Raw genomic sequence first — 55672 nt, forward strand, 5'->3', positions numbered from 1 at the left:
TCGTGTTTCGAAGGTGGATATCGGGGCAATACGCGTCACGTAACTTCGCTGGATCGCGAGGTTATCGTCCCCTCTACCACTGAACGCGGCACCTTGCTGTGGCGCTCGCCCACCTACACGGCCACCTTTGTGTGCTACGACACTGACTTGCATCCACAGGGTGAGGATGCCTACCTGTACTGGGATCCAAGGTCGCAGCTGAAGAGTATTCACAATTCGATCGAAGTGGGGGTGACCTACCAAAGTGTCGATATCAATCCGTCCAATCAGCGTCGTACTGATATAGGGCCTGGTACTCGTGGGCCTGCTGGCTGGCAGTTTTGTGTGGAGCGGCGTGGTCTCTTTCGCCGGTGTGCTCAGCCACAAACCATAACGGTAACGTACAGCATTTATATCAAGGCCACTGGCAATCCTCCCCCAGCCAGCGGTCGCATCACCAATAGCGGCACCTACAGCGTGTTTCAGGTGGATGGGGTGCTGGGGCTTAACACCACCACGCGCGACGCCAACTTTAACGAGTACATCTCGGGGCTCGGCAATATTCGCTTTGTTTCGTGTAATCCCAAGATTACGGTGATTGGCAACAACGGCAATGTCGTTGATTTTGGCCGCATTCCTTTGGGACGTAACGTGCAGACTGGTGCGGTGGAGAAGTGGCTACCGTTTAGCGTGACTGCATCGTTAGACTCGCAGGAAAGCGGCCAGCAATGCCGTGGCGAAACACTAATGGCTAGCTTCTCCACCAGTAATCCGGTGCAAAGCCAGAATACCATTATGCCAAGCAGCGATAGTGGCTTTGGCATTGTCATTACGCCGCCCAATTCGACGGCGCCGATCAATATGAATACGGCGGTCGAGCTAGGCATGATCAACGGCACAACAGTGAAGAACACCTTCCAGGCGGGTCTCAAGTGGCTTTCGTCGTCGCCCAAGCCAGGTCGATTCAACGCCACCGCGACGGTAGACGTGACGTTCAAGTAACGCTTATGAAGAAGTGGTGGCCGCTGATGGCTCGGCCCTATGCACAAAAGTGCAGCTACTCCGCAGTGATAAACGCGTATGAAGGCGGTGCAGACGACAATAGTGGATGAGTGAACCCATATACCGAACGGGAGTCCCACTATTTACATATTAAGAAAAGGTTTGGTTTCCCATGCACAAGAATATCACCGCTCTGCTTCTTTCCACGTTTGTCGTTGGCGCCACTGCTTCCACTCCAGCGCTCGCTGATATTGGCTCTATGGTGAGCAAGGCAAATGACGCCAAGGATATGGCTACCAAGTCACCTGAGGAGATCGCCAAGGATCGGGCTCAGGACAAAATATCCGACGCTAAGCAGCAGGCCAGCGACCGGGTATCGGACTTCAAGAAAGATGCCACGCACAATGCCGATGGCGACAGTAACGAAGCTACGTCCTCCGGCGATGAGGACAGCGGCGACCACGATCGCCTGAGCAATCTTAAACAAAAAGCTGAAGATAAATACAATTCGACCAAGGACAAGCTATCCGGCCTTGGCGACAAATAATTCCGATCTGCAATGATCATCGCCTTTTAGCGTTATCTTGGCCTTGATCAGCATAGTTAACGCTGTAACAGCGAAAAGCCACGCCCCATTAGGTGTGGCTTTTTACGTGTTGCTGTCTTCGTCGCGTCAGGGATTCATTCAAGCCCCTTGGTCACCGCTATAAGTAGATGTCCGACAATGCCCCCTGCTTTATCTACTTGACGTTGGGCATCCGCCAAACGTTTGGAAATGGGCGGCATCATCATGCAAATGAAAAGCGGGTATAACCGAAGCTAATTAAACGATCATTTATTGATCAGTTGAACCTTGTGCTATCACCGTATGGAATACATGAATCAAAAAGCCCGGCACGCGATTGTGCTGGGCTTTTTGCATTGAACGTGAAGGCTGCTACGGCGCTTTAGGCAGATGGCGGTGTTCTTATTGTGGCGAATGACGAGCACGCTGGGCAGTTTTGTCGTCCGACGTAGAGGTTACTACCACGCGAGGGCATCTTTGAAAAATAGGCAATAGGTGGCATTCATATTCCTTTGTTTTATAAATAGCATTCACATTCGTTATAGAATCATGATGTGCAAGGTGGGAATGCAAGATGTCTCTTATAGGCGACGCGATCGATGCAATTACCGGTGCGATAAACGGAATAGTCGGTACAGCCTCCGGTGCTCTAACGTACGCAAATATCAAAATAATTCAGTCGAGCATCGACACCGTCATGAACAGTGGTCTGCTTTCCGACGAGCAGAAGCAGGGCTTCCTGAAAAGCGTGCAAGGCTCTATCAACGACATGGCGAAGCATGTCATGGACAACGATTATGGGATACTGAACGATCAGATCCACAAGGCGTTAGACCAGCTTCAGAGCGAAGTCGACAACGCGGTTTGCTTTACCAAGGGAACGCTCATCAGTACGCCTGGTGGTGATGTCCCCATCGAAACACTGCAACAAGGGGATATCGTTGATACGCGCTCGGGGCCTAAGCCGATTAAATGGATAGGGTATCGCTCGCTGCGTCAGCTGCGGAGTTTTTCTGCACGGGGCAAACGTAATACCTTGCCAGTCAAGATTTGCGCTAACGCCATCGCCGATGGCGTGCCCAATCGCGATATCAGCGTGTCTGCTTGGCACCATATCTTTATCGATAAAGTACTGGTTCGCGCAATGGACCTCATCAACGGCCATACCATCTTCCAGGAAGAGGTAAACGAAGTTACCTATTACCACCTGGAATTGGACAGCTACGACATGCTGCTGGCCGCCAACCTCTATTCCGAATCCTTCACCGATAACGGTAGATCCCGCGGATTCTTCTCTAACGTAGCAGCAACCGAGCTGCCTGCTGACTGGGCCAATCAACGTGGTCGCGCACCGCGTCCCGGTTTCAAAGTAGTGCGCTCGGGTGACAAGGATACCGCTGCATTGGAAGCCATTCAGCAGCGTTTGATGGCGAGAATTCCGGCTGAGTCAGAGGTAAAAAACAATGCTCTGCAGTTGTCGGCTTAATAGCACATGTGGCGGCGCTGAGCGTTGCCTTGCCACAGCTCATGCTTCTAGCGGGCTATGACGTCGACATCATCAACAAGCGTGGAGAGCGTGCCATTCGCTTATTGAGGGCACTCCAGGATTCGCTCTTCAGTACTGAGATAAAACATTTTCGCTTTGGTAGCTATCCGTGCCCGTGGTATGGGCGCTTGCCTCCTACCACTCCGTAACAATTAGAGACCGCTAGGTTATTGCCCGCGCTGCCCGCTGAAAAGGGCCGCGTGTGGATCACGTTTACTCGAAATTCCACGTGTCGTTGCCGCGTAGACCAGCACTTTACGGCTACGCCATTTCCTTTTGCAAAAGGGAAAGCGGGGGAGCATGCAACGTGTTCCGTAACGACAATTGGCCTCACCTACAAATAGAGAAGAACATGGGGATATTCGATTCCACCAACTCGCATTGGGATTTCACGCCATCTGCGAATTCCGTTAACGATGCGCTACTACTAATGGGCTATTCGTACCACAACATTTCGCAAGGGTGGCATGAAGGCTACGAACAATATGGCTGGGGCCTGGGACTGCCCGCAACCTTGCTAACGGCGATTTTCGGTGACGCCAACTCCCAGGGTATTCTGCCTCAACTGCCGTGGAACCCCGATGCAGAAGCGCAAAGCCGGCAACAGCTTGAGGATGGCGGTTGGCGTCTCATTACGCCTGAAGAATTGGGGTATCACGGTACTGTAGATGGTGCTGGTACCTATCATGGTGAGAAGCTGGGCTACTATGCGGCGGAAGCCGAAGTGGTAGGGAAGTACGACCAGAATGGCTCGCTTACCCAGATCGGCATTGCCTTCCGCGGTACCACTGGCCCCCGTGAGACGTTGATTCCCGACACCATCAGCGATGCGCTGCAGGATCTTCAAGCAGGAAGTGAGTGGACGCAGTACGTACCCAACGCGTTTGGTGACTTGCTCGGACACGTTGCCAGCTACGCTTCCAGCAATGGCCTGGACGGTAGCGATGTGTTGGTGACTGGGCACAGTTTGGGCGGGCTTGCCGTAAATAGTATGGCAGCGGCCAGCAATGAAGATTGGCAAGGCTTCTTTGCCGACTCTCAGTACATTGGCTTCGCCTCTCCCGTCGAAAGTAACAAGGTATTCAACCTGGGGTACGAGAATGACCCAGTATTTCAGGTGCTGCCTGGAAATCAATTCGGATTAGCGTCACTGCTACCTAATTTTAGCCCCGATACCGCAACGCCCGAATCGGCGAACAATATCGTTAATTTCAACGACTTTTACGCATCAGGCCTGGGCGGTATCACTGAATCGATCGTTAACCTGCTTTCTTGGCTGGCCCATGATCCTATTGCCTATCAGGATGGTTTTAGCCGGATTATCAATTCATCGTTCTACGATCAGACCTATCAGGATTCGACCATCATCGTCGGCGAGCTGTCTCAGCCCGCCTCCAAAACTACCTGGATCAGAGACCTTAACTTGGGTCATGAAGAGCGCTCTGGGCCGACCTTTATTTTGGGCAGCGACCACGACGATCTGATTCAGGGCAACGGCGGCACTGACTATCTCGAAGGATTCGGTGGCAATGACACCTTCCGCGGTGGCGGCGGCTATAACATCATCGAAGGTGGCAGCGGTTATAACACCCTCGATCTCGATGGGGCGAGCAAGGATTACCAAATCGCCTACGATGGCTCTACGCTGTATACCCTCGACAGCCACGGCGGCATTACGGTGTCGAACGACGTTCAGGGGCTGAAGGCCAAGGACGGCTCGTTCCTGTTCATACCGCAGGATGTGTCGTACCAAGTAACCGATGGTGGCCTCGAGCAGGATCGCTACAACGGGCGCAAACATGTCGACTACGCCGAAACTGCTCATGGTTCAGTGGGCAACGATGACATAACCCTCAATGACAACGATCAGTGGGCGTTTGGTGGCGCAGGCGATGATGTCATCAGAGCTTCTGAGCACGGTAATGCTACGATTGTCGGCGGGGCAGGAGATGATCAGCTCTATAGCGGTGGAGGTGACAATACCTTCCTGTTTGTGTCCGACTTCGGCCACGATCAGATATTCGACTTTTCCGATAGCGATAGAATCGTGGTGATGGACGCTGAAGGTTCGAACGATAACAACCTAGTGTCGCATTTCGATACCAGCGACAACGGCATTACTCTGACTTACGGTGATAATAGCGTAGAGCTGGTAGGCCTGAGCATGGCCGATATCAACCAGGATCAGTTCGTCGTGGTGTAGTCGCGTTGATGCGGTAGCCCTTCGTTTTTTAATTACACACTCTAGCTTGCACGCGATGCTGGTCATACGTGTCGCGTGTATCTATTGGCTTGGCACATGCGGAAGGGCGACCGGCCAAAATCGATGTGTCGTGCGATGAAAGTATTATACAAATAATAGCGTGCTAATATTATTAGCTGACGCTAACAAGGCGGTGACTTATAGCAAAATGTGGAATATTGATAGTCGTGTCTAATACATGACAGCTGCACTGAGAAGTAATATGTTCAGCAGGAGTTAGTAGATCGCTAGAAATAAGGACAAAGGTTGCGTGCTATTCATTAGCGTGATGGTGAATGAGACGCGATACGATAATTTTCTTGCGAAAATCGACACCCGCCTACAATAATTTTTTGTCTGCGGGTGTCGTTATATCATCTAAAAAAGGGAGGCATGGCTCTTCTACTTACTGAAGACTCCTTTGAGGAGACCTTCGCCAACGCCTTCTACAAATCCGCCACCGTTGTGGCCAATGACTTCACCAATTTCGCCTCCGATGAAGCCCCCAATGCCGCTGCCAACCGTTGAACCCAACGTGGCACCTATTGTGTTCCCTACCACCGGGATGATGGTTCCCACGATGCCGAGAGCAGCGCCTCCCAGGGCACCTCCTAGCGCAGTGCCGATCAGCGTACCAATGGAAGAACCACCGGTTGTTGCCGCGTCCTGGATGAAACCGGCGCCGCCCACGTACTCAATTTGTGTATGGCTGAGTTCTTTCATGTCGACCTCGATATGTGCGTAAATACGTCAATCGTGAATTGAAGTTGCGTTACTCTTCCTCTGTACTTCCCGATGGGAAAATACCGCCAATGATGTCGAACCCTGTTTTTACGACAGTACCGGCGAGGTCCAAGCCTGCGTGAACAGCGTCTTTTGCTAGCGAAACACCGGACTCGCCCAAAAATTCACCCAAATTGCTGAAACTGTCGCCCAAAAGCCCGTCAATGATGGCTGCCGGCGAAAATCCGCCTGCGACTAGTTCAGTTTCGACAGTAGTTAATTCTTTCATATCTAGTTCATCCTGTGCTGGTGTACGACGTTTAGTTTTTGCTTATAGCCTTTAAATAGATATATCCGGTATTGATTGGCCGCCAATAGTATTTCGCTATTTAAAATCACGTTTTTACGAATAATTCCTTAATGTTCAATAACGTCAGTACTACTTTTGTCTATTAATAGTGTGTTCTGTTATGAGCATCGCTAATTTATAGGAAGTAACTGGTATTGATGATAGTGAGCAGACAGTGCAATGAACCAAATCGAGGCATTTAACTGAAGTAGTTTCTTAACGATTAGCTTGCAATCTTTTGAGTACATTGGGAGACCCTTTTCGCTGCGGTGTTCTCGTGGCAGCGAGCAGTGATCCAGAAGTAAATATTGGTGGTCTCGATAAATGTCGCTCAAGTGATCTCTGCCAATGGCGGCATCTTGGCTGTCTAGAAGGGTAGTACTTAATATGGATTCGATTGGCCATGGAGCAGACTCACTAAGCGAACCACTATCAAATCAATCCGTGCCAGAGACTGATTTGTAGCGTGGTTCGCGATGGTGGTCGGACTGGAGAAGGATTTGCGAGCGTCTATGATGAGTCGACATCGAGAATGAGTGGTCGCCAAATAATAGCCTCAGGAAATAGTCATGGGACGTTTCAAGAATAAGACCCTATTGATCACGGGCGGTAGCAGTGGGATAGGGCTTGTTGGAGCGCGGCGTATTGTGGCCGAGGGCGGTAAGGTCATCGTGACAGGACTTAACAGAGCTCGGCTGCAAGCCGCGGAGAAAGAATTGGGAGGCAGCGCTACTGTCATTTATAACGATGCTTCTGATCCTGATGCAAGCGCAGCACTGGCTGAGCAGGTCAAAGCGCATGCGCCGTTGGATGGACTTTGGCTGAATGCGGCATCTGCTTCACTCGCCATGCCCGAGGAAGTGGATGCGGATTCTTTCGATGCGCTGATGGCTACGAATGTTAAAGGGCCGGTCCTGCAGATGGCCAAGTTATCAAGCATGTTGACCCCCGGGGCGTCAGTTCTTCTCACTGCGTCAAGCTCGGCATACGAGAAAGCAACCGCTACAGGCCTTTATGGGGCAACCAAGGGGGCAATCATTGCACTCACAAGAAGCTGGGCCGCAGCGTTTGCTCCACGAGGCATCCGTGTCAACACTCTTGTTCCTGGCCCCATTGAAACCAACTTCCGAGATTTTTTATCGGACGAAGCCAAGCGCGGATTCGAAACATTTGTCGTTAGCCAGGTGCCTCTCCGGCGCCCAGGCACCGCGGATGAAGCCGCTGCTGTTGCGCTATTTCTGCTCTCGGACGACGCCTCTTACGTTACTGGAAGTCAGTACGCCGTCGATGGTGGCCTGATCATGCACTGATCACCAGCTTTGGGATTTAAGCTGACACAATGCTTAGCTTCAATCAGGTCGCCCGAACCGCATCGATCACACAAACAAAAAGGCCGAACGCTTGTGCGCTCGGCCTTCAATGTTTGGTGGAGGCGGCGGGAGTTGAACCCGCACGCATTTTATATAAAACAATAACTTATGAGTCTTTGTGACTATATTGTGACTATTTCCAGAATGTATCTATTGCTTTTGATCCTACGATTTCTCCCTCGATCGGTATCCAACTGGCGTAAATTTGTGCGGTTATAGTCACGCTACTGTGGCCCATTTGTCGTGATACCCAAGCCAGTGGCTCCCCAGCTGACACCATCATGGATGCATACGTGTGACGTGTCTGATATTGACGACGATATCGCACGTTGGCTTTCTTTAGGGCATGCGTCCACAGCGTCTTTCTCAATGCTTGGTCGCCAGTCCAAGGCTTACCATCACGTGGGTTAAGAAACACTCTGCCGCTTTCGTGGGTAGAGCTCAACTGGAACTGCTCTTGAAGCGCCTCGATTGCCGGCGGTAGCAGGTCGATTGTGCGTGTCCCTGCAGCAGTCTTAGGCATTTCTACTCGGCCATTGGCTGCTTGTGTTAGCGCACGCTCAACGCGGCAACGCTTTCTATCAAGGTCGATGTCTCGCCACTCAAGCGCCACAAGCTCAGACGTACGTAGCCCTGTCCAAAAGGCGAACTGTATAAGTGGGCGGCCTGCTGGCGGTAATGCCGCCAAGATGGCCCCTTGCTCGTCCTTGGTGAATGGGTCTGGCTTGTCCTTGAGAGTCTCTCCTGGTTTCACTTCCTCTTGTCGCCGGTAATGCCAGCCTGCGATGGGGTTAAGCTCTATTCTTTCGTCATGCATAGCATCATCAAGAGCCGCTCTTAGCACACTTAAAATATTGGCTATGCGTTTGTTTGAGCATCGCAGTATAGATGCAAATTCTCTGACGTGGCTGCGCTTCAATTCCAGTAGCATTAAGTGACCAAAGGCTGGGATTAAGTGCCCCTCAATGATTTTTCTATAGTCATTCGCGGTGCTCGACTTGATGGTCGGCTCTTTTTCTTCAAGCCAAAGTCGCAAGTAATTATCTAGCCTATCCTGCCTAATGAATTTTTTCGCCATTGCCGACTTGGGGAACGTCACTGCGTAGTCAAAAGTTCCATTTTCAATGGCCGAAATAATAGCGGCCCGGTGGCGGGCCGCTTTTTTCAGGTTAGCGGGGGTGGGCTCAAGCTTGATGCTCTCCCTGCACCTCTGGTTCTTATAGTAGAAGTCGATCTGAATGGTCGTTTTGCTTCTCGGCCTGACTCCTTCTGGAAACTGGTCGCCCATGCTTCGAATCCTTCCACGGATATCAATATTCTGTTGTCTGGCGCTTTGACGTATTCACTGCCCAGTTTCCACTGGCCACGCTTCATCTTTGATCTGACAGCCTCTTCGCTATAGCCAGTTTCCTGCGCAAACTTTTCGATTGTAAGGTACCGGATTCCCATTTTCTAATACCCTGATGTTTTCCAGTGCTCGAACCTAGCCCGTATTGCCACTAGCTCCCGCACCGCTGAAGGGTTCCCATCAATCGCAGCCCTAGATTCCACCTTGCATGCACGCCGTAGCCAACGTGCTGCATCATCTTCGGTGTGTGTGCCATCCGGTACAGTCGCGCCAAACTTGTGGCGGGCACGCCTGTCTAGGTAGAGCCTGAAATTAGGATCGGCGCACAAAACTCCCGCGGTGCGTGCGTACCTGGTACCGCGTTTAGTCGCTCGCATCATCCGCTGCTAACTCCTCATTCCTGTTTCCCTGTTAGTGATAAGCGCGGCGGCGCTGTTCGATGATGTGCTGACACTCGACGCACCTGCGGGCGTAAGGGAGTGCCCGACGACGTTGGGCGGGTATCTCCTCTCCGCAGTCGATGCATTCGCCGTGATGCTCTATCTGATCTTTCATCCGGTGAGCGGCGAGAGCCCTTGTCAGGCTTTGCTCGCTTACTCTCTGTGCTCGATCACAAAAATCTGGCATTAGAAAAGTACCTCTCTTAGTTCGTCCCAATTGTCGTCGTTCGGTTGATCAGGGTGCGCATGTGCCGTATTCAGCTGCGCAATGATGGCTTTAATTTCTTCGTGCTCTTGCTCGGCGTGCTCTATCTCTGCTCGGTATTCTGCAGAGGTCACAAAGTCGTGGAATCGTTGGTCCTGGAGCGCTTTGTCATCCTCAGAAAGAGGCTGTGGCTCGCTGATTTTTTGCATGTGATGTGAGTCGAGCAGGTAATCGTCGATTTTCTCGGCGACTCGCCATGCGGGCAGCTCTTCCCAGCGGTTATTCACCATGATTTTGATGCGTTCGTTGGCATCTACCGGAGGTGGCCCAAATGGGCGCGTACAGTTATTCACATGAATCCAAGGCGAGCCTGCGGCCCGCTTAACCCCAACCCCCGCGCCGCTTTCAGCGGCTTTAAACGCTTCCCCAACGGCTAGCTCTCGACGATGCTTCACCTCCCATCTGTTAAATCTGGTCAGGTATTCATCACCAAGAATCGTCACGCCGAATGTCGCCTTCACGATTTCGCCGTACTGGCCGCGCGCCTTCGCATCCAGTCGATTGGTGTCTGGTCGGTCGACTGTCCACGAGCGAGCGGGCCGATCTTTCATCGGTACCATGGGACCGCCCATCAACCGCATGAACTGATCCCATTGGCCGGAATCGCATGCTGCAACTAAGCGGCGAGTAAATTCGCTGTGCGCGGGTTCGTAATCAAAGATGAGCTGCCACTGCTTGAATTCGTCTTCGGTACGCTCGTTTATCTTGCGCAACTCGCGCCAGACGCTGACGCTGGGCAATCCAACAAACTGGAATTGGCGAATGCCCCACGTTGCCGCCCATGTCTCGATGCGATTAGCGGCCGTAGCAATGTCATTGCCATACTGGTCTACGTCGCCAGCCTTGGTGTGGTTAACGCCTTTCCCTACGTACTTGGCCAAGTACGAAATGGCTCCGCCTTTTTTCTGCTCGATCTTCTCAACGTCGAAGCGGTGATATTTGGCCCCCGGTTCACTGCCATCTTCTGCGAGCGCGTAATCGCGCATCACCTGCGTGACGTAATCGGCGCTTTCAGGCTTCACCCACAGCATTAGGTGCCAATGCGGTGTGCCGTCATGGTGTGGCTCGACCACGCGCATCCCGTAAATGCCAACATTTTCGCGACCAAATTTGGCGCGCACCTTGGCCCACAGCTTGGTCAGGTACTTGTGTGCCTTGCGCGGCGTGGCCCCGTTATATTTCGGGTTGGGCTTGCATGAGCCCGAATTGACTGGGTGGTATTTGCTGGGGCATGTCCAAGTGAAGAAAAGCCCCTGATGCCCAAGGCGCAGCGCTTCGGCCTCGGTATCGCGGATACGCAGCATCATTTCTGAATAGCGGTGCGAAGGGTTGGCCAACCCCAGCTCGGACAGCTCTGCGAGCGTGTATTGCTCGCCGTTCTGATTGATTGCTACGAACGCTTCTAACAGTGCGTTATTGCGCACCTTCTGTGAGCGGCGCTTAGCGAGGCTTAAATCTGATGCGTAAACACCGGCGCGCTTATGAACGCGGCCAACGTCGCGCATTAGCTGCTCAATCCTGCGGCCAGAAAGCACGCGCAACCGGCGACGCCACCATCGGGAACACATGAGACGCGCGAGCCGTGATGAGAATGACAGCGATGCGGCAGGGGCTTCTATTTGATGCCGCCGACAAAGGCGCTCACCGACTGCCACGGCACGGCGCATTCCGGCAGTGCGGTGAATATTCACTACGCGGTGCAGGAACACAGCACGCATCGAGATTGATGCCACCGGCGTAATGAGTGGCAACGTCCTCGGTACCAGCACAGTGTTTTTAGTGTCTTCGCCATATGCGCGTGCATATGCCATTTCAACGATACGTGCCTGGGCTACCGCGTGATCAATCAGAGCGTCATCGTCGTGGGTAACGTTCCATGGCCCGCAGATCAGTCGCTCCGGTATTTGGCGCAGCCAGTTGTTGGCGGCGACATATCCTTTTTTTCCGCAGCTCGCTTTCGCCACATACACACGCGCTAAATCATCGGCAATCAACGGGAATCTTTCGAAGATGCGGCGGCGAAATAGCTCGCACTCTGCTGTGCCGTACCAACTGGCTTGTTCGATATAACTCATGCCATGGCCTCAATGAGTGCGAGAAAGTGTTTCACCGATTCGATATCCCCGCTGTCCAGCGCCTTTCGTGCTTCGGTGGCGAGTGAGGCGCTCGGATGGGGGGCGCTTTGGCAACGGTCCTTCAGACCGTTGGCAAAACGTCCCATGCGGCCAATGGCGTCGCGAATGGCCGCTACTTCTTCTCTGTTGAAGCGCTCAATGCCGTCGATGCTGCGGCGTGGCGAAATATCCGCCGCTTTCAACACGACAGACCGCTCACGCTGCATCATCGAATCCCATACCTGCGTTATGTCATCGTTTCGATGGCGCGCTCGCAGCTCATCGCGCAGTGCGATGAACTTCTGACGGCCAACGTCGGAGGCTGGGAGTACGGTCGCGCGACTCATTAATGCACCGTGCTCTCTGCGCGATATCGCTCCATCGCGTGCATGACGTCAGCGACGGTGAAATGAATTGGGCCGGTCGTTGTTTGAATGGTGATCAAGTTGGACGTTGATCGATCTATGTCGAGCCACTCGCGGCGGTTAATGCACCGATTGTCGGCGTAGGCTTGCATGGCAATGCGCTCTGCCTCGGTACGGCTCAAACCGTGCTCGACGATCAATTGCTCTATGCAGCTGTTGATGCAGCCTTCTACGTCGCCGGATTCGGGCATGCGCAGGTAGTGCGTTAGCGCTGCATCGGCGGGGGCCATTTTTCGGGTATCTCGCTGGATTGAGTTAACAGTGGTGGGCATGGCGTTTTTCCTTTCGTAGAGACGAGTTTGGAGAGCGCGCATAATCGGCGCGCTAAAAAACGGGTTAGTTAACGGTTAATGAATGGTGGGGCTGTTATATAAATCTGGCGTTTTCGTTTGAGCGGCTTTCGCTGCCAGCTTGCGCTCTAAGAACGGCGACAGCTTGATACCCAGCCGGACATCATCAGCGCCGGGCAATTCGCACATTTGCGTCGTTTCAGTGATGTTAAAAGTGAAGTGTCCGCGCCATCCGCACGTGGCGCGCTGGCACTCAACAAGACCTGATATTAGCGCTTCAGAGATGTATTCACTGGTGCGCACTCTGACGAAAAAACCGCAGTAGGGGCATGTTAGGCGCAGGCCATTCTTTCGCCGGGCGTCTTCTATACGCACACCGGGAGCGGGGGCGTGTCTGCTTTCTCGGCGTTGAACTGTCTTTTTCATTGTTTGCCCCCTTTTATAACGGTTAATTCAGGGCGCTTCGGCCCTCCGACGATGGCCCCCTTCAGGGAGCCGTTGATGCGTCGTTGTAGCAGCATATTCAGCGCCTGCTCGCGATCTTCTAATCCGCATTGCTCGCATACTCGATCGAGTACGCAAGCTAACTCTGCATCGATAACCATGCTTCCGCTGGGCTGTTTACTGCTCATGTCCGCCCCCTTTTGCACGGTGTAATAACGGTTATCCTTATCCCAATGCTCACGGCGTTAGCCGTGAGTGACTGCTGTCTGGCGCGGTTTAACGGCTGACCCCGGCACGATGCCGAACTCGTCTCTTGCTTCGCGCAACGCGAGTTCGCGCAGCACTTGAGCTTTTGATGTTCCATATAGGGCGCAGGCAGCTTCAATAAACGCTTCTTCATGTGCGTTCAGATACACAGTGACCTTGTTCTTTCTTGCGAGAGCTGGATCGTGGTACATGTCTTAATGTGTCCGCTGCGATTGGTTGTTGTACTGCTCAAGGCCTTTCAGTGCTAAGAGCCGCACCATGCTGCTGGCTGTGCGCGCTTCTTCTTGCGCGAGCGCGGCGATGGCCTGTTTCTCTTCGGGCATAAATCTAACCCCGAACATTTCTTTCGCTACGCCTCGGGGCGCGTATCTTCTCGCCTGTCGGGAGGGGACAGCATGGGACTGCATGGGGTATCCTCAATGCGTTAATCATCAACGACATGAATACTATTCCACTAAACGTGTACTAGTAAACTAACGGTTTATTAAAAATGGCTATCGATCCGTTACCTCTTCCCGAAAGGTTAGCTATTACTGACGCTATCATGCAGCGTATGCGTGGGGTGGTAGGGGTTGATTCCGACTATCAGTTGGCCAAATTTCTGGGCATATCAACCAGCGCTCTTAGTAATTGGCGCAAACGAGGATCAATACCTATTGATCAATGTATGTCACTTTGTGTGACATACGGGGTGTCTCTTGACTGGCTCATATTTGGAAAAGACGAAACAGCTCTAAGCGGCTCTTTCACAAATGGGCTTCCGCAGTCAATTTCAGGCTCTTCTATACCTCTCTACGACGTAGAGGGGGCTGCCGGTGCGGGTAGGGCTCTCGATCACGAGAGTGTCATCGGTAGTTTTCAACTCGATAACGACACGATTGAACAGCTAGGCATTAATGATGTGCACCTTGCAGGCGTGCGTGTCCGCGGTGACTCAATGGAGCCAACGCTTACTGACAATGACTGGGTCATCGTTGACCTTGATCAGCAAAGCTACGCCCAAGGTGGCGTTTTTTTGATTTGGGTCAGTGGCGAGCTACGCATCAAACGGCTGCAGCGACTCGCAGGCGGTGCAGCGCTATTGATCAGTGACAATAAGCTCTATGACCGCGAGATGATTAAGTTCGACAAGATGCAGGAATTTTCTGTGCTCGGGCGCGTTGTTCTGCGCCTTGGTGAAATTTCGTAGGTTCGTCATGCATGTAAACTACTTGGGACCATTGCAAATGGGGCTAGATAGCCCCGCCTTGGCTGGACTATCCCCTGACCATTTTTCTCCTTGTGCTTTCGCTGTTGAAGTGCGCGCTGGCGAGGGATGTACGGGCTCCATCATTGAAGGCGATGTGCTGATTGCGGAAGAGCGAAGCTGTGCGTTGCATGACGATCTTGTGATTGCGAGAGAAGCCGACGCATATGTGCTAATGCGGGCATTCCGTGTAGGTGGTCGCGTGCGCTACCTGTCTATGTGTGGTGGCGAGGGAGTGTGGGGAGGACCTGATCGGCTGCTGGGTGTTGTTGTCCGGCAAATTCGTCAATATTAAGCAACGAGCATATAGCTATGAAAAAGACAGCTGCTTTAATCATATCACTTTTATTTTCATCATCTAGTTTTGCTGCTTGGAAAACAGATTCATGGATGAGTACTGTTGTCCAGTTTGAAAAACCGGTTAGAGTGGGTAATGCCGCTTTATATTATCCATCTTTTGAAGATTCAGGAATTGTATTTGACTGCGTTGAAGATACGCCCTTTTTCTCCGTTATATTTTTATCACCGGGGTCTGATGATATAGAAAATCCTAGTGTGCCTGGTATGAAAATAGTGTTGTCATCAAAAGATGATTATGTTGACTTTAAATGGCCTGAAATGAAAAGAAGAAACTCCCAGTATGTCCAAGTCTCCGGTGAGTTCTCTAATCAAGTCAATCACGCGCTTTACATGTTGAGGAATGCCAAAGAACCTTTATCGTTAAGCTATGTTATAGGCGGCAAAAGAGGAAGCATTAGAGTTCCTGTAGACGGTTCCACTAAAGCATCCGATAAGTTTATAAAAGTATGCGATTTAAACGTGTACGATAAGTCGTGGCTAGATATGGACGATATGGAGCATTAGCGGTTTTACTATTTGTCGATAATATTAAGAAGCGCCTCACTATAGGCGCTTCATACTCTACTGCTTCACTTCACATTTAATGCTGGTGATAAATCCAATGGAGTCAAGGCGGTGGGTTATCTCGGTGGCCACCCATTGCTGATCATCAATGAGTTCCCCGAATCCCTGTGCGTTGATCGGTGACTCCACGAGGATATCGGCGCGTCCCATGGCGAGCGCCATGTCTAATCCCTCTACACCACGTTTAATGCGCGCCCATTCCGCTTCTGCAGCTGCAGCGGCATCGTCCTTGGTCGCATAGGTCGCTTTTAGCTCACGCACGTTGTCACCGCTTCCAGCGATGACGTACTTGTACTTGGCACCTTTCTTCTCGTTGTAGTGCGCCTTCACGCCCGCGTAGCTATCAGATACGGTGCGCACGTAGCTGAAGTTGCTGACGCTCCTTTTTTCGATTGAGATTGTGGGGAGCGCGGTGCCGCTTGCCGATGTGCTTTGCCCCTTTTTAACGAATAGTAAGCGCCCGGCCTTGATGGAAGCGATGGCGTCGTTACGCTCGCCTAGTCGAATTAAGAAGTTAAGATCACTCTCGCTGGTCTGGTCGATATGGTTAACACGAGCTGCCCTGAAGCTTTCGCTGCAGGCGGATATGAGTGAATGTTCTGCCGCAATCTTATCGACGATCTCGCCAATGGTAGTCCGATGCCATGAACGCGTTTTCTGTCCCGGCAGCGTCGCGGTGGTATCAACAGCGCGGGCGCGAACGGTGATGATATCGGGCGGCCCTGTGATTTCGACTTCGTTGATGATGAAGTCGCCCTTTTCGGTTAGGTCATTATTCCAGCCGATGGCGATTGACAGCTTTTTGCCGTTTTCAGGAATAGGTGTGCGCCCATCATGGTTAACGAGCGTGATATCGAGTTGATCTGACGTACCGTCGCGCGAATCGGTGAGTGACAGACTCGACAACCGACCATTAAACCGTGGCGTAATATCGACGCCTGCCAGCGTTAACCGATAGCTCGGCGTGTTGTTGCCCGATGCGGCACTGTCTGCCCACGTGATCACGGTATCATTCCCGCCATTTGACCGACGGATGCTATCTGGCCGGTGCCGGTGGTGTACTCGTTAAGCTCCTGCTGGCCCAAGTCGTTCACCGAGGGGTTATCAACATGTGAGAGCGTCATCGAAAATTCGATGCGCTGGGCGAGTCCATCGACCATAAACTCGCTTGAGGTCTCCTCGATACTGCCGATTACCCACCAGCCATACATCCGGCCCGTGGCCTCGATCAGCGGCCATGCTTTGCCGCTGTCAGCCATTTTGCGTAGCTGATCGAAGGTAAGGCGACCGCCGGTAAACTCCGGCAACAATTCGCCGGTGAGGGTAATCGTGTCCTCCCCTGGTCCCACAAACTGGCGGGCCGGCCGCTGGCCGATTCGTTCTTGTGCCGGATGCCGGTATTCACTCGATCGCTGCAGCTGTTGATAGGGGACGGTCACGCGCTGAAAGACGAATTGTCCGAGAATCATCATCATGGCGTTATCTCCGGTCGGTCATCAATGAGCGCTCGCGAGCCTTCTTCTGGCGATCACGCCGGTCTATCTCATCGCTTACATGGCGCGCCACTGCTCGCTCGTCCATGCCTGGTGCGGCGTGAATAGTGATGCTGTATTGACGGTTGTCGTGATTCGCCGGTGCGGCGGCGGGAGCGATGACGGGCGGGCGTGTGTCCATCTGAATGATGCTTGCCGGGTCGTTAACCGATGGCAGCGCAGCGCCTGCGAAGGCTGGCATGGTTGCACCGGTCCACATAGCGGTCTTGGCGGCAACTTTCATTGCACCCTGTCGCTCTGGCGTTAGCTTCGACGGCTTTTGGGGAGTCTCTGACTTCCATGGGGTTTGCTTCGCCCATGGCGCGTCTTTGTTGATGGGTACCGCCGGTGGCGTCACTTCCCAATGGCCACTGAAAGGCATCTTCTCCTTTATCCAGTTGCCAACGCCGTCAAACCAGCCTGCCACTTTTTCCCACATCGACTTCATGCCGTCCCACAGTCCATTGATCATAGCCTTACCGGCATCGAATAGATTGCTGGGCACATCAACGCCCAGATAGCTCAAGAGCGCCGAGATGCCTTTGTATACCAGCCCTTGGGGCGACCAATTGACGAGCAGCTCGCTCACCTTGCCGATACCGCCATGGAAGGCATCTTCCACGTCTTTCCAGCGGTCTTTAAAGAATTGGCTGATCGCGCCCCAGTGTTGGTAAATCAGATAGGCAGCAGCCCCTAGCGCTGCCACCGCTACGACGATTGCGGCTATAACGGGATTCGCCACCGCCAGTCCGACGGCGGCACGCGCGACGAGCCAGATACCCCGACTAATTAGCAATAGCGCCTTGGGTAGGGCTCGAATAGCGCGGCCGGCCAATTTGATCGGGGCTGCCAGCCACCCAAAGCTACGCCCCAATATCCCAACGCTTTTGCCTGTTCCCTGCGCCGCGATTCCCATGCGACGAAATAAGAAGTCGATCGTGACAATGGGGCCAATAATGCTGGCTGTCGCCAGCGCGACGCCGCCGAGTACCCCCGCGATCGCGCCAAATCCCGCGAAGGCTGTCAGCATTGCCTTTGCAGCCCGTGGATTCTTTTCCATCCACTCGGTGATGGTCTTGATCGTTGCCGCTATCTTTTCCAGTGCTTTGTTGTAAAGCGGCATGAGGTCAGTGCCCATCTGACGATACAGATCGGCGCGGCGCGCTTCGGCTTCGATTTCTTTCCCGCGCGTTGTTTTAAGCGCACTGTCGTGCATCTGATCAACGTCATCGGCCTTGGCGTTCAGCTTGGCGTTTTTCTGAATGCGGGGTAACTGCTGGACGATGTTGGCCAGAAAGTTCGCGCCATTGCGATTGGTCACAATCGAGCCAATCGCGTCCAGTATGTCCGACTGTTTCGTAATGCCGTTCTCGGCCAACTGCGGGAGCAGTATTTTCTCTACCCATTCAACCGGATTGCGCTTGAATAGATCGCCGCCTTTCAGGTTGCCCGGGCCAATAAATGCCTGCTGATCCACCTTGTCGAATTTGATTTTCGACGGGTCTGCTATAAGCCCTAGATCAGTGAGCTTGCTGGCCGCCACTTTGGTTGTCTTGCCCTGATATAGGTTCTGATAAAGAGACATGGCTGATTGGCCCGCGGTGAAGCCGCCCATCTCCTGAATCAGCGGTTCCATCGTGTAATAGAGCGCGGCGTTATCAAAGCCTTTGCCATACACGCCTGACTTTTTAACGAAGTCGAGAATCTGCGTGCTATCCACGCGCCCACCTGTTGCGTTGACCACCTGCTGCTGCATGTTGAGCTGGCGTGCAAACTCTTTCGGGTCATTCGCGCCGCCGCGTAGCTCGGTGATTCGAATCGCGTTTTGCAGATTGCGCTCGATCTCTTCCGGGGCCATATCGCTATAAAGCGCTCTATTCGCAAAGAACGCCTTTTGCAGCATCGGCATGATCGACTCAGCTTCGTCCTGATCTGCATAAATAGAGCGGGCATCGCGTAATAGCGTCAAACTGTCTAGCCCACTCACACCGTATGCCTGATGATCTTTTACGTACTGAAGCGCTCGCTGCGTCGCCTCATGCCCAAGCCCCTGACCGTTGACGCGTGCCGTTTCTACTTCATAGTTTTGCGCCTCCTCAATGGGCGCGTGAAGCATCCGGTAAGTGCCTGCGGCGACGCCCATACCGGTCACGCCGGTGATGGCAGTGTTGTTTCTAAACTGCATGCCGTGCTGATAGCGTTCGCGGGCCTTATTTACCTGCTCTTGTTTTTGTCCTAACCGGTCGAGCTGTTCTCGCTGACGCGTGATCGATGCTGTTAGCGCATCCTCGCGCCGCTTAAGCCCTAGCGCGGTGAATCCTAACGTGTTGGTATCTACGCCCGCCTTTTTGAGTTTGTCGCTGTAGATACCCACGTCGCGGCTAAGGCGCTCGGTGCTGCCTGACAGCTTCTTCTCTTCGCCCTCGGCGCTTCTGACGAGCCGTGCGTATCTAGCCGTTTCGCCAGCCGCCTTGTTGGATTGCTGACGAAACATGGTGAGACGGATTCGAGCTTTCTCAAGCTCGGTATTCAGTGCCTGGTTAGCGCTTCTTCCATTCAATACCTGTTCTGCTAGACGCTGATAATCCCTTTCAGCGCTTTTAGCGACTCGCGTCGCACTTTTTTGCGCCTCGCGCGCAGTGTCCAGCCTGTCCTTATGCCCCTTTAGCGACGCGTTCACCTTGGCCAGCGCGGCCTCATTTTCCCGGAGCGCTTCCCGCGTCTTACGGTATCCCTCAACGTCTTTTTGTACGCGATTGACCTGTCGCTGCTGCTCCCGAAGCTCCCCGAGGCGCGCCGCCGCCGCTTTTGAGCTTTGGCTCACACGGTTAAGCGGCGCAGTGGCTTTATCCACCGCACCCAAGAGCACCTCAAGCTTTAAGGGATTCGCCACTGCGCCGCTTCCTGTCGTGATTTACTGGGGCTACTCTTCTGCGCCACTTCTAACCCGTGCTCGCTCTCGATACTCCATCAGTTCGGTGAGCGTCATGTCGGCCATGTCGCCGGGCGACCAGTGGAAGATGGTGGCGATATCGGCCATCGCGTCTTCCACTCTCACGGGCAGCTTTATTCCGCTGCCTGACTCTGCTGCGGCAACAAAAAACTCACGATCTCACTGCCGAACGCGAAGAGGTCAGCTGCGGACAACTGATTCATCTGATGTTCTGTCAGCGCCGGTGATGAGATGCGCGGCACTAGCTTTACGATGGCATCTGCGTCCATGCGCACCGCATCGGCGAGCGAGATTCCGCGTAGCGAGCCTGCCTTGGGTGCACGTAGCGTGACCTCTTTGATCTCTTCGCCGCCATCGGTGATGGGCGTTTCCAGCGTCACGGTGTGCGGCTTCGCCTGGGTGATGGTAGTTGCCTGTTCTTTACTCATGGCTTAGTTCTCTTCGCTAGACGGGCAGCACCGCTGCCCGATGATTTTCAGGGGGGTGGTGATGCTTATGCCATGCCGAGTGCACGGCGGCGTTCTGCCAGTCGATCAACGCCATCTACCTTGCAGATGTTGTTGATGATATCGACCTCGATCAGCTCCTTGCCGTTATCGACCAGTCGGTAGTAATTGAGCGATGCGGTGATGGTGTGCTGGGTATCTTCACCTAGCTTGGCATCGCCCATGTCGATATTGGAGTACCGGCCACGGCAAGTAATCTCGACCGCCCGCACTTCGCCGGTCTCGTCACTCTCATATGAGCCACGAAAGCGCAGCGTGTCGGTGTCGGCAATATGCGTGCCCCAGTTCTTAAAATGCTCGGCGGCAAATCCCGCGACCACGAAACTCATTTCGAGCTTCTGCAGGCCCATATCGATCTCAATCGGCCCTTGCATGCCGCCGCCCCGGTACTCGACCATGTTGCGCTGCAATTTGGGCGGCGTAACGGTAGCGATCTCACCTTTCCAGTCATCACCGTTGGTAAAAAGGTTCAGGTCTTTTAGCTTGCGTGGCATCGCCATGCTGATTCTCCTACGCGCTCAAGGCGCTTGGTTATGCGTTTACTTGAGCGGCGAAGTCCGCCAGATAGCTATCGGTGATTTCCTGCTCGAATCCCAGGCTTTCGAGCGGCGGTACCGGCGTGTATTTGTAGTTGATGATCAGCTTGCCGCCCTTGATCTCTTCCGCGCCGTTTTTCTTCTCATCAATCCACGCTTCGCCGCCCAGAATGTAGCCCTGCGTTTTCAGCATACGAAGCTTCGCGTTAACGCCGTCGATGATGTCCCGTGCAGTCATCGGTGTTAATGGCCGATCGATAAAGGAGAAGTGCGCCTCCGCAATGGTTTGCGCCAGCACTTGTGCGGTGCGGGTGTAGGATTCGAATGCAAAGCTGCCCGAGGCATCGCAGGTACGCACGCCCCAGAATCGGTAACCGGATTTCTGAATGAGGGCGGTAATATCGTGGCTATTCAATTCGTCGGCGTCGGTATTGCTGTTCTGCAAATCCCACGACACTGGCTTGGTAACGCCTGTGACGCCGTTAACGGGCAGATTTGATAGGCAGCGATGCCAGCCGACTTCCTGATCGGTGCGCGCACGCAGTCCCAGCGCGACGGCGACCGATGAGATGGTGGCTTCCTTGCTGGACGCCACGTCAAAGCCGGTGAAGTCGCCGTAGATCAGCATAAGCTCGCGCGCCCCGAAGTCCTCTCGCGCAAGGCTTGCCGCTTGCACGTTTTCGGCATCGACCACGGCGTATGCAAAGCCCTTGATCTGCTGCGCGACGCTGACAAGCGCTGCCGTCACATCACTGTCGATGATGCCAGGCACGCCCAAGATGCGAGGCGTTACACCGAGCGTCGACTGCGCGGTGAGTAGTGCCTGCAAGCCGGTTTTTTTGCCAGCGCTTGTAGTAGTACCGATGATGTTGGCTTTTAGCGTATCGGTGGCACCGTCTTTAGTGCCGCTCTCTTTCCCGCCATCGGTTTTCGCCGGTGCCTTGGAATCTTCTTCAACGCGGACCACGACGACGGGGGCGCTGACCTGATTGCTAATCGCGGTCAATGATGGGGCGAGCGTGCCAGATACTCCCGCCTTACCAATAGCGGTAGGCAGATCGTGCAGCAGCACGGGGGTATTGAGAGGAAATGTCTTGCTGTCTGCGTCCTTAGACGTGCAGACGATGCCAATAACGGCGGTCGCAATCGTGCGGATGGTTTGCGTGCCGTTATTGATCTCGACCACGTTGACGCCGTGATGATAGTCGCCAGCCATGAAGTATATCCCTAGGGTGATTGGGTCGGTTCATGGTCGTGGATGAATACTAGCGGGGCGAGCAATTCGCTGTGTAAGAACGCAGCGTGACGCTTAATAGCTGCACAAAAAAAAGGCCGCTTTTTATGGCGGCCTGACAGGGGAGTCTCACGGGCGTAACGATAGCTCGCGATTGTTACGCTGCGCGGACGATATAGTTAAATGCGATGTTTTTAGGGCGCGTTTCTGCGCCTCCCGCATACCCCGTATCGCCTGTCACATCGTGATAATGATCGCCGCTTTCGTCGATAGTGGCGTTATGTACGTGATCGTCTACCCATGAGGTTGCTTTGTTCTCGCTGCTTCCGCCCGCGTTCATCAACTGCCTGCCATTGCTATCCCCGGGTGCTGACCATGAGCTATATGCAACGTTATGAGAATGCCCGCCCGCGCCATAGATATTAACGTTATGGCCATGCTTCCCGGCGCGCGCTGTCGAAAGTGTTCCCTTATCGTGCCGGTGCGATCGCATATCTTGATCTTGCGTGGAGAGCACCGCGCGATTTTTATCGACATCAATACCGCGCCCACCATCTTTTGCACGTATGAAATAGCCGCGCAAATCAGGCGTTCGGCCATTGGTATACACCTTGGCTAGCTGCGGGCACTTCCCTTTGTCAAAGGCGCGCCCGTCGCACAATAGCCAGCCTGCTGGCGCAGTGTCCGTCGGCCACGGCTGGGGGCTTCCTACGGGCAGCTCATTGCCAATTGGCGGCGTATTTTTCAAATCATTGTAGCTGCCGGTTTTCGCCGCCTTCGGCAGTGCCGCAACCACTGTGTAAATATCTCCGGCGAGCGTCAGGTCGTTATATTTTCCTTTCCACAGTGTGTAGTCGTAGGGTTCTTTATTAAGCCCTGCGACGCCCTTTAGCGCAGCATCCCCAAACGCCGGTTTTTCCTTGATATCGCCCCATTTTGCCGTGTTGGCAAGCTCTGCCAAACCCAGCGCCTTTCTTGCGCTTTCGGCGCTTGTTGCGCCGGTGCCGCCGTTTTCAATAGGAATCACATCATCGTTAGTAGCTAGGCGCGTCCATTTTGACCACGTGCCCGCTGAATCTGTAGCGCGCAGCCACAGCTGCGAGGCGTTAAATTGGTTGATGGTGTTATTGCTGCCGCCTGCCGCGCCAACAATCATCACGCCCATTTTTGCCGATGGTCCGCTGCGCTTCATGATAAGCACTGGGCCACCGGTGGCCATCCCGCTAGGGCGATTTTTAGTGCCGTTGTCCCACTGATAAACACCCGGTTTCACGCCGTCGAGACTTCGATCGAAGTCGGTATAGTGAGAGGCGTTGCTCGACCAGCCTAAATTCATCATCGCGTTGTTGGCATTCGTCGCCCCGGTGCCGCCATTACTGATCGGTGCGACATCCAAGGGCGCTAACGCGCCTACCCCCGCCAAGTCCTCAAGCTTGCCTGACGTTGCTACGGCGGCCAGTTCATCGCTCATGGTCACGCGCTGCCAGTCATTCATTTTCCCGCTGGACACTGAGCCCACGAATAGCTGATTTTTAGAGTCGATGATCAGATACGAGGCATTCGATTCCGATTCTCGGTTGACGATCAACTGTGCGTAATGCCCAGCCCCCTGCGGCCAATCCGTCGGCACCTGCCTGCGGACGGCATATAGGCCGCTTTGCGTCAGGTTCTGAATAGTATCGTTGTCGTTGATAAGGATTGCGCCACCGCCAATGCCGAATGCTCCTACCGGCATTACATCGCCGTCTTCGTTACCGGCGTTTTTCGCGGCAGCACTGCCCAGTGCGGCAACGATCGCTTGCAGCGTATTTTTGCCACTGAAGGCGTTAGATGGCTTGGCGGTAATCTGTTCGGCCTTGTGCGCCGAGGTGGCACTGGCGTGCGCATTCACTTTGTTCTGCGCGCCTTGCGGCGTTTCTCGCGTGTTGGCGTTATCGTTGGCACGCTTAACCGCATTGGCCGTGGCCGCTTGGCTCGTCGAGGTATTGTTGGTCGCATCGTTTAGCTGCACGATGCCCGCGCCCTCTGTGCTCGCCTTATCGATTTCGTGTGTGTGCGTGTCGCCTGACGCGCTGTTTTTGCTGCTGGCGGTAATCTTGCTCGGTGTGCCGAGGCTAACGGTTCTATCGCCCGTCAGGTTGCCACCACCTGTTAGACCATTCCCAGCCTTAACCTGACGCGCCCCTTTGACAATATCCCCAGTCCCATTGCCGTCATTGAGTTTGGCGGCGGAGCCTAAGCTTGTCAGCATGTCTTGCACGCTATTTTTGCCACTAAAGGCAGCGGGCGGCGTGAGGCTAATTTGCCCTGCGTTGTGCGCCGTCCCCGCCTTGGCGTGCGCATCCACCTTATCTTGAGCGCCCTTAGGTGTTTCTCGCGTGTTGGCGTTGTCGTTGGCACGCTTGACCGCATTGGCTGTGGCCGCTTTATCGGTTGCTTTGTCGCTGACGCTATCTGACAGCATCGTGACACCGCGTGTCGTGGTCGTGGCGGGCGGCTCTGAAAAAGTCGCATCGCCGAAGGTGAATTTGGTGGCATCGATATCATCGATCGCGATATCAAGCGTCAAGAGCACAATGGCAGCGGCGGCTTTCTCAACGATGGCGTCTTTTTGTGCGTAGACGGCAAAGAATGTGCCGTCTTTTAAATAAAGCGATACCTCTTTCACGGTGTAGCTATCGGTGCTTTCGTCTTTTACGTCGATATGCAGCATGTTGCTCGACGGTGAATCACCCGCAACGCTGGCCACGCGCTTAATCTGTTTTTTAAGTGCGGTCTGCTTACCGTTGGCGGTATAACCTTCGGAGCCAAAGCCCGCCTGCGTGATCTCGATATTCTTACCGGCTTCCAGCGCGCTTTTGATGGCCGCCTTGCCTTTGTCGGTAATGATCATTTTTAACTCGGCCATGACTAAGCCTCCATCTCAAGTCGTCGGTATACAAATGGGCGTGCGACGGCGATAGCGCCAATGCCGGCGCTGCCCTTAAGGCCAGCGGTCAGGGTGTAGTGGGCGCGCACCGGCTTGGCCCTATCCACCGCCTGCATGATCTGCTCCTGAAACTGCGCCGTTTGCGGCACATCCGAACCGAGCGTTAGCGTGATCGCGAATGTATAGGGCTCGCCCTTTGGCTCTAGCTGCCACCATTCGCGCAGTGCCACCGAGGATCCAAATGACGCGATCACATCGCGCACGCTCTTCGCCGTGCCTTTACGCCGGGCGATATCCACGGCGCTGGCGACCTGCCTACGCTTTAAATGCTCTGGCCACGTGCTGTCCCATGTCTGCAAATTCAGTGCCCACGCGAGCCACGGCAGTAACTCAACGGGGCAGTTTTCTGGACTCCACACGGTGTTAATCGGCGTGGGGATGCGTGATATCCGGGCAATGGTGAGTGCGATGGCGTTCTCGGCATCGGTGGCGTTAGGCGGTAAGAGGGATTGATCACTCATCGACGCCACCGAAGGTGATATCAATGCCGGTGCAGAAACTCGCCTCGGTGCGATCAATCACGATATTGGCGTTGGGCTCCTTCAACTCGACACGCTGAACGCCCGGCTGCTGTAGCGCGCCGTATACCCCCGATAACGTTACGTCCTGACCAATCAAGTGGCGGTCTTTCGCGTATTGCTCGGCACCGGCCTTGGCTGCAGCGATCACCACACCAGCATCCGGCCCCGCGTACAGATACAGCGTCGCCTTAACTCGATACTCCTTGATGCTGGCAGATTGCACCGTGACGTGATCGGTCAGCGGGCGGACGTTTTCGGCATTCACCGATTGATTGACCTGATCGAGGAGTTCCTTGGATGCCTTCCCATTCCCTGCGCGCGCCAGCACAGTAACCAGTACCTCGCCCGGCGATGGGCTTGTTGCGGAGGCATCGAGCACCTCGCCCGATACGGATAATGCGTGGAATCTATACGCTCCTTCTGGCCCTGCCACTGAAATACCATCGAGTGATATCTGCGTGCGGTAGCGCAGATTGTCGTCACCCTCATAGGTGGCGGGCACCGGTGGCACGGCGGATTCGTCCCCCGGATCTATGACAAGTCGCTCGACGCCAAACAACGCGGCAATTTGATCAAGATCGCTTCCTTGCGCGTAGGCCAGCATGACGGCGCGCGCCGCGTCATTAACGCGTTGTCGAACGATCATTTCGCGGTAAGCGCACACTTGCAGCAATTTCCACGCCGGGTCCGAGTCTGACAGCCCATTAACGAGGGTGGGTTCTTTCTCTTTAAGGTTGGCCAGCATGTCGGAAAAAATGGTTTCAACGTCCAGTGGCTCGACCACGTGCGGTGATGGCAGTCGCGACAGATCGATAGCGCTCATGTGCGCACCTCCAATTCGATCGATTGAGCGTCGCGCACGCGCGCGGCGGTAATCTTGAGCGTGAGCCGACCGGCGGCAGTGGATAGACTATCGACCGCCTGAATACGCACGCGAGGTTCCCATCGTGTAATGGCATCGACGGTGGCTGACATGAGCTTTAGGCGTGTCTCATCGTTCATCGGCTGATCGATGAGTTCCGGTAGCAGTGAGCCGTAGTAACGTCGAATGAGGCGCGTGCCGATAGGCGTTGTAAGAATGTCGCCGATTGACTGCGCGATATGGGCGTTTTCGGTGAGCGCCTTGCCTGTAAATCGGCTCATGCCGGTCATTGCGGTGCCCCCGTCATATCAGGCCCGCCTTTCACGCCGCCGTGGGTATGCCCTTTGAGGCTAATGCTGCCTGCCTTCACATCGGCCTGGCTGGCGATATTGCCCTTTACATTTAGCGTCTTTGTCATGGTGACTGCGCCATCGATAGTGACAGGGCCGGTGAGCTTGATTGCCTTCGCTTTAATGTTGGCCGTGCCGTTTACCGTGGCATCCAACTGATGGGCCGCGCGGTCGTAGCGAATAACCGTGCCATCGTCTACGTGCAGGGCGATCACATCGCCTGATCGTTCCAGTGTCGGATGCTCCGAGCTGTAAAGGCTCGCGACGATAATTGCGCCTGCCGTATCGCCGCTCGGGGCGAGCATGAGCACAGTTTCGCCAATCACGGGGGCCGCCCACATCGATACAGCAGCAGCGCGAGAAGCGCTCCAGGCAATCCAGTCTGTTTCCAGATCGCCTGCGCGCACGCGAACGCTGGGCGGCGTGAGGCTTAAATCAACGTCGAATACCTGACCAATTCTGATCAGGTTCTGCAGCGCTCTGTGTATGTCGTTGAGTGTGTTCATGCACGGTATCGTGCGAGTGAAGGGGCCGCGTTGCGAGATAAACGGTGTGTAACAAACTGACGTTACGCCAACGGCTACCGTTGTTTCAGATGATCAATCACGGCGCGCTCGACAATACTCTCTGTGCGCGCCGATACGCCAAGCAAGGGGCGCGACGCGTAGCGCACTCTTAAAGGGCTTTTGCGTGATACGCGATCGGTCAGCCCGTATTGGTGTACGCGCGCAATGGTGGCTGCACCGCCTCTAAATTCGATCGATGCGCCAGTGGCGGTGGCGGTTGTCTTCATGAATCGCGCAGTGCGCAGCTTCGAGAACATCGCCTTTTCTTTGATTCGCCCACGTTTACGCGCTGATGGCTTGCGTGGTGTGTAGCTTGTGCCGTCGGGAGCACGCTGCTCCTTGATACGCTCGCGCTGCTCTTTGCGCACGTCGGTGGCAATCGTTCGCGCGAGCTTGCGGCGCTCGCCTGCTGACAGCTTCTGTAAAAGCGGCGCTACCCAGTTTTCAAGATCGCCAAGATCACCGGCCATAGCTACTCATTTCCTCTGCCGTCCATTTATGCAGGAACGTAAGATGATCGCCTTCGTTTAAGTAAAGCTCCCACGGCCCGCAATAACGCTCTTCTTCAAAGCGCGGCATGGTGTGACGTGCCTTCAGCGTGCCGGTGTCGCGATCAACTTCCACCACCACTTTCTCTGTTAACCGAACGCGCACGATCAGATCAATCGTGGCTTCGTCGATAATTTCTGCCTCGACCTTAATGCCGTCTTTCGAATCCAGCTCCGACTCATAGACGGCCAGCCACTGAAGCAACGCCGTTATGAGCACATCGGTATCCAGTGCGAATGCGGTAAAGACAAATTGCGCGGTGTATTGCCAGTCGTGCGTGAGCGTTTTACCGCGCCAGAATTCGATGCTGCCGTCCTCGATAAATGCCAAAAAGGCATCGGGGTCGGTGTTAAAGGGCGGCAGGGCGTTAATTAAATGGCGGCGCAGCGCGGTGAGCTTTTTCATCGGCTTAATCCGTCGAGATACGTTTGGCAGGCGGAAAGCTGGCGGGTGCGGCTGTCGGCGGTGTCGGCGAACCGAATAAGAAATTCCGCATCTTGCTCCCGAAGTCCGCTTGGTGTCTGACCATGATCGCGGGCGGTGGATGAATGCTGGGCAGCGATGAGACGGTTGGTGGCATCGCGGGCGGCGAGTTGGCGGCGCAGCTTGAGAGTGCCACGACGCAAATAGCTGATAGTGCGCTCTGTTGTATCCGTTCCATGCTGTTCTTCCTGTAAATAGTGAGATTCAACGCTGTCAGCCAGCGCCTGACGCTTAAGCTCGACGTCGCGCATGCGGGATTGCCACTGCGCCTCGCTGATCGCCGTCTCTTTTTTCATCTGCTCGATCTGCGTCGCGCGCGCATCCGCCTTATGCCCCTGCCAGTACATGCCAGCGGCTAAAAACGCGCAGATTACCCACGGCAGATCGCGTATCAGGCGTGGCAGTAGCCCTTTGACGGCGGTCATGATGAGGCTGATCACGGCCGGTCCCTCTCAATCCATTTACCGAGATAGGTCGCCAAGTGCTCGCGAAACCAGTCCACGCCGAGAAACGAGATAGCTGCGCCAATGGCGACGGCCAGATAGGTGTTCAAACCGAAATAATCAAGCAGCGGGAATGCCGCGAGCGTCAGGCATCCGCACAGCATTGCCTCCAGCATCGAGCGCACGAATTTTCCGCCGTTTAAGAGTGCCCGCAGCAGCCCGATGATAAAGGCAAGGCCCGAAGCGTAGAGCTGCGGCATCCATGTCTGCAGCGCGTTAATGATGATGCGCCAGCTATCGGGATCTTTAATCGGCATTAGCCATGCTCCTTGCGGGTGATATCAATCGCCACGTCTGTCCAGTTAATCGCGGGCGACGGGCTATTTTGTGGGCGCATAAAGAGCGACTGCTCGGCGTGACGGCGGCTCACAAGACCGCTCATCACCTTGCCACCTGAATGCACCCAGCGCGGAAATTCACTGGCCGCCCCCTCGATATCGCCCGCGTTGAGCTTTTTGAGTAGCGTCGACGTTGAGAAATTTCCTGCGCCCAGGTTGAACACAAAATCAATGAGGGCGTCGAATTGGTTTTGCGTGATATCCACGCTGACATAACGATTAACGTTGTGTTCTGCGTTAGCGATATCCATCTGTAGATAGCCCACTATCTGGCGCGGCGTTGCGCGATCACCGTGTCTCACGCCGCGCGTGTGACCATAGCCAATCGTCCATGGCTGCGCGCCGCTGCCGGGGTCGGGATAGGCGTCGAAGTTCAACCCTTCGAATGCCTCAATCAGGCTTAATGCGCGAGTTGATGCCTTCATATTGGTCATGGTCAGTCCCACAGATTGATGACGGTGTTTGCCGAGCGTTTCGGCGTGATGGTGTCCGGCATGGTGACAAGCGTCCCTTGTGGCAATAACGGCCCAAGATCAGCAAGCCCTCGGTTCAATTCGTACACGGTGACGACGAGCGACGAGTCAATGCCAAGGCGGTAGCACAGTGCGTCGAGCGTTTCACCCTGCTGGGCGATGGCCTGGTTGCTCATATCAACTCGACCGTGGTGTGCGGGCGGTCGAGAATTTCGTTAACGGCCCATCGCGCATCGCGCCGATGGGTGTCCGCCATGTCGCGACGACTGTCGTCGTCTTCATTCATGCGCCCGGTGGCACCCACGTTTAGGTAGTGATCTAGGATTAAGGCGTGGGCTTCGCTAAATACGGCACGTTTGTATTGCGCCGTTAATCCGCCAATCGGCAGCCATTCGTAGTCCGGCACGTCACCCAGCGCGTCGAATTGACTGTGCGCCCGTCGCCACTCGCGCAGCATCCGATTGGTGATGCCGATGGCGGCGGTGAGCGCGGATATCACGCGGTTATTGGTGATGGTGTCGGTGATGCGATGTTCCGTGCGAAACGCCTCCGGGTCGATATCGGGCCAGAAGGGCGCGTTTTTAATAAGCTCCGCATGCTCATGTGGCTTTTCGCCACCGATGGCTAGAAAGTCATTCATCGCATCACCTTTAAAAGTGGGCGGGTGATTTGTTCGGTCAGGCAATGCCGTTGGCATATCATCGCGAGCAAGGCCCGCCCGTCGCGGGGCGACTCGGTCAGGCTTGAGGCGCTAGCGCCTTAAGTTCTTTTTCTGCTCGCTTTAGTTCCGCTTTGCAGCCAGCTGCAGGATGAAGGGCAAGCGCGCGTTTAAAGTGTTCGACGGCGACCCCGGCATCCTGATCTTTTAGCGCTGCATTACCGCGCACCCTAAAGAGCTTGGCGGCCACTTGATCAACGATGCTTTCGCCCTCTGTCAGGCGCGCGATGCGCTCAAGCGTGGGGCGTGCATTGCTTACTAGCACACCGTCTTTGGTGAGCTTCTCAATCCCTACTTCAATCAGAATTTCAGCCGTCGTGCGCTGATGCTCATCGGGGGATTCAAGGCCGTGTGCCAGTGCGTACTCGGCCATGTCGAGCGCGCCGTCGACATCGCTCGCGTCCAGCCGCCATATCAAAAGCGTTGAGAAGAGAGGGTCTGGCTTCCCGTTACCTGCCTCCATCACGCCCTCGATATAGGGCGCGTATTTAGGGAGCAGCGTGCGCTTTAACGCCTCTTTCGCCGTCACCGAGCGCTCGGCTTTCAGCAGTAGCTTGTCGCGATGAAGCATCTCTTTAAATTCATCAGTGATGCCGCCGTAGTCATCGCCTGATCGGGCCGCCTGCGTGGCGGCCTCGATCTTCATACGATGGGCGCGAATCGGATTCATTCGCCACCTGCCTGTGCGGGCTGATCATCGGTCGACGCGCCGGCGTCTTCTTTACTGCCGGTTTCCGTCTCAGGCTTTTCCGGCGTTGTCGGCATTGTCGGTGTTGATACCGGCACGCTGATGGCGGAGGGCTTTTGGCTGCCCTTCAGCTCGATATTTTCAATCAAACAGCCGCGTCCAAAGTCCTCGACTACGTACGCGTCGTTGGAGGAGTCGTAATTTTCGATGCGTTTACGCTCCGGCTTGTCCACGATGTAGCTGCGGCGCGCCTGCTTTTGGTAGTAGATAGAAAGGTTTGAAAGCGTCGTGATCAGAATGGCGTTATCAGGCACGAACGGCACCTGAATCGCCTGCTGACCGCCCATGCGCTGCTGGCTGATGATCAGATCAGTTGCTCGCTTCTCGGTAGGCTCCGGGAAGTTATTAATGAGCGGGAAGTATTTATCGGTCATGAGCGCGCGCCCAACGATGGCGACGAGCGCCGTATCGGCACGATGCCACGGGTCGATGAGCTCATTGATGGCGGCGTACACTAGTGCGTCCAGATTATTGAAATCGCCGTCATCACCCACGGTGCCGCCGGAATAAACGCGGCTAGCGGCACTGCGACGATAATGCTCCAGCCACCCAATATTCACGTCCTCAAGCAGCGGGTTTTTATCGCGGTCGCTCTCAACGGCAGCGTGTGTACCGTTAAAACCGATCATGATGCGGTCTAGCGCCTGTCGCTGGATAATTGCCTGCCGCAGGCGCTGCTTAAAGTTAGGCTGTGCTGCCCACGCATCTAGCTCTGCCCACGTAACGGCAGTGTCCATTTCGGTGGATTCACAGCGGTATTCGTTGGCGTTGAGCTCATGCACCTGCCGGGGGCGACGATCACGTTTTGTGACGTCGGTGCGCCCAGCAATCGTGGTCGAAATGCCCATGCCGACCTTGTCGCCGATCAAATCGCGTACGCCGACGACGTTGATGCGGCGCAGGAAGTCGCTCGACTCCTGAATGCGCGTTTCGAGCTTTTGCTGAACGGCAGGTTCCACCGCGAAGCTTTCGCTTGCGCTACTCACTCCGTTAAGGCGCGCCAAGTCCTGCTTGTATTCGTTAAATTTTTGACGGGTCAGGTTTTCCATGACGCTCCCTTAGCAATCGATGGTGTCAGCGGCTGGACCGGTTGAGATTGGTCGTGTGCTGAAGTCGTGGGCGGGTGTTTGGTCGAGCGATGCAGTCAATGCATCAAGGCGGGCGCTCAAGGCGGCGACATCTTCACTGGATGCTCGCTGATCAAGCGCTGCGCGAAGTGCGGCGTTTTCACTCGCCAATAACTCAAGCGCCGCCTGCACGTCGCCGCTTTCTGTCGAAAGCTGCTCGGTTTTCTTTTGCATCGGCGTGAGGAGTTGCTTCACGCGGGCGAGCAGCGTAGGGGCGCTATCGTCGCCAGACTGCACTAATGACTGCTCGACTGTTTCGGTCATGACGTTTTTGGGGTCGCGCTTTAAATACGCGAGCGGCTTTTGATCGTCGGGCAGATTGGCGGAAAACTTCAGCACTTCGGTGCCGAGCGACGCCGGATAATCAGTGGCAGCTAACCCCACCAGATAGGCTTCATTGGTGTCTGCAAAGGACGTGCTGAATTCGCATGAGGTGTAAATCTTCTGCCGATCTTTGGTGAGCGCCTTAAATTGGTCGGTCGGCTCAATACCGGCAATCAGCGTGGTTTTTCCTTCGCTATTGGTTCCAGTGCGCAGCGATACCACGTCACCCAAGGCGTTAAAGGGGCCGTTCGGCGCTAGTCCGCGAACGTGCTCGCAGTTGAGGCGCGCCGCATATTTTTTCGGGTCGTAATTCTTGGCAGCCTGTTCTAGCCACTGTTTTTCGATGAATCGACCGTCGCTGGTCGCGCCTTCCGTGCACACCACAAATTCCTTAGTGGTCTTCCCTGTTCCGCTCATGCCATGCCCTCGACCGTTGCTTTCCTGTCTTGTCTGTCGGGCGGTGGCTCAAGAGTCCGCCCACGTTGCTGCCAAGGGTGGCGATCAATGAGATGAGGCGCGAGCAATTCGCTGTGTAAGAAGCGGGTGTAACGCGTAAAGGGATGAGCGGTGTCATTCAGACGACCGTTACCCTTGCCGCATGACTACGACCAACGTTATTGCGCTCCCCACCTCTCATCGCTCCCAAGCCAAGCTTCTGTACTGGCAAGGGTGGCGGATGGCCGATATTGCCGATCACCTAAGCGAATCTGCGGATGTTATTCGTACGTGGAAAGCGCGGGATAAATGGGACGAGGCGACGCCTGCCGATCGCGTCAGCGCGACGCTTGAAGCGAGGCTTTGCAGCCTTATTGCCAAGGAGTCGAAATCCAACGGCGACTATAAGGAGCTGGACGCGCTCAATCGCCAGCTACTCCGATTTACCGGTGGGGATAATGGCAGTTCGCGAAGCCGCGAAAGCGGGGGCGGTGAGCCACGGTCACGGCGAGCGAGATTAGGGAAAAATGAGATTGGTGACGAGGGATTGATTGCGCTGGAAGAGGCATTCCACAGCTCGCTTTTTGACTTTCAGCGGCGCTGGTGGGAGGCATCACTCACCGAACACATTCGCAACGTGCTCAAGGCGCGTCAGTTGGGCGCAACGTGGTATTTCGCCCGCGAGGCGATTCTGGATGCCTATAAAACCGGCAAGTCGAAGATATTTCTGTCGGCGTCGAAAAAGCAGGCGCTCAACTTCCGTAAGTACATGGCGCAGTTCGTGAAGGACGTTCTTGATATCGATTTGAAAGGGGCGGAGGAAATCAAGCTGCCCAACGGTGCAACCCTGTCGTTTCTAGGCACGAATTCAGCGACGGCGCAGGGTTACTCTGGCGACGTGTACATGGACGAGTATTTTTGGATTGCCAAATTTTCCACCTTTCGCAAGGTGGCATCGGCCATGGCCACGCATAAACAATTCACCCAGACCTATATATCAACGCCCTCCACCATCGATCACGAGGCGTACGAATTTTGGACGGGCGAGCGATACAACAAACGCCGAAAGCCTGCCGATAGGGCGGTGTTTGATACCAGTCACGCGGCGCTAAAAGATGGCCTGCGCGGCGCTGATCGTCAGTGGCGGCAGATTGTCACCGTCCATGATGCTATCGATCAGGGCTTTGATCTGGTCGACCTTGACGAGCTGCGCATCGAATACGCCGATGAGGAATTTGCGAACCTCTTCGAATGCGAATTCCTGGACGATTCGCAGTCGCTCTTCCCGCTGTCTGCCATGACGAGCTGCATGGTCGATTCGATCGATAGTTGGCCAGACGTTAAGCCGTGGACGCGACGGCCCTACGGCAATCGCGCCGTGTGGATTGGCTATGACCCTGCGGGTGATAGTTTGACGGGGGACGGTGCGGGGCTAGTGGTGATGGCCCCGGCGCGCACGCGACATGACGCGCACCGTATTATCGAGAAGCATCGCCTGCGCGGCAGTGACTACGAAACGCAGGCCGCGTTCATCGAATCCATGTGTGAGCGATATCACGTTGAGCATATCGGTATCGACATTAACGGCATGGGGGAATCAGTCGCCCAACTGGTCGAAAAATTCTACCCGCGCCTGACGCGCTATCGCTACACACCCGATAGCAAAGCGGCAATGGTTCGCCAAGCGCAACACATCATCCGGCGAGGACGCCTTCAGTACGACTCAGGCGATAGCGATATCACCCAAGCCTTTTCCGCGATCAAACGTGTGCCGACCAGTTCCGGCAGCGCGATCACCATCAAGTCCAGCCGCTCCAATGAACATGGCCACGCCGATCTAGCGTGGGCCACCATGCATGCCCTACATTTTGAACCGCTGGATGGCCCCGATGATGGAGCCCACTCCGGCTTTGTGGAGATTTACACGTGAACAAGCCTCGCCACCGTTTTTCAGCCGATGGCACGCCCTTGGCGAATGCCATCGTATCTGCACCCGCCACGCGCGATACACTTTTTACCTTTGGCGAACCTACGCCAGTATTAACCCAGTATGATCTTTACTACACGGGGCTCACTCCCTACGGCGAAACGTATTTTGAGCCGCCTGTCGATATGGATGCGCTCGCCAAGCTTTACCGTGCAACGGCCCATCACGGGAGTGCGCTTCAGGTAAAGCGCAACCTGTTAAAGAAATTTTTCATTCCTCACCCGCTATTAAACCGGCAGCAGTTTGAGATGCTGGCGCAGGATTTTCTTATCTTCGGCAACTGCTATCTGGAAACTTTGCGCTCTAAGCTAGGCTCGCTATTGGCCCTTCGCCCTGCGCAAGCGCGCCATGTGCGAGTCGGCGTGGATTTTCAGACGTTCTATTGGCAGATGCCGTTTTCATGGGGTGCGCCTGACGCGCAGCTACATGCGTTCGCACCGGGCAGCGTTGCTCACCTGAAACAATCCGATATTAACCAAGAGGTGTACGGCGTCCCCGATTATATGGGGGCGCTTCAATCCGTGATGCTGAACGAAGCCGCGACGCTCTTTCGGCGGCGGTATTACGAAAACGGCTCGCACGCTGGCTTCATTTTGTACATGCGCGGCGCTGAACAGAACAAAGAAGACGTTGATGCCATTCGCCAATCTCTGCGTGACACAAAGGGGGTGGGCAATTTCAAGAATCTGTTCGTGCATAGCCCAAAGGGAGAGAAGGATGGCGTGCAGCTTATTCCTGTCAGCGACGTGAAGGCAGGCGATGACTTTGCGGCACTGAAAAACACAAGCAGGGACGATCAGTTGGCAGGGCATCGTGTGCCGCCGCAGCTTTTGGGCATTGTCCCGAGCAACAATGGTGGATTCGGCGACACCGGCACGGCGTCGCGCGTATTCATTGATAACGAGATCATGCCGCTGATGGAGACGTTCCGGGAGTTGAATGACATTCTGGGCGCGGAGGTCATCCAGTTTCGTGACGTTGAATTAAACGTGCCCATTGGCCAGTCCTCTCGCCGTCGCGACTGACTCTATCCTATCAAGCCGCCGATAGGCGGCTTCCCTAATACACCAGTTGCTCAACGTCTATCCCTAGCGCGTTAGCTACCTTGTCTAACGTTGCCTTATGAGGTCGCTGCGACTTCTCGATACCTGCATAACTGCCCTGTGACATATTAAGCCGCTGCGCCATTTCCACTTGCGTTATACCGAGATGCCTACGCCATGCAGCGATTGGGCTCATGTTCTCTAACACCTGTTTCTCGACCACGTCTTGCGGCACGCATGCCTCTTCTTCTTTGAAGTGCGCTAGATAATCAGCGTACGGCATTACAACGTAAGCAGGGCGGCCATCTAGGCCGCTGAAAACTTGCACGTTACTAGTATGTTCGCTCATCGCGCTTTTTCACCTCTTCAATTTCCACAACCTTGATGGCATCGTGCCAGTCAAACAATATCCGGTAGTCTCCAACGCGCATTCTGTAACCGTACTGATGACGCTTTAGTGCTTTGATGTTTTTGACGTCCGGCATATTTTCCAAAGACCGTGCAGCCTCCACCAGTCTTTCTCTAATTGGTGGAGTGATCTTCAAAAGCTGTTTCAGCGCTTTTTTTGTCCACTTGATTTGCTGTGTCATGATGCCCTCGCGTCAGTAAAGGCATAATAACCCAATATTCAGATATTATCAATGAATATCTGATTTTTATCCAATATTAATGGAAAATCTCTCTTTTTACTTCTCCCCTTCGATATCGCCCGCTCGCGCCCCTCCTGCGGTGTTCATTTCCGCCCCCTCGGTACCCCTACCCCTGCCGATTCCGGCCCTCCTGCGACCTCCCTGCGGGCCTCTCGCTGACGCTTCCCAGATGCCGTTTCGCGCAATGCCCCCCGCGCCTGCGTTTTGCACGCGGTGCCAAAAACGTTGCAGTACTAATTCCCCAATGCGACCAGCCGCATCTAGGGGGACAGGCAATTTTTTTGCCTAAAAAAACATTGCAAAACGTTGCGAAACGTTGCACTTTCAGAAGTTACTTAGTTTAAAAGACATCGCAAGAGAAATAGCCGATGAGCGAAGAACCCCACGAAACACCATCCACTACCCCAAACTTTCAGACCGAGCTGGCAGCGCGGCTTGCCGAGTTGATGCCCGAGATTATTGTCGACGGCAAGGTGGACGTGGAGAAGCTCAAGGAACTCTTGGATGGAGACGTTGCAGACAGTAGTGAGCGCTTCGGGCTGTTTTGGCCAGGTAAGAAGCGTGCTCTGCGTGCTGCGCAGGAACCGACGACGGCGACACTGCGTCCCGACTTCGAAAAATCGAAGGACTGGGACACCACCAAGAACGTGTTCATCGAGGGTGACAACCTCGAAGTGCTGAAGATCCTGCAGAAGCATTACCACGCCAAGATCAAGATGATCTACATCGATCCTCCGTATAACACCGGCAAGGACTTCGTCTACCCAGACAATTACAAGGAAGGGCTTGACACCTACCTCGAGTGGACAAAACAGGTCAGTGAGGAAGGCAAAAAGCTCTCAACTAACGCTGACATTGAGGGGCGTTACCACTCCAACTGGCTCAACATGATATACCCTCGACTTAAGCTAGCACGGAATCTGTTAACACAGGACGGTATTATTTTTGTTTCCATCGACGATAACGAGCAAGATAACCTTCGAAAGGTTTGCAACGAAGTGTTTGGTGAGAGCAACTTCATTGCCTCTTTCATGTGGAAGCGAAAGAAGGAGATCTCGAGCGATACGAAGAACGTCGCGATCCAAGGGGAGTACATCCTTGCGTACGGCAGAAGCTCCGATGCGCTCGTGAACCCTGAACCCATATCTGAAGAGTATGTGAAGTCCGCGTACAAGGAACCTACAGCTGAGTTTCCCGACGGTCGGTGGCGACCCGTGCCGATCACGGTGTCGAAGGGGCTAAAAGGCGGGGGATATGAGTACGACATACGTACCCCTGGCGGTACGGTGCATCGTCGGCTTTTTGCGTATCCCAAGAAGAGCTATGAGGAGCTCGTGGCGCGTGGTCGTATCTACTTCGGGAAGAATGGAGATGGCGTGCCTCAGCGGGTCATTTATGCGCACGATAGCAAAGGGCAGCCGACGACGAACTATTGGGCAGACGTTGCAACGAATAAGGAAGGGAAGAAGGAAATAATCGACCTATTCGGGGATAATGTATTTGATACGCCAAAGCCGACGGCATTGGTGCGGAAGATGATCTCACTTGCGGCGGGCCCGGAGGACATCATCCTCGATTTCTTTGCAGGTTCTGGCACAACTGCTCATGCCGTGATGCTCGCAAACGCTGCGGACACTGGCCATCGGAGTTTCATATCAGTCCAGCTCCCTGAGCCCACGCCTGAAGGGTCTGTGGCTCGTCAAGAGGATTACGCGACGGTTGCTGATATCGCGCGGGACCGTATTCTGCGTGTTGGTCAAACGATGTCGGGAGACAACGGCTTCCGCTCGTACCAACTTGCTGATACTAACTTTTCTAAGTGGAAGCTCTCTAGTGATGTTGACCGTACCAAGCTTGAGCAGCACTTGCTCGATCTGCGGGATTCGAGCAGCGCCGATGACGCATCTGCCGACGATCTCCTCTCGGAGATCCTCCTCAAGCAGGGTTACTCACTGACCGAGCAGATTGCTCCGGTTGACGTGGCCGGCCTCGAACTACGCTCGGTGGGTGATGGCATTGTGCTGGCCTATCTGAATGAGCACGTCAAGCCAACACTCGAGCAGCTTTGTTTGGTGGCGGATGAGGATCCGCAGCGTTTGATCGTCCTCGAGGATGCGTTCCAGGGTGACGACCAGCTGAAGACCAATTTGGCCCAGCTCTGTAAGAGCCGTGGCATCGAACTTTGGACGGCCTGATCATGGGAGGCAATACAGCGAGCAGCGGATTCAAGTTCGACGCCAGCCAGCCCTATCAGCTCGACGCGATCAACTCCGTCGTCGACCTGTTCGACGGGCAGCCGAAGGACGCCGAGAAGCTGGAGACGACGCTGCGCGGTCAGGTGGCCACTGTCGACGAGACGAAGAACGTCGCGCTCGACCTTGATCTCTCGCAGGAAGTCGGTGCCGTCGGGAACCACCTGGTGCTCGACCGCGACACGGTGCTAGCGAACCTGCAGCGCGTGCAGGACAAGAACGGCCTCGAGGTCGCTTCGAAACTGTTCGATGACGCGGAGCTCGATTTCGACATCGAGATGGAGACAGGTACGGGTAAAACGTACGTTTACCTCCGTACAATCTTTGAGCTGGCGGCCCAGTACAACTTCACCAAGTTTGTCATCCTAGTGCCGAGCGTGGCAATCCGTGAGGGTGTGAATACGAGCATCCGTCTTATGCGTTCGCACTTCGAGAACCTCTACAAGAAGTGCAATATTACCTTCGAATCGTCGGTTTATAGCGGCAAGACGGCTGAGGAGGTGCGGTTCTTTGCGACGTCGACCAACGTGCAGATCATGGTTATGACGATTGATTCGATACGTGGGAACGCGAACTCGCGGATTATCCACCAGGCACGAGACAAGCTGAACGGCCTCAAACCAATCGACTACCTGAAGGCGACACATCCGGTCGTCATCATGGACGAGCCGCAGAATATGGAGTCACTGCTCTCACAGTCGGCCGTGGGTGAGCTCGCCCCAGTCTTCACCTTGCGCTACAGCGCGACACACAAAAAGCTCCGCAACGTTGTCTACCGCCTCGACCCGGTCGATGCGCACGACCTAGGTCTGGTGAAGCAGATCGTGGTGGCCGACGTGCAGCAGCAAGGTGCGGACGCCTCGCCATACATCAAGCTGGTCGAGGTTAAGAACGACAAGGGTTGGGTTGCCCGGCTGGAGTTGTCATGTCGCAAGGCGGACGGCACGCTCGAGCGTAAGGTCGTCAACGTCAAGCAAAGCCAAGAACTCTCTGATGCTAGGCTTACAGGCAACGCGCAGTACGACGGTTGGCGGGTTAACGAGATGAGTATCGAGCCCGCGTACGTCGACCTGACGCTGCACGGCTACCTGCATCAGGGCGAGAGCCTCGGCGGATCGTCGGGTGCGATCTACAAGGAGATGATCCGTGAGACGATCAAGGAGCATCTGCGCAAGGAGACCCAGCTGCGTGCCAAAGGCATTAAGGTACTCAGCCTGTTCTTCATCGACAAGGTCGAGAGCTTCCTTGGGGATGGCTCGAACAACAACGATGCGAATGGTCAGTTCGTGCAATGGTTCGATGAGCTGTTCCGCGAGGAGCGTGCCAAGTCTTCGCAGTGGCAGGAACTGCTACCGCAGGATCCGGCTGATCTCCGTCGCGGCTACTTCTCTGTTCTCAAGGGCAAGAAGGGGGCCGCAGACAAGTTCCAGGATACGTCTGAAACGAGCAAGACCAAGGCTGACGATGACGCCTACGAGCTGATCATGCAGCAGAAGGAACGCCTGCTCGACGAAAATGAGGACGTGCGGTTCGTCTTCAGCCACTCGGCACTGCGTGAGGGCTGGGACAACCCGAACGTCTTCCAGATCTGCACCTTGCGCGAGATGGGAGCCGAGACGGAGCGCCGTCAGACGCTCGGACGCGGTCTACGCCTGCCTGTTGCCAAGACTGGAGGCGGGTACGAGCGCGTGGCCGATCGTGGCATCGCGACGCTGACCGTGGTGGCAAACGAATCGTATAAGCAGTTCGCCGATGCACTCCAGAAGGAGTACGAGTGCGTTGGCGTTGAGATCGGTCGTGTGCGCAAAGCGGAGTTCTCAAAGATTCCGTTGAAGGGCGGTGATGATATCGTGACTGAGGAGCTGTTCGGCTACGAGCGCTCGGTTGACGTGTGGAACCACTTGCAGGCCAAGGGCTTCATCGATAACGGCACGGTGATGCCGAAGTTCCAGCCGAATCTGCAGGGCTTCACGCTCGACCTGTCTGATGACTACGCGCCGTATGAGACTGAGATCACTGAGCTGATTGGCCGAGCCCACATTGGCAAGTACGTCAAGCAGACCAGCAAGCGTCAGGCGCTCAAGCTCAACAAAGAGTTGTTCGCGAACCCTGAGTTCGAACGGTTCTGGGAGATGATTAGCCAGCGCACGACGTACAAGGTTAAGGTCAGTCGCGACCAGATCATTGAGAACACGGTCAAGGCGATCAAGGAAGCACCACAGATCGATCCGCTGCGTATTGAGGTCACTCGTGCTGGTGTCAAGGTGATGCGAGGCGGCGCGAAGGGGAGCGAGATCGGCTCACGCTCGGCAGAGCTGCACGGCAGCTACGACCTGCCGGACATCATAGGTGAGCTGCAGGAGGCAACCTCGCTCACGCGCAAGACTATCGTCGACATCCTTATTGGCACTGGCCGGCTGGGGGAGTTCATCACGAACCCGAACGACTTCATCGCGATGGTGAAGCGCCTCATGCAAGCTGAGCTCGCTCATCTCGTTGTCGATGGTATCGAGTACGAGAAGATCGCCGGGTCGATTTATGAGCTGCACGAGCTCAGGAGCGACGGGCTCGATGAAAAGGAACGCTTCCTCGACCAGATGTACAAGCTCGACAACCCGGAGCGTTCAACCTTCGACTATGTCGTGTACGACTCCGAGCCGGAGCGCCAGTTCGCTGAGATCCTCGACAGCCGTCAGGACATCCGGTTCTTTATGAAGCTGCCGGACAAGTTCAAGATCGACACCCCGGTCGGGCCGTACAACCCGGACTGGGCGATCGTGAAGCACGTCGACGGTGAAGAACACGTCTACATGATCCGTGAGACGAAGAGTAGCGAAGACCCGCGCAAGCGACGTCCGACAGAGAATGCGAAGATCAAGTCCGCCGAGCAGCACTTCGCCGAGATCGGTGTTGGCTATGAGGTTTCGGTGCCGGGAAGCTGGAAGTTGTAATGAAAATTCAGTTGATTCTTATGAGTGTTATTTGGCGCCGAAAACTGACCCGCTTTTTTCATTGAAAAGTGACCCATCTAAAATCATATTTTGGGGTGTTTCTCGAGTCAATGTTTTGTTGAAGTTTTATTGTAGTGGTCAACAAAAACTGGCCACGTTAATAGACGTATTGAAATAACGTCGTTCTGCTTCGTTCGGCGTCAGCCATGCGTTGTGTCGATGAGGCCGAAGCCCGCTGTATTAGCCCGTGATGTAATCAGTGATTGCTTTCGTTGCCTCTGCAAGATGCCGGTACCCCTGAGTGGGGATCCATTCGCTCTTCAAACTCCTAAAAAATCGTTCCATTGGGCTGTTGTCCCAGCAGTCGTTGACTGGCAGTGCGGTGTGCGGAGGAAATGCGCATGACTGAGGTCGCCTGCTCTCTGCTTCACTATTGGCAGCTAAAAGTGTGACCAAAAGTGTGACCAAGCTATGCCATATTGTGACCATATCATGACTATTTGATTATTTATTTATCAACCGCACTTGCAGGGCAGGTTTCTATAACCTTATGAAATATTTAAATAAAAGGCCCGGCACCTTGAGGTGCCGGGCCTTTGAATTGGTGGAGGCGGCGGGAGTTGAACCCGCGTCCGCCGGTACTCCTCCGTCGGCTCTACATGCTTAGTTCCGTCATTTAATTTAGCCACTACGCCTCCGACGGGCAGGATACGCAGCAGCGATTCTTCTAAAGTTTAACCCTCAAGGCGAAGACAAACATGAGGGCGATTCCATCAGCTTGGCTCTTTCCCGTCCGTGATGGATGGACGCATCACTTCAGGGTGGAACATGTCACGCTGGTTTATGCAGCGAGAGCACCTTCCTGAGCATAGTTTTCGTCGTTTGCGACTATTTTAAAAGTAACGTTTTATTTACGAGATACGCCACGCTCTCGGCATGCACCTAGGGATTTGCCACCGGCGTCGAATCCATAACGCCCCCAAAGGAGTCGCGAGAATAGCAGAAGGCGGTTGCTGCGCCAATGCTGTCCCACTCTTTTTATGTAGGGCCTGCCCGCTTGAATTCAAGTGCAGGCGCGTAAAATTAGCGGTTCTCGCGCATTACTCGCGCTTTTTGGCGCTCCCAATCGCGTTTCTTCTCAGTATCGCGCTTGTCATGCATCTTCTTGCCGACCACCAACGCGATCTCGCATTTCACGATGTGCTTCTTCCAGTAAAGGCGCAGCGGTACGCAGCTATGACCCTTGTCCTGGGTGCGCGAGAAGATTTGCGCAATCTCTTTTTTGTGGATAAGAAGCTTGCGGGTGCGGCCAGGTTCCACTACATGGTGTGTGCTAGTGGTTTCCAGCGGCACGATCTGAGCGTTTAGTAGCCACGCCTCGCCGTTACGAATAAGCACGTAGGTGTCTGTTAGCTGTCCTTTGCCAGCTCGCAGGCTTTTGACTTCCCAGCCCGCTAGCGCGACACCCGCCTCGAAGGTTTCTTCGATGTGATATTCGTGACGTGCCTTGCGATTCTGGGCAATCAGGTTACTGCCCTGTTTCTGGCCTTTCTTCTTGCCCATGGAATCTCCCGATTCGATAACCAGGTGTGAATGAAAAGAATAGTCGTGAGGTGCCCAATCGAGCAGCTTAATTGTGCCGATTGTGTCGCGAGTATCCGTTGAAATGGGGGCAACATGTTACCATTCAACACTTTGAATCTGAAACTCGAGCTTGTAGGGCTCGTTAGCTGTATCCAAGGGGATGAGGTATGCCTTCGGTCAATAAATCGGCACTGGTACGTCACTCCAGTCAGCAGATGTTTGATTTGGTCAACGATTTCGAGAGTTATCCGGAATTTTTGCCGGGATGTCGGGGCTCGCGTCTAATTGAACAGACGGATGAATACATTATCGGTGAGATGACGCTGTCGAAAGGCGGCATCAAGCAAGCCATGGTCACGCGCAACGAGCTGCACGGTCCTGAGCGCATTGATATTTCGTTGGTGAAGGGCCCGTTCAAGAGTTTGGTGGGGCATTGGCACTTTGAGCCGCTCAGCGACAATAGCTGCCAGGTGAAGCTCGAGATGGAGTTCGATTTTTCCAATCGCCTGTTGGGCATGGCGTTTGGCCAGCTGTTTGGACAAGTGGCGGGTCAGTTGGTCGACGCTTTCACCCGTCGAGCCGATCAGGTTTACGGACGTGGTTAGAAAGATCGATATCGAAGTGGCGCTCGCTGCTGAAGGTGAGCAGCGCTTGGTGGCGCTTAAGCTGGATGAGGGCACCTCAGTGGCCGAGGGCTACCGGCAGGGACTGGCCGCGATGTTTTCCTGCTCGCAGGAACAACAGTGGCGAGAGGCACCATTGGGCATATTCGGGCAAAAGGTGCGTGATCCTGATACAGCAGAGCTTAAGCACGGTGACCGAATAGAGGCGTATGCGCCGCTGAAAATAGATCCCAAGCAGGCAAGAAGGGCGCGTGCCAACAACAAGAGCGGAGCACGCTAGCTGACCAGCCGCATAGTTATACGGCCGGTCAGTGAATGGGCGCGTTAGCAGAGCCGCATATAGCTACAGCTCTGCTTGAGCGATTGCCCTAGTTGCTGGTGGTCGCCGGAGAGCCCGGATTAGGCGACACGGTCGCCTCTGTTGCTGGACCGCCCTGCGGTTTGACCAACGGGGTATTATCGAGATCGCCATCTTTCTCGATATTGACCGCTTTGTCGTTCTTGAACGTAATGCTGACGCGTTTGATGTATACTTTGTTGTCAGACGCGTTCAAACGGTAAGCGTAATCCCATTGGTCGGCATCGAAGGCATCGTTAAGCACCGGCGCCCCCATCACGTAGAGGATTTGCTCGCGTGTCATGCCCGGCTTGATTGTTTGCACCATCTCAGCAGTAATCAGGTTGCCCTGTGGCTCATCGCGCTTGTAGACGCTGAAAAGGCTGCAGCCTGATACTAGGCTGATCGTGCAGAATAGAGTGATGATTCTGATCGAGTTTTGCATTTGCCCCAGAGTTTCCATATCGTTTGCGTTGGTCGATCATACCCGATACACCCAGTGACTGCGAAGAGCTTCCAATGGCCGACAGGAATCAAGAGTTACGCAAGGCAGGCTTAAAGGTCACCTTGCCTAGAGTGAAGATTCTGCAAATTCTCGAAGCAACTCGAGAAGAAGACCTTCACATGAGCGCCGAAGACGTTTATCGCTCGCTTCTTGAAGCAGGTGAAGATGTCGGTCTGGCCACCGTTTACCGCGTTTTGACTCAGTTCGAAGCGGCGGGTCTTGTGGTGCGTCACAATTTCGATGGCGGTCACGCGGTATTTGAGCTCGCTCAGGAAGATCACCACGATCACATGCTGTGCCTTGAAACCGGCGAAGTGGTCGAATTTTTTGATCGCGAGATCGAGCGCCGTCAGCGTGAGCTGGCCGAGGAGCGTGGCTACGAGCTAGTCGATCATGCATTGGTGCTCTATGTTCGCCCGAAAGGGTCGAAAGCGACACGTCAGGATGGCTCTAACCGCCGCGGAAGCTGACACGGCGTCGCAATAGCACTGAATGCAAAAAGCCTCACTGCCATGACAGGTAGTGAGGCTTTGTTATGTCTAGCGAAAATCCAGGGCGTTAATGCCGAGCAGGGCGCTGGCCGCCGCTAAGCATTTCCTGGGCATGGGCCAAGGTGCGCTCTGATAGACTAACGCCGCCCAGCATGCGGGCTAGTTCCTTGACGCGTCCACCTTCATCCAGCACCGACATATGGGTGAGCATGGTTTCGTCATGCTGCTGTTTTTCGATGTGCACGTGTCGATGGGCCTGGGCTGCTACCTGCGGCAAATGGGTAACGCACAGCAGTTGGGCGCCCTTGTTGCCAAGCTCCTGCAGCAGTCTTCCCACAATCTCGGCAGTGGCACCGGAAATGCCCACGTCCACCTCATCGAATACCAGCGTAGGAATGGTGCTATGCGAGGCGGCCACCACCTGAATAGCGAGGCTAATGCGCGACAGCTCACCGCCGGAAGCTACTTTGTGCAACGGTCGCGGCGGTTGGCCGGGATTGGCGCTGATCAGGAATTGCACGTGATCCATGCCTTCTGGCTGGGCGCTGTCGCGTCGGTTGACGGCAACGTCGAACACTGCCTTGTCCATTCCCAGGAAGCTAAGCTGCTGCTGTATTTGCTGTGCCAGCTCTTCTGCGTGAGCATTGCGCGCTTCCGATACCTGCTGTGCCAGCGCTCGCCATTCGTCACGCAGCTCGCGCACTTTCACACTGAGCGACTCGAGGTCGTCGTCGCTCATTTCCAACTGCTCAAGTTCAGCTGCCAGCCGAGTGTGTAAAGCGACCACTTCATCGGGCATCACATGATGCTTGCGGGCAATTCGGTGCACGTCGGCCAGTCGCTCATCAACAAATGCCAGTCGCTCGGGATCGAGCTCCTCGCCATCAATGAAGTGTGACAGCTCGCTGCTCGCTTCATCCAGTTGAATGCTGGCTTCTTCGATCATTGCGAGAGCGCTGGCGATAGCATCGCTGTTGGTGCGCGGCAATTCCATCAGAGCGCTTTTCGCCTGCGCCAGCCTTGCCGCTGCTCCCTGCTCATCATCATTGCAGCAATGCAGCGCCAACTGTGCCTGCTGACGCGATTGTTCAGCATGAGCGAGGCGCGTTTGCTCTTGCTCCAGATGGTGAAGCTCGTCTTCGGCCAATGCCAACTGGTCCAATTCTTCTACCTGATAGCGCAGCAGTTGACGTCTCGCCTGAGCTTCACTGCCGTTCTCCTGCGCCTGTTTTAGACGTTTGCGTGCCTGCGACCACTCTTTGTAGAGGGTGCGCAGTTCAGCAACCTGTGCGGTAACACCTGCGTACTCATCGAGCAGTAGCTGATGCTGCTGTTCGCGCAGCAACGATTGATGCGCATGCTGTGAGTGCACGTCGATCAGCAATTCACTGAGCGCCTTAAGATCGGTCAGTGTGCACGGTGTGCCGTTAATCCATGCGCGGGTACGTCCGTTCGCGGAAACTACCCTGCGCAGTAGACACTCGCTGCTATCCAATTCGCGGGCATCAAGCCAGGCTCGAGCGGCGTTCAGGCGCGATAGATCGAACCGAGCCGTCAATTCGGCCCGTTCACACCCGTGACGCACGCTGCCGCCTTCGGCGCGCTCGCCAAGGCACATCGACAGTGCCCCCAGCAGAATCGATTTGCCTGCTCCTGTTTCACCAGTAATTGCGGTCATACCGTGGCTGAAGTCGAGCTCCAGATGGTCGACAATCGCGTAATTGCGGATGCAAAGCTGAGTCAGCATTGATCTTCTCCTGATGGCCTGAATGGCGAACGTAGGGAGTAATGCGCCTGTTCATGTATACAGTTATTGGGTGTTTATAACACGCCACATGGAAAAATATACAGTCTTTTTTATCCGGCTTTCGAGCAATCACCGTCTTGAGATTGGCGCCGTCAACCCCATTCTATGTGTGTCAACTTATTCAAGCGCCGCAGCGGGGCGGTTTGGCCGAAGCGCGCAGCAGTTCAGCGTTACCGTATACAGCTAGCGAGCGGTAACTAGACGATTCAGGAGAAACCAATGTCGCGGAATCCAGAAGAGAATAGCCATCCTCAAGATGACGTTACTGGCGAGTTTCAGCAGGCTGAAGATCAGCATGAAAACGTTGTTGAAGGTGTCGTAGAAGAGGGCGCGGAAGGCGGCTCTGCGCTTGAACAGCGCATCGAAGCGCTGGAAGCAGAGCTGTCCGAAGCGAAGGATCAAGCGCTGCGTGCGGCGGCTGAAGCGCAAAATTCACGCCGGCGTGCCACCCAAGATGTTGAAAAGGCGCGCAAGTTCGCGCTCGAAAAGTTCGTCAAGGAGCTGCTGCCGGTCGCCGATAGCCTCGAGAAGGCGCTCGATACCATGCAAACGCAGGGCACCGACGAGATTCACCTTGAAGGGGTGAAGATGACCCGCGATATGCTGCAAAACACTCTGCAGAAACAAGGCGTTGAGGTGTTCGATCCGCAAGGCGAGCCCTTCGATCCGCAGTACCACGAAGCAATGACGATGGTGCCCAATCCTGATGTCGAACCCAACACGGTAATCGACGTAATGCAGAAGGGATATTCGCTCAATGGCCGCGTGGTGCGCCCAGCGATGGTGGTTGTTAGCAAAGCACCCTGAGCAGTTTTGGCGCGTTGTTAACGTAAGGCCCTTGAAACGCTATCAAGCGCCCTTATATACCCAAGCAGTCGAACGGCAAAGGCAGCTAGCAACAAGGCTCCCCTACGCCGTACTAACAAACATACATGTTGATTGGTGGTGCACACCGCCAAGCGAATCGGAATCGAGGTGAAATCTATGGGACGGATTATCGGAATTGACCTTGGTACTACCAACTCTTGTGTGGCAGTACTTGATGGCGACTCGGCACGCGTTATCGAAAACGCTGAAGGCGCTCGTACTACGCCTTCCATCGTTGCGTATACCGACGACGAACAGGTGCTGGTAGGCCAGTCTGCCAAACGCCAGGCAGTCACCAACCCCAACAACACGCTGTATGCGGTCAAACGCTTGATCGGTCGTAAGTTCAGCGATGCTGAAGTGCAGAAGGACCTCAAGCTGGTTCCTTACACCATCACGGAAGCCGACAACGGCGATGCCTGGGTTGAAGCGAAAGGCCAGAAAATGGCTCCGCCGCAGGTCAGCGCTGAAGTGCTGAAGAAAATGAAGAAAACCGCCGAAGATTATCTCGGCGAGAAAGTAACCGAAGCGGTTATTACCGTGCCGGCTTACTTTAACGACAACCAGCGTCAGGCAACTAAAGACGCCGGTCGCATCGCGGGTCTCGATGTTAAGCGTATCATCAACGAGCCTACTGCGGCTGCGCTTGCCTACGGCATGGACAAGTCTCGCGGTGACAAAACCATCGCGGTTTACGACCTGGGCGGTGGTACCTTCGATATTTCCATCATCGAAGTGGCTGACGTTGACGGTGAAACGCAGTTCGAAGTGCTGTCGACCAACGGTGACACCTTCCTGGGTGGTGAGGACTTCGACACCAAACTGATCGACTATCTGGTCAGCGAATTCAAAAAGGACAGCGGTATCGATCTGTCGGGTGATTCGCTTGCCATGCAGCGCCTGAAAGAAGCGGCTGAAAAAGCCAAGATCGAGCTTTCTTCCGCGCCGCAAACCGACGTCAATCTGCCGTACATTACTGCAGACAACACTGGTCCCAAGCACCTGAACGTCAAAGTTACTCGTGCCAAGCTTGAGTCGCTGGTAGAAGATCTGGTTCAGCGCTCGCTGGCGCCATGCAAAACTGCATTGGCTGATGCCGATCTGTCGGCGTCCGACATCGACGACGTTATTCTGGTGGGCGGTCAGACCCGTATGCCGCTGGTGCAGAGCAAAGTGGCCGAGTTCTTCGGTAAGGAAGCACGCAAGGACGTGAACCCTGACGAAGCCGTTGCCATTGGTGCTTCCATCCAGGGCGGTGTTCTGGGCGGTGATGTTAAAGACGTGCTGCTGCTCGACGTTACCCCGCTGACTCTGGGTATCGAAACCATGGGCGGTGTCATGACGCCTCTGATCGAGAAAAACACCACGATCCCGACCAAGAAAACGCAGACCTTCTCTACTGCAGAAGACAACCAGACAGCCGTGACCATTCACGTGCTGCAGGGTGAGCGTAAGCAGGCCGGGCAGAACAAATCGCTGGGTCGTTTCGACTTGGCCGATATTCCGCCCGCACCGCGCGGCACTCCGCAGATCGAAGTAGCCTTCGACCTCGATGCCAACGGTATTCTGAACGTGTCGGCCAAAGACAAGGCGACCAACAAGGAACAGTCGATCGAAATTAAAGCATCGGGCGGTCTGACCGATGAAGAAATCGACAAGATGGTTCAGGATGCTGAAGCGCACGAAGCTGAAGACCAGAAGTTCGAAGAGCTGGTGCAGCTGCGCAATCAGGCCGATGGCATGATTCACGCTACTCGCAAAACGCTGGAAGAAGCCGGTGACAAGGCTGAAGCGGGCGAGAAAGAGAAAATCGAATCCGCCATCAGCGAGCTGGAAGAGGTGCTTAAAGGCGACGACAAGGACACCATCCAGTCCAAACTCGACGCCCTGACTGAAGCCTCCAGCGGTCTGGCGCAGAAGCTTTACGCTGAACAGCAGGGCGGTGCCGAAGCGGGCGCGGCAGGTGCTGAAGCCGGCGCTGAAAGCAAGGCTGATGACGACGTCGTTGACGCTGAGTACGAAGAAGTCAAAGACGACGACAAAAAACAGTAACAGGCGATTCCTGGCGTCTCTCCAGCAATAGGTGGAGGGCGTCAGTCTCTCAGGCGCGGGAGCTTAGGCTTTCGCGCCGCTTCGCTTCAATCACCGGTCGGTGGTGAGGTGAACGCCGTACTTATTCTCTGTTAAAGATTGGCTCCGCAGGGGTTTTCCTGCTCGAGCAAAAGCCTGAACGGCTATTTGGAGGCCGTTGGACTTATGGCAAAACGTGACTACTACGAAGTGCTGGGTGTCGCAAAAAGCGCCGACCAGAAAGAGATCAAGAAGGCGTATCGTCGTCTTGCGCAGAAGTATCACCCCGACCGTAATCCGGGTGATGAGGCTGCCGAGGCGAGCTTCGTCGAGGTCTCCGAAGCCTACGAAGTGCTCGCCGATAGCGACAAGCGCGCTGCTTACGACCAATTCGGTCATGCTGGCGTAGATGGCCAGGCAGGGGGCGGCTTCGGCGGCGGTGGTGGTTTCGGTGGCGGCGGCTTCAGCGATATTTTCGGCGACGTCTTTGGCGATATCTTCGGTGGCGGTGGACGCGGCGGCCGTGGTGCCAACGGTGCAGCGCGCGGTTCTGATCTTCGCTACAACCTTGATATCGATCTGGAAGAGGCTGTTGCTGGCACCGAGGCTGATATCCGCGTGCCGCGCATGGCGGAATGCAATCACTGCCACGGCGACGGTGCCGAGCCAGGTACCAAGAAACGCAGCTGCTCTACCTGTAATGGTATGGGGCAGGTACGCATGCAGCAGGGCTTCTTTGCCGTTCAGCAGGCGTGTCCCACCTGCGGTGGCAAGGGAGAAATCCCGGATCAGGTATGCGGAAAGTGCCACGGCGAAGGCCGAGTGCGCGAAACCCGCACGCTATCGGTCAAGATTCCGGCAGGCGTCGATACCGGCGATCGCATTCGCCTCAATGGCGAGGGTGAAGGCGGCGTAAACGGCGGGCCGGCGGGTGATCTTTACGTTCAGGTGAATGTGAAGTCGCACCCTATCTTCAAGCGCGATGGCCGCGATCTTTATTGCGAAGTGCCCATCAGCTTTGTCGATGCGACGCTGGGCGGTGAGCTCGAAGTGCCGACGCTCGATGGTCGCGTGAATCTGAAAATTCCCGCTGAAACCCAAAGCGGCCGACAGTTCCGCCTGCGTGGTAAAGGCGTTAAATCGGTACGTGGCGGCGCTCAGGGCGATCTAATGTGCAAGGTGGTGGTGGAAACGCCGGTTAACCTCAACGAAAAGCAGAAGGATATTCTGCGCTCGTTCCAGGAAACGCTGGAAGGCACTGATACCAAGCATTCGCCGCGCAAGAGTAGCTGGTTTGACGGAGTGAAGAAGTTCTTCGAGGACATGCGCTCCTAAGCCAACGACGGCGATTACCAAACCGGAATGTCAGGTAACTGGCGTTCCGGTTTTTTTGTGCAGGCGTGTGCACCGTTCAACGCTTTCACTTAGGCTGATCAACCGTGCGCACAGCAGCGCAAGCAGTTATGCTCCAATAAAGAATCATAGAGTTGCGGTTAATTGAGGTGAGACGATGACGCGAGTGGTGGTATTGGGTGCCGCAGGAAGAATGGGCCGGATGTTGGTACAGGCAGTGCATGCGATGGAAGGAGCCCATCTGGCTGGCGCCGTAGTAAGGCCGGGGAGTTCGCTGTTAGGGGCCGATATCGGCGAAATATGCGGTTTAGGCAAGATTGGCGTTACAGCAACGGGCGCTCTCGCTGACAGCGGCGATTTCGATGTCGTCATCGATTTCACCAGCCCCGACACCACCATGGAAGCGCTCTCTTTCTGCGTTGAGCACAACAAGGCGATCGTTATCGGGACCACCGGTTTCGACAAGCAGCAGCTTACCGCTATCAAGCGCCATGCTAATGCCATCGCTCTGGTGTACGCAGAAAACTACAGCACCGGCGTCAATCTATCGCTCAATTTGCTGGCGACGGCCGCACGGGCGCTGGGGGATGCCGGCTTCGATATCGAAATCACCGAAGCGCACCATCGCCACAAGGTCGATGCTCCGTCAGGCACTGCGCTGATGATGGGCCGTGCGGTGGCCGGTGCGCTCGGTCGTGATCTTGAGCGCTGTGGCGTGTTCTCGCGGGTAGGGCAGTGCGGGCCGCGCAGCAGCGAAGAGATCGGATTCTCCGTTATTCGCGGTGGCGATATCGTTGGTGAGCACACCGTCACCTTCGCGGCAGAAGGCGAGCGTATCGAGATCACCCACAAGGCTTCCAGTCGCATGACCTTCGCCAACGGCGCGGTGCGAGCTGCGCTGTGGGCGGCGCAGCAGCCAGCAGGGTATTACGACATGCAGGACATGCTGGGGCTCAAATCGAAGGCCGAATAACGCTACTTTCTCAGCAACGCCTCAAGGCTTTCTCTTCGCTACTTCTTTATCGGGGAATATCACCGCATGGCTGGATCTACGCCTCTCTCTTGGCTGACTCTCAAAGGGCTCGCCTGTGCCTATCGCTATCGCGGCCCCGGTAGTGATCACTTCGATGGCAAGCAGTTCTATAACGTTCCTGCTTCTCACCACCTGTCACGCAGTGATTTCAAAAAGTGGCGCAAAGAACGGAAAGGCAATACGCCTCAATGGACATGGCAGTCGCTGCCTCAATCATCATGGCGTCCGTCCGCCGCGCCTTCCGCCGATGAGATTCAGGTAACCTTCGTTAACCACTCGACCTTCCTGCTGCAGTTCGATGGTCTTAATGTGCTTACCGATCCGGTGTGGTCAAATCGCGTCAGCCCGCTCAGTTTTGCGGGGCCAAAGCGCTTTCACGCGCCGGGTATCGCATTGGATGAGCTGCCGCGTATCGATGCGATCTGGCTCAGCCATAATCACTACGACCACTGCGATGTCTGGGCATTAAGAGAAATTGCTCGGCGCTTTCCCGACGTACATTTGTATACGGGGCTTGGCAACGCGCGTCTGTGCAAGGACGCGGGCATTTCCAAAGTAACGGAGCTGGATTGGTGGCAGAGTGCCGATCTTGGCGGGCGCAAGCTGCACTTCGTACCGGCGCGCCATTGGGGCGCGCGTTCGTTGTGGGACAAGCGACGTACGTTATGGGGCGGATTCGTTTTTGAGAGCAGCGCGGGCGCCGTTTACTTTGCTGGCGATACGGGATTCGGCGACTTCTTCAGTGAGATTGGCGAACGCTATGGGCCGATGACGCTGTCGCTGTTGCCGATAGGCGCGTTTCGCCCTGAATGGTTTATGCACCCTGTGCATATGGGGCCTGATGAAGCGCTACAGGCGCATCGAATGGTGCAATCAAAGCACAGCGTGGCGTGCCACTTTGGCTGCTTCGCGCTGGCCGACGATGCACAGTTCGAGCCGCAACAGCAGCTGGAGCAAGCGGTGGCCAGTGCTGGGCTAGACGATGAGTCGTTCAGAGTGCCGCAAGCGGGCCGCACTGTCACTTATCACCAAAATTAGTAGTAATAAGCTTACACAAGGCATTCGCTTAAGAAATGCCAATCATTGATGCAAGGATCGTCGAGCATGATGGAGTTGTTGCCCTTGATGTTGATTCATCTGGGGGTGCTAATCTCGCCAGGGCCTGATTTTTTATTCGTCGCTCAAACCTCTGTCCAGCGCGGGTTAAGACAAGCCTTTGTCGCCGCCCTGGGGGTGGTGCTGGGTATTTTGGGATGGGCGACACTGGCAGTGACCGGGCTGTCGATTCTGGTCTCGGTCAGGCCCATTCATATCGTGATATCGGTGTTGGGTGCCGTCTATATCCTATGGTTGGGCGTGCAGTTGATTCGCGCAGGGCGTAGCAACGCTAATAAGAGCGATAGCGGGCCTGTGGCGGAAGGCGATAAAGTGCACACCGTTGCCGGCTATGGGCAAAGTTTCCTTAAAGGGCTCTTTACCAACCTGTCCAATCCCAAGGCGGTGGTGTACTTCGGCAGCATATTCTCGCTGTTTATTCAGCCTGACATGGGCACGTTCTCACGCTATCTGATCGTTGCGGTAGTGGTGGTCGAGTCCCTATTGTTCTTTCTGCTGGTGGCACGCACGTTCTCGTTTGTCGCTGTACGGCAGTTTTACGAACGCAACAGCGCTACGATCGATCTGATCACCGGCATTGTATTCGTCATATTCGCGGTGGTGATTGCGGCGACGCTGTTGTGATAAACGTCCGTTGCATGAAGTCACTTAACCTGAAGGCACAATTTAACGACTAGGTGGGTTCGCCTCTGGCTATCGGGAAGAAAACCAAGTAGAATTTCCGCAATTTGGCTTCGGGCAAGGTTTGCCCCCGCGCAAGGCTCGGCGGTCCGAGTGAACGCCATCCAGGAATGGTCACTAATGTTACTGTCGATGCCTTGAAAGATGCGCACGGAAGCGGGATGAAACCTTCGGGATTCGTCCCGTTTTTTTACGCCCAAGCCGGAGGCACAGCACCTTTCACATTTATACGTTCAGCGTTGGTCGAACGCCGCAAGTGCGGCGCTTTAGGCGCGCTGAGCCACGCATGCATCGGAGGATGGCGCCTTGAATAACCCCGCGATACTGGCCTTGGCGGATGGCAGTGTGTTCCGTGGAATCTCTATCGGGGCCGATGGTCAGACCAGTGGTGAAGTCGTGTTCAACACGGCAATGACCGGCTATCAGGAAATCCTCACCGATCCCTCCTATCTGCGACAGATCGTTACCCTTACCTACCCCCACATCGGCAATACCGGCATTAATGCTGAAGATGTCGAATCAGCGCAGGTGTGCGCGGCTGGTCTGGTCATTCGTGATCTTCCTCGCCTCGCTAGCAGCTTCCGCAGTCAGCAAGCGCTCGACGAATATCTGCGCGCGCAGGGTAAGGTGGGCATCGCTGATATCGACACGCGTAGGCTAACCCGCCTGCTGCGTGATAAAGGGGCGCAAAACGGCGCTATTCTGGCGGGCAGCGCGGCCCAGGGCGACGATGCCGCTGAACGCGCTATCGCGCTGGCGCGTGAGTTTCCCGGGCTCAAGGGTATGGATCTGGCGCGTGAAGTCTCGACCAAAGAGCGCCTTGAGTGGCACCAAGGTCAGTGGACGCTGGGTAAGGGCTACAGCAAGTCAGAAGAGCTCGAGCTTCCTTATCATGTTGTCGCTTACGACTTCGGCACCAAATACAACATTTTGCGGATGCTGACCGAACGCGGCTGCCGACTGACCATCGTGCCCGCTGAAACCAGCGCAGAAGAAGTGCTGGCGCTCAATCCCGATGGCGTGTTCCTGGCTAACG

60 protein-coding genes, 1 other RNA gene and 1 pseudogene (2 of these 62 cut by a window edge) are annotated in these 55672 nt (G+C 55.0%); 22 read left to right on the top strand and 40 right to left on the bottom strand.

Annotation, left to right across the window (positions count from 1 at the left end; translation table 11 throughout):
- The 4 genes from R84865_RS07940 to R84865_RS07955 all read left to right on the top strand — a co-directional run.
- Nucleotides 1–981: the 3' portion of a fimbrial protein gene (locus R84865_RS07940; protein ID WP_435639349.1), read on the top strand. It extends 75 nt beyond the left edge of the window; only the last 981 of its 1056 coding nucleotides appear in the window; its start codon lies beyond the left edge, outside the window; it ends in the stop codon at nt 979–981.
- Between the two features lie 172 nt (nt 982–1153).
- Nucleotides 1154–1528 carry a hypothetical protein gene (locus R84865_RS07945; protein ID WP_435633225.1) on the top strand — a complete coding sequence of 125 codons (375 nt, stop codon included), beginning with the start codon at nt 1154–1156 and terminating at the stop codon, nt 1526–1528.
- A gap of 715 nt (nt 1529–2243) precedes the next feature.
- Nucleotides 2244–3032: a Hint domain-containing protein gene (locus tag R84865_RS07950; protein ID WP_435639350.1), complete on the top strand. Its 789-nt coding sequence runs from the start codon at nt 2244–2246 to the stop codon at nt 3030–3032.
- Between the two features lie 412 nt (nt 3033–3444).
- Nucleotides 3445–5295 carry a polyurethane esterase gene (locus tag R84865_RS07955; protein WP_435639351.1) on the top strand — a complete coding sequence of 617 codons (1851 nt, stop codon included), beginning with the start codon at nt 3445–3447 and terminating at the stop codon, nt 5293–5295.
- Nucleotides 5296–5736: 441 nt separating this feature from the next.
- Here the strand turns inward: R84865_RS07955 and R84865_RS07960 are convergent, their stop codons facing one another.
- Complete coding sequence (locus tag R84865_RS07960; RefSeq protein WP_435637162.1) at nt 5737–6057, bottom strand: hypothetical protein; 321 nt, start codon at nt 6055–6057, stop codon at nt 5737–5739.
- 49 nt (nt 6058–6106) lie between these two features.
- Nucleotides 6107–6346 carry a hypothetical protein gene (locus R84865_RS07965; RefSeq protein ID WP_435633229.1) on the bottom strand — a complete coding sequence of 80 codons (240 nt, stop codon included), beginning with the start codon at nt 6344–6346 and terminating at the stop codon, nt 6107–6109.
- A 629-nt stretch (nt 6347–6975) separates the two neighbouring features.
- On the opposite strand from R84865_RS07965, the gene R84865_RS07970 reads away from it, so the two are divergent.
- Nucleotides 6976–7716, top strand: a complete 741-nt coding sequence (locus R84865_RS07970; protein ID WP_435639352.1) for an SDR family oxidoreductase — start codon at nt 6976–6978, stop codon at nt 7714–7716.
- A 193-nt stretch (nt 7717–7909) separates the two neighbouring features.
- Here the strand turns inward: R84865_RS07970 and R84865_RS07975 are convergent, their stop codons facing one another.
- The 9 genes from R84865_RS07975 to R84865_RS08015 all read right to left on the bottom strand — a co-directional run bounded on the left by R84865_RS07975 (nt 7910) and on the right by R84865_RS08015 (nt 13692).
- Entirely contained in the window at nt 7910–9064 is a 1155-nt protein-coding gene (locus tag R84865_RS07975) for a site-specific integrase (protein WP_435637159.1), read from the bottom strand.
- Between the two features lie 471 nt (nt 9065–9535).
- Nucleotides 9536–9751 (bottom strand): TraR/DksA family transcriptional regulator, encoded by a 216-nt coding sequence (locus tag R84865_RS07980; RefSeq protein WP_435633232.1) that lies wholly within the window; start codon nt 9749–9751, stop codon nt 9536–9538.
- On the bottom strand, nt 9751–11904 hold the full coding sequence (locus R84865_RS07985; protein ID WP_435637158.1) for a replication endonuclease: 2154 nt from the start codon (nt 11902–11904) through the stop codon (nt 9751–9753). Before R84865_RS07985 ends, R84865_RS07980 begins: the two co-directional genes overlap by 1 nt.
- Nucleotides 11901–12290 carry a hypothetical protein gene (locus tag R84865_RS07990; protein WP_435637157.1) on the bottom strand — a complete coding sequence of 130 codons (390 nt, stop codon included), beginning with the start codon at nt 12288–12290 and terminating at the stop codon, nt 11901–11903. The genes R84865_RS07985 and R84865_RS07990 overlap by 4 nt, the downstream gene beginning before the upstream one ends.
- On the bottom strand, nt 12290–12640 hold the full coding sequence (locus R84865_RS07995) for a hypothetical protein (protein WP_435637156.1): 351 nt from the start codon (nt 12638–12640) through the stop codon (nt 12290–12292). The genes R84865_RS07990 and R84865_RS07995 overlap by 1 nt, the downstream gene beginning before the upstream one ends.
- 75 nt (nt 12641–12715) lie before the next feature.
- Nucleotides 12716–13084, bottom strand: coding sequence for an ogr/Delta-like zinc finger family protein (locus tag R84865_RS08000; RefSeq protein WP_435637155.1), 369 nt, complete (start codon nt 13082–13084; stop codon nt 12716–12718).
- The gene (locus R84865_RS08005) at nt 13081–13290 is read right to left on the bottom strand and encodes a hypothetical protein (RefSeq protein ID WP_435637154.1); all 210 of its coding nucleotides are present in this window, start codon (nt 13288–13290) and stop codon (nt 13081–13083) included. The genes R84865_RS08000 and R84865_RS08005 overlap by 4 nt, the downstream gene beginning before the upstream one ends.
- Before the next feature lie 57 nt (nt 13291–13347).
- Nucleotides 13348–13560 carry a hypothetical protein gene (locus R84865_RS08010; protein WP_435633238.1) on the bottom strand — a complete coding sequence of 71 codons (213 nt, stop codon included), beginning with the start codon at nt 13558–13560 and terminating at the stop codon, nt 13348–13350.
- A 3-nt stretch (nt 13561–13563) separates the two neighbouring features.
- Nucleotides 13564–13692 carry a hypothetical protein gene (locus tag R84865_RS08015; RefSeq protein WP_435637153.1) on the bottom strand — a complete coding sequence of 43 codons (129 nt, stop codon included), beginning with the start codon at nt 13690–13692 and terminating at the stop codon, nt 13564–13566.
- 167 nt (nt 13693–13859) lie between these two features.
- Here R84865_RS08015 and R84865_RS08020 point away from each other — a divergent pair, with 167 nt between their 5' ends.
- The 3 genes from R84865_RS08020 to R84865_RS08030 are packed head-to-tail and all read left to right on the top strand — an operon-like array spanning nt 13860 to nt 15479.
- Nucleotides 13860–14558: a LexA family transcriptional regulator gene (locus R84865_RS08020; RefSeq protein WP_435637152.1), complete on the top strand. Its 699-nt coding sequence runs from the start codon at nt 13860–13862 to the stop codon at nt 14556–14558.
- Between the two features lie 37 nt (nt 14559–14595).
- Nucleotides 14596–14910 carry a LexA family transcriptional regulator gene (locus R84865_RS08025; protein WP_435637151.1) on the top strand — a complete coding sequence of 105 codons (315 nt, stop codon included), beginning with the start codon at nt 14596–14598 and terminating at the stop codon, nt 14908–14910.
- A 17-nt stretch (nt 14911–14927) separates the two neighbouring features.
- On the top strand, nt 14928–15479 hold the full coding sequence (locus R84865_RS08030; RefSeq protein WP_435637150.1) for a hypothetical protein: 552 nt from the start codon (nt 14928–14930) through the stop codon (nt 15477–15479).
- A gap of 57 nt (nt 15480–15536) precedes the next feature.
- Here R84865_RS08030 and R84865_RS08035 read toward each other — a convergent pair whose 3' ends face one another.
- The 22 genes from R84865_RS08035 to R84865_RS08140 form a co-directional block, all read right to left on the bottom strand.
- Nucleotides 15537–16544, bottom strand: coding sequence for a contractile injection system protein, VgrG/Pvc8 family (locus tag R84865_RS08035; protein ID WP_435637149.1), 1008 nt, complete (start codon nt 16542–16544; stop codon nt 15537–15539).
- Nucleotides 16541–17014: a phage tail protein gene (locus R84865_RS08040; protein WP_435637148.1), complete on the bottom strand. Its 474-nt coding sequence runs from the start codon at nt 17012–17014 to the stop codon at nt 16541–16543. Before R84865_RS08040 ends, R84865_RS08035 begins: the two co-directional genes overlap by 4 nt.
- A gap of 4 nt (nt 17015–17018) precedes the next feature.
- Nucleotides 17019–19964 (bottom strand): hypothetical protein, encoded by a 2946-nt coding sequence (locus R84865_RS08045; RefSeq protein WP_435637147.1) that lies wholly within the window; start codon nt 19962–19964, stop codon nt 17019–17021.
- A 30-nt stretch (nt 19965–19994) separates the two neighbouring features.
- Nucleotides 19995–20129, bottom strand: coding sequence for a GpE family phage tail protein (locus tag R84865_RS08050; protein WP_435639353.1), 135 nt, complete (start codon nt 20127–20129; stop codon nt 19995–19997).
- Nucleotides 20130–20137: 8 nt separating this feature from the next.
- A complete protein-coding gene (locus R84865_RS08055; protein ID WP_435637145.1) occupies nt 20138–20452 on the bottom strand; it encodes a phage tail assembly protein in 315 nt (104 codons plus the stop codon).
- A 65-nt stretch (nt 20453–20517) separates the two neighbouring features.
- Nucleotides 20518–21030 (bottom strand): phage major tail tube protein, encoded by a 513-nt coding sequence (locus R84865_RS08060; RefSeq protein ID WP_435637144.1) that lies wholly within the window; start codon nt 21028–21030, stop codon nt 20518–20520.
- A 31-nt stretch (nt 21031–21061) separates the two neighbouring features.
- Nucleotides 21062–22282: a phage tail sheath subtilisin-like domain-containing protein gene (locus R84865_RS08065; RefSeq protein ID WP_435637143.1), complete on the bottom strand. Its 1221-nt coding sequence runs from the start codon at nt 22280–22282 to the stop codon at nt 21062–21064.
- A gap of 175 nt (nt 22283–22457) precedes the next feature.
- A complete protein-coding gene (locus R84865_RS08070) occupies nt 22458–25208 on the bottom strand; it encodes a tail fiber protein (protein WP_435637142.1) in 2751 nt (916 codons plus the stop codon).
- A gap of 2 nt (nt 25209–25210) precedes the next feature.
- Complete coding sequence (locus R84865_RS08075) at nt 25211–25750, bottom strand: phage tail protein I (RefSeq protein ID WP_435637141.1); 540 nt, start codon at nt 25748–25750, stop codon at nt 25211–25213.
- On the bottom strand, nt 25743–26633 hold the full coding sequence (locus R84865_RS08080) for a baseplate assembly protein (protein ID WP_435637140.1): 891 nt from the start codon (nt 26631–26633) through the stop codon (nt 25743–25745). The genes R84865_RS08075 and R84865_RS08080 overlap by 8 nt, the downstream gene beginning before the upstream one ends.
- On the bottom strand, nt 26630–26953 hold the full coding sequence (locus tag R84865_RS08085; RefSeq protein WP_435637139.1) for a GPW/gp25 family protein: 324 nt from the start codon (nt 26951–26953) through the stop codon (nt 26630–26632). The genes R84865_RS08080 and R84865_RS08085 overlap by 4 nt, the downstream gene beginning before the upstream one ends.
- Before the next feature lie 5 nt (nt 26954–26958).
- Nucleotides 26959–27528: a phage baseplate assembly protein V gene (locus R84865_RS08090; protein WP_435637138.1), complete on the bottom strand. Its 570-nt coding sequence runs from the start codon at nt 27526–27528 to the stop codon at nt 26959–26961.
- 74 nt (nt 27529–27602) lie between these two features.
- Complete coding sequence (locus R84865_RS08095) at nt 27603–28058, bottom strand: phage virion morphogenesis protein (RefSeq protein ID WP_435637137.1); 456 nt, start codon at nt 28056–28058, stop codon at nt 27603–27605.
- Nucleotides 28048–28542 carry a phage tail protein gene (locus tag R84865_RS08100; protein ID WP_435637136.1) on the bottom strand — a complete coding sequence of 165 codons (495 nt, stop codon included), beginning with the start codon at nt 28540–28542 and terminating at the stop codon, nt 28048–28050. Before R84865_RS08100 ends, R84865_RS08095 begins: the two co-directional genes overlap by 11 nt.
- A complete protein-coding gene (locus R84865_RS08105; RefSeq protein WP_435637135.1) occupies nt 28539–29060 on the bottom strand; it encodes a hypothetical protein in 522 nt (173 codons plus the stop codon). Before R84865_RS08105 ends, R84865_RS08100 begins: the two co-directional genes overlap by 4 nt.
- A complete protein-coding gene (locus tag R84865_RS08110; RefSeq protein WP_435637134.1) occupies nt 29057–29380 on the bottom strand; it encodes a phage holin, lambda family in 324 nt (107 codons plus the stop codon). The genes R84865_RS08105 and R84865_RS08110 overlap by 4 nt, the downstream gene beginning before the upstream one ends.
- The gene (locus tag R84865_RS08115) at nt 29380–29895 is read right to left on the bottom strand and encodes a lysozyme (RefSeq protein ID WP_435637133.1); all 516 of its coding nucleotides are present in this window, start codon (nt 29893–29895) and stop codon (nt 29380–29382) included. The genes R84865_RS08110 and R84865_RS08115 overlap by 1 nt, the downstream gene beginning before the upstream one ends.
- A gap of 2 nt (nt 29896–29897) precedes the next feature.
- Entirely contained in the window at nt 29898–30110 is a 213-nt protein-coding gene (locus R84865_RS08120; RefSeq protein WP_435637132.1) for a tail protein X, read from the bottom strand.
- Nucleotides 30107–30574, bottom strand: coding sequence for a head completion/stabilization protein (locus R84865_RS08125; protein WP_435637131.1), 468 nt, complete (start codon nt 30572–30574; stop codon nt 30107–30109). The genes R84865_RS08120 and R84865_RS08125 overlap by 4 nt, the downstream gene beginning before the upstream one ends.
- A 97-nt stretch (nt 30575–30671) precedes the next feature.
- A complete protein-coding gene (gpM, locus tag R84865_RS08130) occupies nt 30672–31322 on the bottom strand; it encodes a phage terminase small subunit (RefSeq protein WP_435637130.1) in 651 nt (216 codons plus the stop codon).
- Entirely contained in the window at nt 31319–32449 is a 1131-nt protein-coding gene (locus R84865_RS08135; RefSeq protein WP_435637129.1) for a phage major capsid protein, P2 family, read from the bottom strand. Before R84865_RS08135 ends, gpM begins: the two co-directional genes overlap by 4 nt.
- Before the next feature lie 9 nt (nt 32450–32458).
- Nucleotides 32459–33268, bottom strand: a complete 810-nt coding sequence (locus R84865_RS08140) for a GPO family capsid scaffolding protein (RefSeq protein ID WP_435637128.1) — start codon at nt 33266–33268, stop codon at nt 32459–32461.
- 181 nt (nt 33269–33449) lie between these two features.
- Between R84865_RS08140 and R84865_RS08145 the strand changes: the two genes are divergently transcribed.
- Both R84865_RS08145 and R84865_RS08150 read left to right on the top strand, forming a co-directional pair.
- Nucleotides 33450–35216 (top strand): terminase large subunit domain-containing protein, encoded by a 1767-nt coding sequence (locus R84865_RS08145; protein ID WP_435639354.1) that lies wholly within the window; start codon nt 33450–33452, stop codon nt 35214–35216.
- A 38-nt stretch (nt 35217–35254) separates the two neighbouring features.
- Nucleotides 35255–36298, top strand: a complete 1044-nt coding sequence (locus tag R84865_RS08150) for a phage portal protein (RefSeq protein ID WP_435639355.1) — start codon at nt 35255–35257, stop codon at nt 36296–36298.
- Nucleotides 36299–36332: 34 nt separating this feature from the next.
- On the opposite strand, the gene R84865_RS08155 is transcribed toward R84865_RS08150, so the two are convergent.
- Nucleotides 36333–36665: a helix-turn-helix domain-containing protein gene (locus R84865_RS08155; RefSeq protein WP_435637125.1), complete on the bottom strand. Its 333-nt coding sequence runs from the start codon at nt 36663–36665 to the stop codon at nt 36333–36335.
- Nucleotides 36649–36906, bottom strand: a complete 258-nt coding sequence (locus R84865_RS08160; RefSeq protein WP_435633269.1) for a type II toxin-antitoxin system RelE family toxin — start codon at nt 36904–36906, stop codon at nt 36649–36651. Before R84865_RS08160 ends, R84865_RS08155 begins: the two co-directional genes overlap by 17 nt.
- A 428-nt stretch (nt 36907–37334) precedes the next feature.
- Here R84865_RS08160 and R84865_RS08165 point away from each other — a divergent pair, with 428 nt between their 5' ends.
- Together R84865_RS08165 and R84865_RS08170 are read left to right on the top strand one after the other, a co-directional pair.
- Entirely contained in the window at nt 37335–39161 is a 1827-nt protein-coding gene (locus R84865_RS08165) for a site-specific DNA-methyltransferase (RefSeq protein WP_435637124.1), read from the top strand.
- 2 nt (nt 39162–39163) lie between these two features.
- Nucleotides 39164–42169, top strand: coding sequence for a restriction endonuclease (locus R84865_RS08170; RefSeq protein ID WP_435637123.1), 3006 nt, complete (start codon nt 39164–39166; stop codon nt 42167–42169).
- A 138-nt stretch (nt 42170–42307) separates the two neighbouring features.
- On the opposite strand, the pseudogene R84865_RS08175 reads toward R84865_RS08170, so the two are convergent.
- The 3 genes and pseudogenes from R84865_RS08175 to smpB form a co-directional block, all read right to left on the bottom strand.
- Nucleotides 42308–42535 (bottom strand): annotated as a pseudogene (locus R84865_RS08175) (integrase core domain-containing protein); the annotation flags it as partial.
- A gap of 236 nt (nt 42536–42771) precedes the next feature.
- Nucleotides 42772–43150, bottom strand: a transfer-messenger RNA (tmRNA) gene (gene ssrA, locus R84865_RS08180).
- A 102-nt stretch (nt 43151–43252) separates the two neighbouring features.
- Nucleotides 43253–43732, bottom strand: a complete 480-nt coding sequence (gene smpB, locus R84865_RS08185) for an SsrA-binding protein SmpB (RefSeq protein WP_025731835.1) — start codon at nt 43730–43732, stop codon at nt 43253–43255.
- A 188-nt stretch (nt 43733–43920) separates the two neighbouring features.
- On the opposite strand from smpB, the gene R84865_RS08190 reads away from it, so the two are divergent.
- Both R84865_RS08190 and R84865_RS08195 read left to right on the top strand, forming a co-directional pair.
- Nucleotides 43921–44358, top strand: a complete 438-nt coding sequence (locus tag R84865_RS08190) for a type II toxin-antitoxin system RatA family toxin (protein WP_435633270.1) — start codon at nt 43921–43923, stop codon at nt 44356–44358.
- The gene (locus R84865_RS08195) at nt 44351–44656 is read left to right on the top strand and encodes an RnfH family protein (RefSeq protein ID WP_435633271.1); all 306 of its coding nucleotides are present in this window, start codon (nt 44351–44353) and stop codon (nt 44654–44656) included. The genes R84865_RS08190 and R84865_RS08195 overlap by 8 nt, the downstream gene beginning before the upstream one ends.
- A gap of 88 nt (nt 44657–44744) precedes the next feature.
- On the opposite strand, the gene R84865_RS08200 is transcribed toward R84865_RS08195, so the two are convergent.
- Nucleotides 44745–45158: an outer membrane protein assembly factor BamE gene (locus tag R84865_RS08200; protein ID WP_435637122.1), complete on the bottom strand. Its 414-nt coding sequence runs from the start codon at nt 45156–45158 to the stop codon at nt 44745–44747.
- A 74-nt stretch (nt 45159–45232) separates the two neighbouring features.
- Here R84865_RS08200 and fur point away from each other — a divergent pair, with 74 nt between their 5' ends.
- Nucleotides 45233–45688 carry a ferric iron uptake transcriptional regulator gene (gene fur / locus R84865_RS08205; protein ID WP_435633273.1) on the top strand — a complete coding sequence of 152 codons (456 nt, stop codon included), beginning with the start codon at nt 45233–45235 and terminating at the stop codon, nt 45686–45688.
- A gap of 88 nt (nt 45689–45776) precedes the next feature.
- Here fur and recN read toward each other — a convergent pair whose 3' ends face one another.
- Nucleotides 45777–47456, bottom strand: a complete 1680-nt coding sequence (gene recN / locus R84865_RS08210; RefSeq protein ID WP_435639356.1) for a DNA repair protein RecN — start codon at nt 47454–47456, stop codon at nt 45777–45779.
- 279 nt (nt 47457–47735) lie between these two features.
- Between recN and grpE the strand changes: the two genes are divergently transcribed.
- The 7 genes from grpE to carA all read left to right on the top strand — a co-directional run.
- Nucleotides 47736–48323 carry a nucleotide exchange factor GrpE gene (grpE, locus tag R84865_RS08215; RefSeq protein WP_435639357.1) on the top strand — a complete coding sequence of 196 codons (588 nt, stop codon included), beginning with the start codon at nt 47736–47738 and terminating at the stop codon, nt 48321–48323.
- Between the two features lie 177 nt (nt 48324–48500).
- Nucleotides 48501–50435, top strand: a complete 1935-nt coding sequence (gene dnaK / locus R84865_RS08220) for a molecular chaperone DnaK (protein WP_435639358.1) — start codon at nt 48501–48503, stop codon at nt 50433–50435.
- Nucleotides 50436–50639: 204 nt separating this feature from the next.
- Nucleotides 50640–51788, top strand: a complete 1149-nt coding sequence (dnaJ, locus tag R84865_RS08225; RefSeq protein ID WP_435633277.1) for a molecular chaperone DnaJ — start codon at nt 50640–50642, stop codon at nt 51786–51788.
- 175 nt (nt 51789–51963) lie between these two features.
- Entirely contained in the window at nt 51964–52779 is an 816-nt protein-coding gene (gene dapB / locus R84865_RS08230; protein ID WP_435639359.1) for a 4-hydroxy-tetrahydrodipicolinate reductase, read from the top strand.
- Nucleotides 52780–52845: 66 nt separating this feature from the next.
- Nucleotides 52846–53877 (top strand): MBL fold metallo-hydrolase, encoded by a 1032-nt coding sequence (locus tag R84865_RS08235; protein WP_435639360.1) that lies wholly within the window; start codon nt 52846–52848, stop codon nt 53875–53877.
- Nucleotides 53878–53943: 66 nt separating this feature from the next.
- A complete protein-coding gene (locus R84865_RS08240; protein ID WP_435639361.1) occupies nt 53944–54579 on the top strand; it encodes a LysE family transporter in 636 nt (211 codons plus the stop codon).
- Nucleotides 54580–54942: 363 nt separating this feature from the next.
- Nucleotides 54943–55672, top strand: partial view of a glutamine-hydrolyzing carbamoyl-phosphate synthase small subunit gene (gene carA / locus R84865_RS08245; RefSeq protein ID WP_435633281.1) — the 5' portion only. The gene runs 422 nt beyond the window's last position; the window shows 730 of its 1152 coding nt (coding positions 1–730); the start codon lies at nt 54943–54945; its stop codon lies beyond the right edge, outside the window.

It is taken from the genome of Carnimonas bestiolae, from assembly GCF_051251145.1.
Taxonomy (GTDB): domain Bacteria; phylum Pseudomonadota; class Gammaproteobacteria; order Pseudomonadales; family Halomonadaceae; genus Carnimonas; species Carnimonas bestiolae.

What these genes read in the sequence shown, in the direction of transcription:
- R84865_RS07945 (WP_435633225.1), top strand. Translation starts at nt 1,154, where the DNA reads ATGCACAAGAATATCACCGCTCTGCTTCTTTCCACGTTTGTCGTTGGC.
- R84865_RS07950 (WP_435639350.1), top strand. Translation starts at nt 2,244, where the DNA reads ATGAACAGTGGTCTGCTTTCCGACGAGCAGAAGCAGGGCTTCCTGAAA.
- R84865_RS07955 (WP_435639351.1), top strand. Translation starts at nt 3,445, where the DNA reads ATGGGGATATTCGATTCCACCAACTCGCATTGGGATTTCACGCCATCT.
- R84865_RS07960 (WP_435637162.1), bottom strand. Translation starts at nt 6,057, where the DNA reads ATGAAAGAACTCAGCCATACACAAATTGAGTACGTGGGCGGCGCCGGT.
- R84865_RS07965 (WP_435633229.1), bottom strand. Translation starts at nt 6,346, where the DNA reads ATGAAAGAATTAACTACTGTCGAAACTGAACTAGTCGCAGGCGGATTT.
- R84865_RS07970 (WP_435639352.1), top strand. Translation starts at nt 6,976, where the DNA reads ATGGGACGTTTCAAGAATAAGACCCTATTGATCACGGGCGGTAGCAGT.
- R84865_RS07975 (WP_435637159.1), bottom strand. Translation starts at nt 9,064, where the DNA reads ATGGGCGACCAGTTTCCAGAAGGAGTCAGGCCGAGAAGCAAAACGACC.
- R84865_RS07980 (WP_435633232.1), bottom strand. Translation starts at nt 9,751, where the DNA reads ATGCCAGATTTTTGTGATCGAGCACAGAGAGTAAGCGAGCAAAGCCTG.
- R84865_RS07985 (WP_435637158.1), bottom strand. Translation starts at nt 11,904, where the DNA reads ATGAGTTATATCGAACAAGCCAGTTGGTACGGCACAGCAGAGTGCGAG.
- R84865_RS07990 (WP_435637157.1), bottom strand. Translation starts at nt 12,290, where the DNA reads ATGAGTCGCGCGACCGTACTCCCAGCCTCCGACGTTGGCCGTCAGAAG.
- R84865_RS07995 (WP_435637156.1), bottom strand. Translation starts at nt 12,640, where the DNA reads ATGCCCACCACTGTTAACTCAATCCAGCGAGATACCCGAAAAATGGCC.
- R84865_RS08000 (WP_435637155.1), bottom strand. Translation starts at nt 13,084, where the DNA reads ATGAAAAAGACAGTTCAACGCCGAGAAAGCAGACACGCCCCCGCTCCC.
- R84865_RS08005 (WP_435637154.1), bottom strand. Translation starts at nt 13,290, where the DNA reads ATGAGCAGTAAACAGCCCAGCGGAAGCATGGTTATCGATGCAGAGTTA.
- R84865_RS08010 (WP_435633238.1), bottom strand. Translation starts at nt 13,560, where the DNA reads ATGTACCACGATCCAGCTCTCGCAAGAAAGAACAAGGTCACTGTGTAT.
- R84865_RS08015 (WP_435637153.1), bottom strand. Translation starts at nt 13,692, where the DNA reads ATGCCCGAAGAGAAACAGGCCATCGCCGCGCTCGCGCAAGAAGAAGCG.
- R84865_RS08020 (WP_435637152.1), top strand. Translation starts at nt 13,860, where the DNA reads ATGGCTATCGATCCGTTACCTCTTCCCGAAAGGTTAGCTATTACTGAC.
- R84865_RS08025 (WP_435637151.1), top strand. Translation starts at nt 14,596, where the DNA reads ATGGGGCTAGATAGCCCCGCCTTGGCTGGACTATCCCCTGACCATTTT.
- R84865_RS08030 (WP_435637150.1), top strand. Translation starts at nt 14,928, where the DNA reads ATGAAAAAGACAGCTGCTTTAATCATATCACTTTTATTTTCATCATCT.
- R84865_RS08040 (WP_435637148.1), bottom strand. Translation starts at nt 17,014, where the DNA reads ATGATGATGATTCTCGGACAATTCGTCTTTCAGCGCGTGACCGTCCCC.
- R84865_RS08055 (WP_435637145.1), bottom strand. Translation starts at nt 20,452, where the DNA reads ATGAGTAAAGAACAGGCAACTACCATCACCCAGGCGAAGCCGCACACC.
- R84865_RS08060 (WP_435637144.1), bottom strand. Translation starts at nt 21,030, where the DNA reads ATGGCGATGCCACGCAAGCTAAAAGACCTGAACCTTTTTACCAACGGT.
- R84865_RS08065 (WP_435637143.1), bottom strand. Translation starts at nt 22,282, where the DNA reads ATGGCTGGCGACTATCATCACGGCGTCAACGTGGTCGAGATCAATAAC.
- R84865_RS08070 (WP_435637142.1), bottom strand. Translation starts at nt 25,208, where the DNA reads ATGGCCGAGTTAAAAATGATCATTACCGACAAAGGCAAGGCGGCCATC.
- R84865_RS08075 (WP_435637141.1), bottom strand. Translation starts at nt 25,750, where the DNA reads ATGAGTGATCAATCCCTCTTACCGCCTAACGCCACCGATGCCGAGAAC.
- R84865_RS08080 (WP_435637140.1), bottom strand. Translation starts at nt 26,633, where the DNA reads ATGAGCGCTATCGATCTGTCGCGACTGCCATCACCGCACGTGGTCGAG.
- R84865_RS08085 (WP_435637139.1), bottom strand. Translation starts at nt 26,953, where the DNA reads ATGAGCCGATTTACAGGCAAGGCGCTCACCGAAAACGCCCATATCGCG.
- R84865_RS08090 (WP_435637138.1), bottom strand. Translation starts at nt 27,528, where the DNA reads ATGAACACACTCAACGACATACACAGAGCGCTGCAGAACCTGATCAGA.
- R84865_RS08095 (WP_435637137.1), bottom strand. Translation starts at nt 28,058, where the DNA reads ATGGCCGGTGATCTTGGCGATCTTGAAAACTGGGTAGCGCCGCTTTTA.
- R84865_RS08100 (WP_435637136.1), bottom strand. Translation starts at nt 28,542, where the DNA reads ATGAAAAAGCTCACCGCGCTGCGCCGCCATTTAATTAACGCCCTGCCG.
- R84865_RS08110 (WP_435637134.1), bottom strand. Translation starts at nt 29,380, where the DNA reads ATGCCGATTAAAGATCCCGATAGCTGGCGCATCATCATTAACGCGCTG.
- R84865_RS08115 (WP_435637133.1), bottom strand. Translation starts at nt 29,895, where the DNA reads ATGACCAATATGAAGGCATCAACTCGCGCATTAAGCCTGATTGAGGCA.
- R84865_RS08120 (WP_435637132.1), bottom strand. Translation starts at nt 30,110, where the DNA reads ATGAGCAACCAGGCCATCGCCCAGCAGGGTGAAACGCTCGACGCACTG.
- R84865_RS08125 (WP_435637131.1), bottom strand. Translation starts at nt 30,574, where the DNA reads ATGAATGACTTTCTAGCCATCGGTGGCGAAAAGCCACATGAGCATGCG.
- gpM (WP_435637130.1), bottom strand. Translation starts at nt 31,322, where the DNA reads ATGAATCCGATTCGCGCCCATCGTATGAAGATCGAGGCCGCCACGCAG.
- R84865_RS08135 (WP_435637129.1), bottom strand. Translation starts at nt 32,449, where the DNA reads ATGGAAAACCTGACCCGTCAAAAATTTAACGAATACAAGCAGGACTTG.
- R84865_RS08140 (WP_435637128.1), bottom strand. Translation starts at nt 33,268, where the DNA reads ATGAGCGGAACAGGGAAGACCACTAAGGAATTTGTGGTGTGCACGGAA.
- R84865_RS08145 (WP_435639354.1), top strand. Translation starts at nt 33,450, where the DNA reads ATGACTACGACCAACGTTATTGCGCTCCCCACCTCTCATCGCTCCCAA.
- R84865_RS08155 (WP_435637125.1), bottom strand. Translation starts at nt 36,665, where the DNA reads ATGAGCGAACATACTAGTAACGTGCAAGTTTTCAGCGGCCTAGATGGC.
- R84865_RS08160 (WP_435633269.1), bottom strand. Translation starts at nt 36,906, where the DNA reads ATGACACAGCAAATCAAGTGGACAAAAAAAGCGCTGAAACAGCTTTTG.
- R84865_RS08165 (WP_435637124.1), top strand. Translation starts at nt 37,335, where the DNA reads ATGAGCGAAGAACCCCACGAAACACCATCCACTACCCCAAACTTTCAG.
- R84865_RS08170 (WP_435637123.1), top strand. Translation starts at nt 39,164, where the DNA reads ATGGGAGGCAATACAGCGAGCAGCGGATTCAAGTTCGACGCCAGCCAG.
- smpB (WP_025731835.1), bottom strand. Translation starts at nt 43,732, where the DNA reads ATGGGCAAGAAGAAAGGCCAGAAACAGGGCAGTAACCTGATTGCCCAG.
- R84865_RS08190 (WP_435633270.1), top strand. Translation starts at nt 43,921, where the DNA reads ATGCCTTCGGTCAATAAATCGGCACTGGTACGTCACTCCAGTCAGCAG.
- R84865_RS08200 (WP_435637122.1), bottom strand. Translation starts at nt 45,158, where the DNA reads ATGCAAAACTCGATCAGAATCATCACTCTATTCTGCACGATCAGCCTA.
- fur (WP_435633273.1), top strand. Translation starts at nt 45,233, where the DNA reads ATGGCCGACAGGAATCAAGAGTTACGCAAGGCAGGCTTAAAGGTCACC.
- recN (WP_435639356.1), bottom strand. Translation starts at nt 47,456, where the DNA reads ATGCTGACTCAGCTTTGCATCCGCAATTACGCGATTGTCGACCATCTG.
- grpE (WP_435639357.1), top strand. Translation starts at nt 47,736, where the DNA reads ATGTCGCGGAATCCAGAAGAGAATAGCCATCCTCAAGATGACGTTACT.
- dnaK (WP_435639358.1), top strand. Translation starts at nt 48,501, where the DNA reads ATGGGACGGATTATCGGAATTGACCTTGGTACTACCAACTCTTGTGTG.
- dnaJ (WP_435633277.1), top strand. Translation starts at nt 50,640, where the DNA reads ATGGCAAAACGTGACTACTACGAAGTGCTGGGTGTCGCAAAAAGCGCC.
- dapB (WP_435639359.1), top strand. Translation starts at nt 51,964, where the DNA reads ATGACGCGAGTGGTGGTATTGGGTGCCGCAGGAAGAATGGGCCGGATG.
- R84865_RS08235 (WP_435639360.1), top strand. Translation starts at nt 52,846, where the DNA reads ATGGCTGGATCTACGCCTCTCTCTTGGCTGACTCTCAAAGGGCTCGCC.
- R84865_RS08240 (WP_435639361.1), top strand. Translation starts at nt 53,944, where the DNA reads ATGATGGAGTTGTTGCCCTTGATGTTGATTCATCTGGGGGTGCTAATC.